We start from the raw sequence: 42,872 nt of genomic DNA on the forward strand, positions 1-42,872 counted from the left end.
CGGAGTTAGTCGTGCCCAGGTCGATGCCGACCGCACGTGCCATGGTTGATTCCTCCAGCGATGACTTGAGTGGAACAGGCTCAAGTGTGCATCACTGGCTCCGCTCGGTCAACAGAGCTGAGTCGACAAGGCTCAACTCTTATCCGCTCCTTACACGCAAGTGCCCGCTGACCTGCACGGATGCGGTGGAGGGAGCCGACCGAGGCGGGTGAACCGACTGCCGCCTAACCCCGTAGACCTTGATCCTCAGCAGTCCGAGGACCAGGACCAGGGCGCCGGCCGCCACCCAGAACGCCCCGGACTCCGCGACCCAGCCCAGGTGCTCCAGCACCCCCACGAGTACCCCGGAGAACGAACCCACACCGAGCAGGACCGTCGTGCCCTGCGGGGTGAGCCCGAGCCGCCGCAGCCGGTGGGCGAGATGGTCCGGCCCACTGCGCAGAGCGGGCCGCCCGGCCAGCCGCCGCGACAGCAGGACGAGCACGACGTCGGCGCTCCCGACCGCGGTCAGTGCGAACAACACGCCCACGCTGGGCCCCAGTTCGTACCCGCTGCGGGTGAACACGGCCGCCGAGGCCAGCACGAAGCCGACGAACAGGGAGCCGCACGCCCCGAGCGCGATCCGCGCGGGATGCCAGTTGTGCATGAGGAACCCGGTCAGCGCGGCGGCCAGCACGCTCAGCAGCACCGCGAGCCCGTCCAACATCTCGGCTGCCGCGCACGCCCCCACCCCGAAGGCGGTGATCACCCCCACGGTGCCGGCCAGCGCGTCGGCGTGGTCGAGCGCCTTGAAGCCGGCGGCCACGAAGACGATCCAGCCCACCGCCAGCAGTCCGGCGGGCAGCCCGGTCTCCTCGTAGGGCACCACGCAGGCCGCCGCGACGGCCGTGCCGCCGAGTACGAACCGGGCCTTGACCCGCCGGAGGTCGGCGATCAGCCCGAGGAGGGCGACGCCCGCCCCGGCGACCAGCAGCCGCCCCATGTCGCCGAGCGGCGCGACCCCGGTCCAGTTCCCGGCCCCCGCCACCAGACAGGCGGCTAGCACCACGGCCACCCCGCCGAACAGCGGGACCGGGCGCTGGCGCCGCCGGTCGACCGCGCCGAGACGCAGGGCGGGGACCCGCAGCGCCGCGGTGAGCACGGCGGCGAGCAACAGGGCTGTGGTGGCGGCTGCGATCCCGTAGAGCACCCCACCAAGCTAATCCGAATGTGATGATATCCGGTGAATTGCACCCAGGATCCGCGCGCCGCCGCGCCAAGGTCACTGAGGCAGCCCTCAGTAGCACAGATCACCGCACGGCTGACTACAGTGCGGCGCGAGATGCGGGTAGTCTCAGAGAACCGCATAAGTTACCGCTTAGTAATCACGCTCGAAGAACGCCTCGCAGGCCCGAGGAGCCCCCAAGATGCAACTCGCCGCGATCATCGTGTCGCTGGTCCTGACCGTGGTCGGCGTGGCACTGCTCGCACGCGCCGTCGGCCAGTTCGTCCGGCACTTCCGACTGGGTCAGCCCGTACCCGCCGGCAGCAGGACCGACAACCCCTACTCGCGCAGCGTGACGCTGGTGCGTGAGTTCCTGGGCCACACCCGGATGAACCGGTGGGGCGTCGTCGGCGTCGCCCACTGGTTCGTGGCGATCGGCTTCCTGACGCTGCCGCCGACCATCATCACCGCCTACGGCCAGCTCTTCCAGGCCGACTGGACGCTCCCGGTGATCGGCGACTTCCTGCCGTACGAGCTGTACATCGAGTTCATCGCCGCGATGACCACCCTCGGCATCCTCACGCTGATGGTCATCCGCCTGCTGAACCTGCCCTCCCGGCCCGGCCGCAAGTCCCGCTTCGCCGGCTCCAAGATGGGCCAGGCGTACTTCGTCGAGTACGTCATCCTCACCATCGGCCTGGCGATCTACGTCCTGCGCGGCCTCGAGGGCGCGCTGCACCACGTGGACCACTTCGAGGCCGCGTACTTCGCCTCGTACCCGCTGGTCCTGGCCTTCAAGGGGCTCGGCCTCGGCACGCTGCAGAACCTGGTCTACCTGACCGCCATGATCAAGCTGGGCACCACCATGATCTGGATGATCACGGTCTCGCTCAACACCAACATGGGCGTCGCCTGGCACCGGTTCCTGGCCTTCCCCAACATCTGGTTCAAGCGCGACGCGAACGGCGGGACCGCCCTCGGCGCCCTCCAGCCGATGACGTCCGGCGGCCGGCCGATCGACTTCACCGACCCCGGCGACGACGACGTGTTCGGCGTCTCCCAGGTCGAGCAGTTCTCCTGGAAGGGCCTGCTGGACTTCTCCACCTGCACCGAGTGCGGCCGCTGCCAGTCGCAGTGCCCGGCCTGGAACACCGGCAAGCCCCTCTCCCCCAAGCTCCTGATCATGTCGCTGCGCGACCACGCCCACGCCAAGGCGCCCTACCTGCTCGCGGGTGGCGGCAAGACCATGGAGGGCGAGGAGAAGGCGTCGGCGGAGCAGCTCGGGAACGTCCCGGCCGCGGCTCTCGCGGAGGCCGAGCGCCCGCTGATCGGCACCCTCGAGGACAACGGCGTCATCGACCCCGACGTCCTGTGGTCCTGCACCACCTGCGGAGCCTGCGTCGAGCAGTGCCCGGTCGACATCGAGCACGTCGACCACATCGTCGACATGCGCCGCTACCAGGTGATGATCGAGTCCAGCTTCCCCTCGGAGGCGGGCACGATGCTCAAGAACCTGGAGAAGAAGGGCAACCCCTGGGGCCTGGCGAAGAAGCAGCGCCTGGAGTGGACCAAGGAGGTCGACTTCGAGATCCCGGTCGTCGGCCGTGACATCGAGGACCTCACCGAGGTCGAGTACCTCTACTGGGTCGGCTGCGCCGGCGCCCTCGAGGACCGCGCCAAGAAGACCACGAAGGCGTTCGCCGAGCTCCTGCACATCGCGGGCGTCAAGTTCGCGATCATGGGCGGCGACGAGAAGTGCACCGGCGACTCCGCCCGCCGCCTCGGCAACGAGCCCCTGTTCCAGGAGCTCGGCATGGAGAACGTCATGGCGCTGAACATGGCGTTCGGCGAGGAGACGGACGACGAGGGCAAGGTGCTGCCCGAGTCCGCGAAGCCCCGGTCGGCCAAGAAGATCGTCGCCACCTGCCCGCACTGCCTCAACACCATCGGCAACGAGTACCCGCAGCTCGGCGGCGACTACGAGGTCATCCACCACACCCAGCTGCTCCAGCACCTGGTGGACGAGGGCAAGCTGGTCCCGGTCACCCCGGTCGAGGGCATCATCACCTACCACGACCCCTGCTACCTGGGCCGCCACAACAAGATCTACACGCCGCCGCGCGAGATCATCGCGAGCGTGCCGGGTCTGCGCAACGAGGAGATGCACCGCCACAAGGAACGCGGCTTCTGCTGCGGTGCCGGCGGCGCGCGGATGTGGATGGAGGAGCGGATCGGCAAGCGCATCAACAACGAGCGTGTCGACGAGGCCCTCTCCCTCAACCCGGACATCGTCTCGACGGCCTGCCCGTTCTGCCTGGTCATGCTGACCGACTCGGTCAACGGCAAGAAGAACGACGGCAAGGCCAAGGAGTCGATCCAGGTCGTCGACGTCGCCCAGCTGCTGCTGGACTCGGTACGGACCCCGGCCGACGACGAGCCCCCGGCGGGCACGGTCGACTCCGAGAACGAGCCGGAACCGCAGCCGGTCGAGTAGGCCCGCGCCGTCCCCGACACCCTCCGACGCCCCCAGGCCCCTCCGGACCTGGGGGCGTCGCCGTACGCGCGGACGGGGGGACGGGGGCGGCAGTCCCCTTGACGGCTGATCCCCTCCGAACTCCTTCACGCCGCTGAACAGCCGTACCCGGTCGCCCACTTGGCGACCTCCCCCGGCCGGGACACGACATGCCCGAACGCGCCCGGCCGACAGCCGCCGCCTCGGCTGAGCAGTCCCACTGAGACCGTCGGACCGGACGCGGGAGCGGTGCAGCGACCCGGACGGCGGCGGGTGCCGTAGCCAGTACGGCGGCGGGTGCCGTAGCCCGTACGGCGGTCCCCCGAGGGACTTCGGGGAAACGGCCCCCCGGCCCCTTAGGGGATGTCACAGGTCGGCAGCAAAGCCGGGCCCGGACGGTCGGGGCCGGCCCGTGACTTCCCGGGACCAGGTACGTTCGGGAGCGTGGCTGGATTCAGGATCGGACGCGGCGGCCGGAACAACGGCACTCCGCAAACGCGACCGCAACAACCTCCGTACGGGCAGCAGGCGCCCCAGGGGCCGGGACCGAGACAGGGCCCCGGACCAGGGGCGGGACAGTCGTACGGCTACCCGCAGGCGCCGCAGCCCCACCCGCCTCAGCAGCAGTACGGCGGCGGAGGCGGCCAGTGGCCGCAGGGCGGCGGGCAGCGCGGCGGTTACGGCGACGAGCCGGAGTACTTCGGTGACGGCACCCCGTACCAGCAGGGCGGCCCCGACCCGTACGCGGCCAACAACCCGGGCCACACCCAGGCGTTCTCGGTCGGCGACGATCCCTACACCCAGGGCGGTACCTACCGCGCGGGCACGGCCCCGGCGGGCCCGATCGGCCCGCGTCTGCACTGGAAGGACCTGCTGAGAGGCATCGCGACGTCCCCGAACCGGACCTTCCTGCAGATGCGTGACTACACGATGTGGGGCCCGGCCCTCGTCGTCACCTTCCTCTACGGCCTGCTCGCCGTCTTCGGCTTCGACGGCGCCCGCAGGGACGCGATAAACGCCACCCTGTCCAACGCGATCCCGATCGTCCTGACGACGGCCGTCGCGATGGTCCTGAGCTCCTTCGTCCTGGGCGTGGTCACCCACACCCTGGCCCGCCAGCTCGGCGGCGACGGCGCCTGGCAGCCCACGGTCGGCCTGTCCATGCTGATCATGTCCCTGACCGACGCACCCCGCCTGGTCTTCGCCATGTTCTTCGGCGGCGAGGCGACCTTCGTCCAGGCCCTCGGCTGGGCCACCTGGATCGCGGCCGGCGCCCTGCTGACCCTCATGGTCGCCCGCTCCCACGACCTCCCCTGGCCCAAGGCCCTGGGCGCGTCGTCGATCCAGCTAATCGCCCTCCTGTCGATCGTCAAACTGGGCACGTTCTAGCCGCCGCGACACGGACGACCAGAAAGGGCTCCCGGCACACCGCCGGGAGCCCTTCTCCGTCACACGCCGGCCACCGGCCGGGCCCTAGGCGTCGAAAACCTGCCCGGAACGCCGGACGACGGGTCTGTCCACACTCCACGGGAAGTTGATCCAGTCGTCGGTCCGCTTCCACACGTACTCGCACTTCACCAGCGACTGCGACTTCTCGTAGACGACGGCGCTGCGCACCTCGGCGACCGCGTCGAGGCAGAAGTCGCGCACCAGTTTCAGCGTCTTGCCGGTGTCGGCGACGTCGTCGGTGATGAGGACCTTCTTGTCGGAGAAGTCGACGGTGTCGGGCACCGGCGCGAGCATGACGGGCATCTCCAGCGTCGTGCCCACACCGGTGTAGAACTCCACGTTCACCAGGTGGATGTTCTTGCAGTCCAGGGCGTAGGCGAGGCCGCCGGCGACGAACACCCCACCGCGGGCGATGCTCAGCACGATGTCCGGCTCGTACCCGTCGTCGGCGATGGTCTGCGCCAGCTCGCGCACGGCGACGCCGAACCGCTCGTAGGTGAGGTTCTCGCGCACGTCGCGCACGCTCACACCTGCGTCCGGTGGAAGTTGAGGAAGGACCGGGAGGCCGTGGGCCCGCGCTGCCCCTGGTACCGGGAGCCGTAGCGCTCACTGCCGTAGGGGAACTCGGCCGGCGAGCTCAGCCGGAACATGCACAGCTGACCGATCTTCATGCCCGGCCACAGCTTGATCGGCAGGGTGGCGACGTTCGACAGCTCCAGCGTGACGTGCCCGGAGAAGCCGGGGTCGATGAACCCGGCGGTGGAGTGCGTGACCAGCCCGAGCCGGCCGAGGGAGCTCTTGCCCTCCAGCCGCGAGGCGAGGTCGTCGGGGAGGCTGATGAGCTCGTACGTCGAGGCGAGGACGAACTCCCCGGGGTGCAGGATGAACGGCTCGTCCCCCGCCGGCTCCACGAGCCGCGTCAGATCGGCCTGCTCTACGGACGGATCGATGTGGGGGTACCGGTGGTTCTCGAACACCCGGAAGTAGCGGTCGAGGCGCACGTCGATACTGGACGGCTGCACCATGGAGTCGTCGTGGGGATCGATCCGCACCCGCCCGGCGTCGATCTCGGCCCGGATGTCCTTGTCTGAGAGAAGCACGCCCCGAGGATACGCAAGGCGCGCGGACCGACCACCATCGGTCGGACCCGCGCGCCCGCGCCACTTCCCCGAATACCTGCTGCTGCCGCTTCCCGCGACGTCCTACGACCGCTGCGCGCTCCGCACCGCTGCCAAGGTCACCGGCACCACACTGCGGAGCCGGGCACACCGTGGACAACGGAGGAGCCGACCGGGGCCGAGCCGCTCGGCCTGCTGCATCGGGAACGAAGCGGTACTGAACACGTGCCCATCGGCACAGCGGACGACGGTGCGCTCCATCAAGTCCTAGAGTCCCTTCCCCAAGAGCCGCATCTGGCTTGTTGCCCTGACGACAAAAGCCACATTACGGGATCAACGGGAGGACCCTCCAGGCGGCACTCCGACCCCGCCCGAACCCTCTCCCACGCCCCCACCGTACGCCCCAACTCCGGCCGCCCGCAGCCGCGTCCACCCCCCTGTGACGCACCGAGGCCCCAGGGCTTCAGCACCCGGGGCCAGGTATGGGGTAAAGTGACCACGCGTCCCGACACCGGCACCGTCCGGCGTCTTACGCGGGTGTAGTTTAGTGGTAGAACATCAGCTTCCCAAGCTGAGAGTGCGAGTTCGATTCTCGTCACCCGCTCCATGATCAAGGCCCAGGTCAGCGACCTGGGCCTCTTTGCTGTGCACGGTGATCTATTGCCGCGTGCCAGATTCGTGCCAGAACGGTGATCGTCGGGGACGACCATCCGAGGTCAGCAGCCGGCTCCCATGCTCGTCGCCCAGCCGGGCGACGAGCACCTTCTGAGTCGTGACCATGACGGGTGTACTGCCGGCGAGGACCTGGTAGACGGGCAGGGCCCGCGCTGTCCCTCACGCACGCTGACTGGCACGCACTTGTCGCAGCGCGACGTCAGCTTGCGGCGGGGACGGGGACGTGGGTTGGTGCTGGTGTCTCCGTCGGTTCGGGCTCGGCTGTCACCGCGGCGGGAGCGGGGGTGGGGGCGTAGGGGATCTCTCCGCGCAGGACGGCCTTCGCGCGGTCCTCGTCCAGCTCGCCCTCCCACCGGGCGACGGCCAGGGTGGCGACGCCGTTGCCGACGAGGCTGGTCAGGGCGCGGGCTTCGGACATGAACCGGTCGATGCCGAAGATCAGCGCGAGGGCGGCGACGGGGACGTGCGGCACGGCGCTGAGGGTGGCGGCCAGGGCGATGAAGCCGGAGCCGGTTACGCCTGCGGCGCCCTTGGAGGTGAGCAGCATGACAGCGAGCATGGACAGCTGCTGGGTGAGGCTGAGGTCGATGCCGAGGGCCTGGGCCAGGAAGACCGAGCCCATGGTCAGGTAGATGGCGGTGCCGTCGAGGTTGAAGGAGTAGCCGGCGGGCAGCGTGATGCCGACGACCGGTTTCGAGGCGCCCAGGTGCTGGAGCTTGCCCATCATGCGCGGCAGGACGGGCTCGGTGGAGGACGTGCCCAGGACGATCAGCAGTTCTTCCTTGATGTAGCGCAGGAAGGGCAGCAGCCGCAGTCCGTTCAGGCGCATCACGGTCCCGAGGACGACCAGAACGAAGAGGAGGGCGGTCAGCCAGAACGAGCCGACGAGCAGGGCCAGGTGGCGCAGGGTGCCCAGGCCGTAGTTGCCGATGGTGAAGGCCATCGAGCCGAACGCGCCGATGGGGGCGAGCCGCATGATCCAGCGGATGAGCGTGAACAGGACCGTGGAGAACTTCTCGATGCCCCGGGCGATGCCCAGGCCGGCCTCTCCGCTGGCGTGCAGGCCGAAGCCGAACAGCACCGACACCAGCAGCACCGGCAGGATCTCGTTGCCGGTCAGGGCGCTGACCAGGGTGGCTGGGATGATGGCGAGGACGAACTCGGCGAAGCCCTCGTGAGCCGTGGTCGCCTCCGGCGGCAGGCCCTTGGTGGTCAGGGTCGAGAGGTCGACGTGCAGACCGCTGCCCGGCTTGACGACGTTGACGACGACCAGGCCGATCACCATGGCCACGGTGGTCAGCACCTCGAAGTAGACCAGGGCCTTCAGGCTCACGCGGCCGACCGCGCGGGCGTTGCCCATGGAGGCGATGCCGTGGACGACCGTGCAGAAGATGATCGGCGCGATGAACATCTTCACCAGCGCGATGAAACCGTCGCCGAGCGGCTTGAGATCAGCGCCGACGGACGGCCACAGCCAGCCCACTACGGCGCCGAGGAGGACGGCGATCAAGCACTGGATGTAGAGGTGGGACAGCATCCGGCGGATGCGGTCCGGTGGCGCGGTGACGGTACCCGGGGCGGCGTCGTTGCGGCTCATGCGGGGCGTCCTTCCAGGACGGGAACGAGGAGTTCGGCTCGGGCGATACGCCGGGCGGCGCGGTGCAGCAGCACCGTGGGGGACGCGCCGTCCGGTGCGGGGACGGCTCGGGTGGTGATCACGCCGGCGGGGGTGCCCAGGCGCAGCGTGCCGTCGGCGGTCTGCCGGGCGACGCGGTGGGCGAGGGTGCCAGGGGTGGCGGCGGCCGTGGCCAGGGCCACGGCGGAGGTCAGGCCGATCGCCGGGTGTGGGGCGTGCATGGAGACCATGCGTACGGCCAGGTCGTACTCGTCCTGGTTGACGAGTGTGCCCTGGGTGGTGCGATAGGGGGCAGGTCGGGCGACGATGCCCACCTTCGGCACCGCATGGCTGACCGGGTCGCCCTCGCGGGCCAGGCCCATGGCCAGAGCTGCCTGGCGGCGCAGCAGTGTCAGCGCGGGCACTGCGGTGGCGAACGCGGTGAGGGATTCCGTGCCGTCGAGGCCGAACGCCTTGGCCTCGAAGAGCGCGGCCGGCGCGCCGGCGTCCACCAGGGATGCCTCGACGGGACCGTCCGGGCCGGTCAGCTCGTCCAGTGCCCGGCCGGTCGGCAGTGCGTGGCCGGTCGTCGAGCCCGCCGGGTCCTGAAACCCGAGCAGGACCGGCACGCCGGGCGCCGAGGTACCCGGCACCACGGCCCTGCCCTCCTCCGGGGCCACGCCCGCGGGGGTGGGGATCGTGCCGGTGAGGCGGGCCCCGGTGTTGACGTTGAGCATCCGGACGGTGGTGGTGTCCGACTCGATCGGCACGAGATCGTGGTGGACGGCGTACAGGGCCACGGCAGTGGCGCAGTTGCCGCAGTTGCTGGCCCACTCCACGCGTTCGTCGCCGATGCCGACCTGTGCGAAGGCGTACTCGATGTCCACACCGGGTCGGGTCGACGCCTGTACGACGGCTGCCTTGGAGGTGGTGGAGGAAGCGCCGCCCACGCCGTCGATCTGACGGGGGTCGGCGGCATTGAAGGCGGCGAGCAGCAGGGCATCGACATCCACGCCCGTGGCGGCCACGTCGCGGTGGTCGAAGATCCAGCATTTGCTGGTTCCTCCGCGGATCATCTCGCCCTGCAGACGCAGCACAACCGACTCCTCACAGCCATGGAAGGGGAAGCCCACCGACGGTCTCGCCGTGCGTGGTGTCCTCCACGGTGGGTTACGGCAGCGTGAAGTACAATCTCGGAAATCTGCATGGCCATTAAGCTGAAGTGAACGCTGGAGGTAGCGGCATGCTCGACGTCCGGCGCATCCTGCTGTTCACCGAGGTCGCCCGGCGCGGCTCGGTGACAGCTACCGCCCGCGCCCTCAACTACACACCGTCAGCGGTATCGCAGCAGATCAGCCGTCTGGAAACGGAGGCAGGACAGCCCCTGCTGGAACGCCACGCGCGGGGCGTCACCGCCACCGACGCCGGACGGGCCCTGGCCGAACGAGGGGAACGGATCGAACGCGAACTGCAGGCCGCGGAGAACGAACTCGCCGACTTCGCCGGCCTGCGCGCGGGCACCCTGCGTATCGGCACCTTCCCCACCGTCGGTGCCTCGCTCCTCCCGCAGGCCGTGATCGCCTTCCGGGACGCCCACCCCGACGTACGGCTGACCGTCCGCAGCGCCCGCATCGCCGGACTCTGGACCATGCTGGAGAACCGGGAGACCGAAATGTCGCTGATGTGGGACTACGACTGGAGCCGAATCGACCGGGAGGACATCGTCGTCACCCCACTCCTCGACGACCCGCCAGCCCTTCTCGTCGGCGACCACCATCCACTCGCCGGCCGCGACGCCGCCTCACTCGCCGACTTCGCACACGACCCCTGGATCACGCGCGCCGACCATCACCCGGTGGCCGAAGCACTCGTCCGCGGCTGCCGCGCCGTCGGCTTCGAGCCCCACATCGCCTACGAGGCCCACGACTACCAGGAGGCCCAGGCCATGGTCGCCGCCGGCATCGGCGTCGCCCTCGCTCCCACGCTGGCCCTGGAGGGCATCCGACCCGGCGTGAACGTCCTGCCCCTCCAGCCGCCGGCCCCTGTCCGCCGCATCCTCCTGGTTCGCATGGCCGACCACTCGCTCACCCCCGCCGCCCTGACCTTCGCCGGACTCCTCCGCGACGCCGCTGCGGCCCGAACCCTCTGACACCGAACCACGCCCACCGGCCATGGAACCGTCGCGCCGGCCCGCCGAACCCTCCGTCGTGGCCCTGGCCCGTTAACTCGCCTGCGGGCGAGGACCGGGAGCGGCCATCAGGCGTTCGCCACCGCCGACGTCAGCCGTGCCGCACTCCGCAGCGAACGGGAAGCGGTCAAGGCGAGACAAAACTGTGGCTCTTCGCGGCAACTTTTTTCGGCCTCTCGGACCACTCAGCGTTGTCCGGCCAAGTGGTCCGGTCAGATGCAACAGCTGAAAGAGAGCACAGGCATGTCCCTGGAACGAGAGCACAGACATGTCCCCGGTCCACCCACGCGCGGTGGTCGTCCGAGGCATCGTGGTCGTCGGTTGCTCGCGCGTCGGGGACTCTGGGGGGGTCTCGCCATGGTGGTCGTGGCCGGCTCGGCTGTCGTGGTCAGCCAGGCTTCGGCGGACCAGAAAACCCTGGATCTGAAGAAGTGGTACGTGCTGGTCAACCGCAACAGCGGCAAGGTGCTGGACGACCGCGGCTCCGCCAAGAACGACGGCGCGGCGGTGGTGCAGTGGGCGCGCCACGGCGGGGCCAACCAGCAGTGGCGGTTCATCGACGCGGGTGACGGGTACTACCGGCTGAAGAACCGGACCTCCGGCAAGGTGCTGGACAACCTCGGCCGGTCGAAGACCGCGGGCTCCGCCCTCGTGCAGTGGAAAGACCTGAACGGCAGGAATCAGCAGTTCAAGCTGGCCAAATCGTCCAACGGCTACGTGCGTTTGGTCAATCGCTTCAGTGGCATGGCTGTCGGTGTCAGAAACGCAGCCAAGGCCGACGGGGGCGGCGTCGTCCAGAACCGCGACCGGGGCGGCGCCGATCAGCAGTGGCAACTCGTCCCGGCCGGAAGTGTCGGCGGCGGCGGTACGCCCACCGCGCCGGCCGGCGGCGTTCCCGCAAGCCCGACTCCGAGCGACAATCAACCATCGTCTTCGCCTTCGTCTTCGTCGCCCGCGGGTGGCGGTAGTTCGGCGAAGCGGTTCATGGGCAGTGACACCGTGCTCATCGGCGGCTCGATGTCCGACGCCTCGGCGGCCGCCGCACCGTTCGACGCGCGCTACGCCTATGTGCACAGCCAGCCCGCGCCCTCGTCGGACTACTACACGGCAGCGAAATGCCAGGACGGGTGGTCGGGCTGGTGGGGTTGCTGGAACGGCAGCACCACGGCGCCCGGCACGTACGTGACCTGGCGGGACGACGTGGCGGCCCACGCGACGTACAAGGGCAGCCCGCGTCCGCAGAAGATGCTCTGGACCTGGTACTCGTTGCGCGACCTCGGGGATGCGGCAGGCGAGGGCGACGGTCCGGGCGAGGTCAAGGCCATCAACCGGCTCGACCTGCTCACCCGGTACCTGAACGACTACCGTTTCTTCCTCCAGAAGATCGGCACGTCGCACGACGCGATCGACCTGGAGCCCGACTTCTGGGGCTTCGTCCGCTCGCTCGGCGATCCGCACCAGGTTCCCGCACAGGTCTCGGGCGCGAATCCGAAGGACTGCGGATCGCAGGAGAACAGCGCCGCCGGACTCGCCCAGTGCCTGATCTCGATGGCGCACAAGTACGCGCCGAACACCGCCGCGGGGATGCACCTTTCCTGCTTCGACTGGGAGACCAACACGCAGGCGTGCGTCAAGGACTACGCGAGCTTCGGGGCGAAGAACGCCGACTTCCTGGCCACCGATGTGTCGGACCGCGACGCGGGCTGGTACGCGCAGTCGGCCCACGGCGGCAGTGACCACTTCTGGAACGACCAGAGGGCCGCCGCCGCGCTGAAGTTCTACAAGACGATGGCCGAGTCCGTGGGCAAGCCGGTGGTCCTGTGGCAGATCCCCTTGGGCAACATGGCGCAGAACAACACCCGCAACCACTACAAGGACGACAAGGTGGACTGGTTCTTCGCCCACATGGACCAGGTCGCGAACGCCCACGTCGCCGGCCTGTTCTTCGGCGCAGGGCAGGACGAACAGACCACGGTCGAGTCCGACGGCGGAAACCTGATCAACAAGACGATCGCCTATCACAACTCGGGTGGTACAGCGCTTAAGTAGCGGCGCAGCACTCACCACGAATGGCGCCCCCATCTCTTCGATGGGGGCGCCATTCGTCATCTTCGTCGGGCTGGAGACTCCGGGAGGCGGGTCAGCGCTTCAGGGTGAGGATGCCGGGGCGGTACGGCAGGTTGTCGTAGGAGGTGCCCGGCGGGGTGTTCGGGGTCTTGCCCTGGTAGAGGAACTGCAGGTTGCAGGGGTCCCGGGTCAGTGGGGTCGCTGGATGTGCGGTAGCTGAAGGGCGACGGACCCCACTGGTACGCCAGCACCAGACCTTCTTGGGCGCGAAGTAGAACAGCGTGGGCGCCACCGCCTTCTGGCTCATGCCGGTCTGGCGGGCCGACGCCATGTCCGACCAGTTCGTGAAGGGGCCGAACGCCTACGTGGAGTCGCCGAGCCTGCCCGCGGCCACTGCCGTGCCGAAGTAACGGCCGCTGCCGGCCGCCGCGTCGGCGGCCGTGGCCGGTGCGGCGGCCTCCGGCGTACGTGCGGCCAGGGCGACCAGTGGCACGGCGGCGCCCGCGGCGGCGAGGACCACGGAGGCGGCGATCACACGGCGGGTCGCCGGGCGGCGACGATGAGAGCGGTTCTGATCTGACAACGGCATGTCCTTCTGGCACAGCGGGTCTTGATCCGGTCCCGGTCACCCGCCAGTTGCCGCCACGCCCACAAGGGTTGCCGCTCAGCGGCGTTCACCGTGTCGGGACGAACCCTCCCCGAACCGACGCGGAACCGCCCGAACCCCGCGCGCCGACGCGGTAGCCGTCGCCCGCGGCACTGTGCCCGCCCGCGCCGTTGTTGAACTGCGCGGCGAACTCATGGTTCCCGGCCGGCACGGTCAGGCCCGGCTTGAGGACCCAGCGGTAGACCAGCGCGCCGCCGGCCTCCTGGACGGTGACGGTGAAGTCGTCACCCGGCAGGGTCTGCCAGGTCCCGGTGCTCTTCGCCCCGCCGGTCTGCACGATGCGGATCTCGACCGTGAGCGAGGTGAGCGGCTGGGTCGTCTTGAGGACGAGGTTGCTCTGGGTCCAGTAGACGGTGCTCTTCGGATCCAGCGAACCGGCCGACCACAGCGGCCCGTTCCGGCTCTCGTCGGCGGTCGGCGAGGGGCTGGTGGCCGACGGAGTCGGGCGCGAGCTGCCCGGGCTGGTGACCGGGGGCGGCGCGACCGGGGTGGGGCGGGCCGATGTCGGGTGCGGGGAGCTGACGGTCGGGGACGGGGTGGCAGGCTTGGTCACGGTGGGCGTCGGCGGCGGGGTCGCGACGATGGCGGCGACGGCGAGGCCGCCGGTCGTCAGGATGCCGCCGGCGGCGAGCCCGGCGAGGGCGACCCTGGTCCCGGACCGCGCGAACGGTCGCGCGCGGTGACGGACGGCGGGGCCGGCCATGCCGCGTTCCACCCGGGCCAGCATCCGCGCGCGGTCGGGCCGGTGGGCCTCGGCGGCCTCGCGCAGCCGACGGTCGAACTCCTCGTTCACCGGTTCCTCCTCCCTGGCACCAGGTCCCCGGCAGCGTGTGCGCCCAGTAGCTTTTCCAGCTCGGCCATTCCCTTCGAGGTCTGGCTCTTCACCGTTCCGACCGATATGCCAAGCGCTGCCGCCGTCTCCTTCTCCGACAGGTCCAGGGCGTGTCTCAGCACCACGCAGGCGCGCTTGCGGTACGGCAGCCGGGCGAGCGCCGCGCGGACGTCCAGCACAGCCGCCGTGTCCGGCCCCTCCACCTTCTCCGGACCGCGGGACCGGAACAGCGTGATCCGGCGTCGCTCCCGGACTGTGCTGCGGATCCGTCCCCGCGCCAGGTTGGCCACCACACCGCGGGCGTAGGCGAGCGGGTGGTCGGCCTGCCGCAACCGGTCCCAACGCTGCCACAGGGCGACCAGGGCATCCGCCGCGAGGTCGTCCGCCGCGTCGGACTCGCCGGTCAGGAGGTGTGCCAGACGGGCGAGTTCGGCGTAGTGGCGTTCGAAGAATTCGTGGAACTCCGCGGACGCGTCATCGAGGACCATCCCCCGGTCGCCCTCTCCTTGCCATGATGTGCGCATTGGTTGCGTGTTCAACAACAACGGAGGGCGCAGCCTAGCAGTGCCGGGCCGGGATTCGAACGGCGGTCGCGCAAGGTTGCGGCGCGGCGTGCTTCGTTGCCCTCATGCCCGTCCATCCGGTTGTTCGACTCGGCCTTCCGGCTCCCAGTTGCCACAGAGGACGAGAAGGTTGCCGCCCCCGACGCTGTTTCCCCGGCGACCGGTGCACGGCACGGCGAAGGAGCCCCTCGCGTGTCCGGCACCGGCGCGCCGGCCCTCGCCAAGGACAGCACCTTCACCCTGCGCCCCAGGCAAGAGCGTCGAGAAAGGTCAAGGAACGCCAAGGGGCGGCAAAGGCAATTGACATGGACCGCTCCGCGGTGATTATCTGCCGAAGCAGAGTTTGAAACTTCAAGTTACTCCCTGGTCGTACGCATGAGACGTCTGGAGCGCACCATGCCCCCTACTGCCCCCACCACCCCCACCCGCAGGGCCGTCGTCGCCTTCCTCGCCGCCTCCGCGGTCCTGGGCGCGACCGCCGTACCCGCCGTGGCGGCCCCGCACGGCCCGGCCGCCGGGCACGCGGCGCACGGCCAGGGCGGCTACGGCGATGCCGCCCGCCTCGGCTACCAGAAGACCGTCGCCATCACCGTCACCAAGAGGGTGTTCGAGCACGGTGACACCGCGGTCGTCGACCGCTACGTACGGCCGGACTACATCCAGCACAACCCGACCGCGGCCGACGGGGCGGCGGGCCTCAAGGCCCTGGCCACCTCGATCCACCAGCAGTTCCCCGACGCCCGCTACAACGTCAAGCGGGCCATCTCCCAGGGCGACCTCGTGATGCTCCACTCCAACGTGGTGCTGGTCCCGGGCACCAAGGGCGCGGCTGTCATCGACATCTTCCGCTTCCAGGGCGGGAAGATCGCCGAGCACTGGGACGTGATCCAGAACGTGCCGGACACTACGGCCAGCGGCAACGACATGTTCTCCACGCTGAGTTCACCGCAGGTCTCGCAGCCCCTGGACCACCGGCTCACCCAGGCCAACGAGGCGCTGGTCGTCAAGGCCTTCGACGAACTCATCGTCCACAAGGACCTGAGCGCCCTCGACCGCTACTGGGACCCCGGCTACCTCCAGCACAACACGCAGATGCAGAGCGGCGTGCCCGCCGCGAAGGCCGGCCTCGGCGGTTACTTCGCCTCGGCACCGCAGCTGACGGTCACCCCGAAGCGGATCATCGCCGAGGGCGACCTGGTGGCCGTCCACAGCGACTACGTCAACTATCCCGGAGACCGGGGCACGGCGATCCTGGACCTGTTCCGGGTGCGGAACGGCAAGATCGTCGAGCACTGGGATGTCATCCAGAACGTCCCGGAGACCTCCGCCAACGGCAACGGCATGTTCTAGAGGCCGGGACCCCGCCCGTCGGCCCCGTGCCGGTCGGTCGGTGCGCACGGTGGCGAACACCGCCCGGGCACGGGGGCCGTCGGCCACCTCCCAGGCGCCGCTGACGCGGCCGGCCGCCGTCTCGGGGCGGGCGTCGGGTGCGTGGGGTCCAGGACGCGGTGCAGGCGCAGGACCCCGCCGTCCGCGGCGGTGAGGACGGTGCCCCGCTCGTCGGTGACCTTGACGGGCCGCGGCGGGGAGGGGGGAGCGGCGCCCGTGCAGGAACGGGTGACCTCGTGGTCGGGGGTGTCGGTGAGGCCCTGGGGCTGGGCCTGGACGCGGCCTCGATCAGCGCGAGGAGCTGGGCGTACGGCACCGGTCGTGACGGCCGTCGTAGGCCCAGCGGGGCTCAGGATGCCGGGATGCAGCTACCGCAGCGTGCTCGCCAAGATCGGTCCGCCGGCTGGACGCCGAACACCGCGTTCGGCCGCGGCGTTTCCGTAACGCCGTTCCGAGAAGCCCGTCGCTGACGGCATGCCCGCACCCGGCAACGGTCCGAGCGGTGCACAGCCGTCCTCGACCGCTCCACCCCCACCGTCCGCGACCTGCCACATTTCGGGCACTCCGCTTGCTCGCCACGCTGCATCGCGATGACTCGCTCACCGGTCTGCCGACGCCTCCGCCGCCATCGTCTGCGGCAGCGGACCACCGCACTCCTGGCAATACCGCCGAGCCGTCCTGTCAGCCCCCACAACCCAGATGATCCGGCCGTACACACCTCACGGCCAGGGATCAGAAACGCCTGATGAACCGACGACCGCCATGTGGAGCCAAGGGCAGGCTCTGGCGGCGGCCGAATCCCGCGACGGTGATCCGGATCAAGGACGGGAACTTACGCGTTCGCGTCGCGGAGCGTGCGCAGGATGCGCTCGAGGTGGCGGCGGTCCTCGGCTGAGAGTGGTCCGGCGACGTGGTTGCGCAGGTGTGAGACGTGGGCGGTCAGTGCGTGGTCGAGCGCCTGACCACCCTTGTCGGTCAGTACGGCGAGTGCGGCTCGTCGGTCGGCAGGATCGGGGTCGCGGCGGATGAGTCCTTCCTTTTCCATGCGGTCGGCGAGCCGGGTGAAACCGCCCGAGCTGAAGGACACGGCCCCTGCCAGGTCCGTCATGCGGAGCTGGTGGCCGGGGGTGCGGCCCAGTCGCAGCAGCACTTCGAACCAGGTCTGCGGTATATCGAGATCGCGGTTCACCAGGGGCTTGATTCGGCTGTGGGCCTCCACGAAGAGACCGAAGAGTGTCACGTCGTCGTCGTTCAGCAGTTGTTCATTCACTCCTCAAGGATGACAGAAGGACAGGCGTGGAAGAATCTGCCGTTGCAATAGTTGTTGTGGCAGATATATTGTCTGCGTCGGCAGATACTTCACCGTGTCCACCCCACAGATGTGGAGTCCACCCATGGGAAAGCGCGTCCTGGCCGCCTCCGGCGTCGCGCTCCCATGGACGGCGTCCTCGCGTCCGGCCTGTCTGCGGCACCCACTTCGGCGGACGCCGCCACCTCCTCCACCGCCGAGCGGACCGGCTCAAACGAGGAGACCCGGTTGCGGGCGCTGTACCGGCAGGTCGTGGCCGAAAGCGACCGGCACGTCGTCTTCACCGGTGATGACAGGTCCGGGCAGGACGACTGCCTCAAGAACGCGTTCGAGAAGAAGCAGCGCCGCCCTCGCCCGTTGCAAGGCCCGCCTCAGCCTCTGCATCGGCGATGTGGACGGCGCCCACTCGTCCGACCCCACGTCCTCAGCCTCCAAGCGATCGACCAGCAGGGCACCCAAGGCTGAACCCCTGCTCGACCCGGGCTGCCCGCCTCGGCCCGGTTCACGTCGTACACCTCGCCGCGAGGCGATTTCCCCGACCATCACCCTTCACCCGAGGAACCACGCATGAGCACTCTCTCCTTCACAGTCCTCGATCTCGACTTCCCGGCCGGCAGCAAGAACAAGACCGCCACCCTCGTCACCGGCGAGAACGAGGCCCTGCTGGTCGACGCCGGCTTCACCCGCGCCGACGGCCACCGCCTCGCCGCCGAGATCCTCGACTCCGGCAAGACGCTGACCACTGTCTTCGTCAGCCACGCCGACCCCGACTTCTACTTCGGTGCCGAAGTGATCGCCGACGCCTTCCCCGAGGCGAAGTTCGTCGCCACCCCGCTCGTCATCGAGCACATCCAGCACTCCTACGAGGGCAAGCTCAAGGCGTGGGCCGCGCTCGGCTCGAACCTGCCCACCCGCCTGATCGAGCTGGAGCCGCTCACCGGCGACCTCACCCTGGAGGGCCACCGCTTCGAGCTCAAGGGCGGCCCGGCCGCCCTGCCCGACCGCCACTACCTGTGGCAGGCCGCCTCCCGCGCCCTCCTCGGCGGTGTCCTCCTCTTCCAGCAGGAGCACGTCTGGGTCGCCGACACCCCCACCCCCGAGGACCGCGCCGCCTGGATCGACCTGCTCGACGAAATGGCCGCCCTCCAGCCCGAGTTGGTCGTTCCCGGCCACCGCCTGCCCGGCACCGCGGCCGACGCGACCGCCATCTCCGCGACGCGCGAGTACCTCCTCGCCTTCGAGGAAGAGCTCGGCAAGGCGGCCGACGGTGCCGCGCTCACCGCGGCGCTCGTGGCGCGCTACCCCGACAACGGCATGCTGATCGGCGCGAAGGTCGCCAAGGGCGAAATGAAGTGGGGCTGACGATGAGCGACTTCGCCACCTCCACCGCGCCCGCTGATGTCGTACGCCGCCAGTACCTGGCCTCCGCGGCCGGGGATCTGGACGCCCTGCGCGCCACCCTCGCCCCGGACGTGGAGTGGACGGAGATGGCCGGCTTCCCCCTCGCCGGGACCTATCGCACGCCCGAGGGCGTCACCTCGAACGTCATGGAGCAGCTCGGCAAGGAGTGGGACGGCTGGGCCGCCCACGACGACACCTACGTCGTCGACGGGGAGAACGTCGTCGTCCTCGCCCGTTACACCGCGACCAACAAGGCCACGGGCAAGCCGATCGACGTCCGGGTCGCGCACCACTTCGTCGTACGGGGCGGACTCATCGTCCGCTTCGAACAGTTCGTCGACACGGCGCTCGTCCGCGAGGCCATGAACGACTGAGTCGCACCGCACCCACCGTGAGGCAGGAGACAGACATGTCCGCTGCGGACAACAAGGCACTCGTGACCGCCTTCTACGAGCAGGCGTTCAACGACTACCAGCCCGAGGCGGCCGCCACCGCACACCTCGGCGAGAGCTACACCCAGCACAACCCCGAGGCGCAGGACGGCCCGGGAGCCTTCGTCGGCTATGTGCACTGGCTGCGCGGGCAGTTCCCCGACCTGCGCCTGGACATCAAGCGCACCATCGCCGAAGGGGACTTGGTGGTCACCCACAGCAACCTGCACCTCAAGCCCGGCGACCGGGGCATGGCCGTCGCCGACTTCTGGCGCGTCGCCGACGGAAAGATCGTCGAGCACTGGGACGTGATCCAGGAGGTGCCCGAGAAGAGCGCCAACGACAACACCATGTTCTGACCCCACAGCAGCAGCACGGCACCCGTGCCGTACCCGGGCGCCGTGCTGCTCCGCTGCCGTGGTCCAGCCGCACCACACAGACGACCGAACAGAACAGAACGGATAGAGAGGCCCCCACCATGACCAGCCTTCCCAGCCGACGCCGCCTGCTTGCCACCGGAGCGGGCGCCGCTCTCGGTCTCGGTGTCGCCGCTGCCTCCGTCGCCCCCGCTCAGGCCGCCACCGGCCAGGCCTCTGCGGGCCGCGTGGCGACGGGCGGCGCCGAGGAGAAGCGGACTCTTGACGAGCTCTACCAGGCAGCCCTCGCGGAGGGCGGCAAGCTCGTGCTCTACGCCGGCGGCGATGTCTCCAGCCAGGCGGACGGGATCCGCAAGGGCTTCAAGAGCCAGTTCCCCGGCATCGACCTGACGGTGGTCGTCGACTACAGCAAGTACCACGACGTCCGCGTCGACAACCAGTTCGCCACCGACACCCTGATACCCGACGTCGTCCAGCTCCAGACCGTGCAGGACTTCGTGCGCTGGAAGGAGCAGGGCCGCCTGCTCGCCTACAAGCCGGCCGGTTTCTCCAAGCTCTACGCCCCCTTCAAGGACCCGCACGGCGCGTGGGTCGCCGTCCAGGTCAGTGCCTTCAGCTACATGTACGGTCCAGCCGCGGTCGGCTCCGACATCCCCAGCGGTCCGCTCGACCTGGCCGACGCCCGCTGGAAGGGGAAGATCGCCTCCTCCTACCCGCACGACGACGACGCGGTCCTCTACCTCTACACCCTCTACGTGGAGAAGTACGGCTGGGACTGGCTGGCCCGGCTGGCCACCCAGGACCTTCAGTTCGCCCGCGGCAGCTTCACCCCGAGCGCGGCCGTCACCAGCGGCCAGAAGGCCATCGGCATCGGCGGCTCCGGCGCGCCGCTGTCCACCGGGCCGGTCAAGTGGGTGCTGCCCGAGAAGGCGCCGTTCATGTCCTGGGGACAGCGGGCCGCGATCCTCAAGAAGGCCAGGAACCCCACCGCCGCCAAGCTGTACCTGAACTGGCGGCTCTCCGTCGAGCAGCAGAAGGCCGCCACCAACGGCTGGTCGGTCCGCACCGATGTCACCCCGCCGGCCGGGCTCAAGCCCGTCTGGGAATACCCCAACGGCAACCTCGACGGCTTCCCCAAGTTCATGGCCGACCGCGCGGCGATCGAGCGCTGGAAGCAGACCTTCGCCCTGTACTTCGGTGAGGTGAAGGGCGACCCCTCACCGGGCTGGCCCGGCCTGCACCCCGGAGCCTGACCGCCGACCGGTGCCGCCCGGCCCCGCACTCCCCGCGCGATGGGCCGGCGGCCCGGCAACTCCTGACCGTCATACAGGCGACGAACAGAATCAGCGACTCCGGCCCTGCCGACGCTCCTCCCCAGTGGCTAGTTCGTCGGCGGATCGTCGTTGGTAGTGGCAGCGCCGGGCTGTGGCCTGGTGTTATCTGCGCCGGTTGGACCCGGGACGGTCACTGGGACAGGTGTGTTGGTGCAGCTGGGGTGGAGTGGGCCGTTGGGCCGGTCCTGGTCGGCGCCGACGACAAGGCGGCCAGAAGGCCGGGGCGAGCATGGCGAGTGTGATGTGCGGTGCCATGAGGTCCAGTGTCTGACCGGGTTGAGCTGTACCAAGTTTCGTAGAGCCCGGCGATCTTGTGTCAGGCGGAGTGCGGGGCTTGCCCCTGGCTCCGCCAGGAGGCTTCCGACTGTGGGTCCGGGGCGACGCACTACGACGCCGCTGCGGATACTCGGGGCCGCAGGCTGTTGTGCCTGCGGCCCCGCTCGGGTGTCGGGGTCAGGACGGGTCGCCGTACTGCAGACCGCGTCCGTTGGTGCCGATGTAGACGCGCCCGAAGGTGTCGGGGTCGCCGGTGATGACGCCGAGGCTTCCGATGGCGCCCCACTGGTGGGCGTCGTCGTTGATGCGGAGCCAGGTGGCGCCCTTGTCGGTGGAGCGGAAGACTCCGGTGACGTCCTTGACGGTGCCGATCAGGTACAGGGCCTGGTAGTCGGCGCCCGGTGCGGCCTTGCCGAAGCCGAGGGCGGAGGCGGACTTCACCGTGCTGAGTGTGGTGAAGGTGCGGCCGCCGTCGGTGGAGTGCAGCAGCCCCCTGTCACCGGCGGCGACCCACAGGTCGCCGTTGATGCCGGGGACGGCGGTGAGCCGGCCGGAGGGGAGGTCGGTGGCGCGGGGGGTGAAGGTCGCGCCGCCGTCGGTGCTGGCGTTGAGTGTGCCGTTGGTCAGTGCGTAGAAGGTGCCGGCCGAGGAGCGGTCGGCGACGACGACGGCGTCGGTGCCCAGGCCGCTGACCTTCGACCAGTGCGCTCCCTTGTCGGTCGAGCGGTAAGGGGCCTGACCTGATTCGGCCCAGACGATGGTGGAGCCGTCCGCCGAGAGGGCGACATGGCCGCTGTTCGCGCTGGGGACGGGTTCGGCCGTGAAGCCGTTCCAGGTGCTGCCGCCGTCGGTGGAGTAGGCGCCGTCCTGCGCGCCGCCGGTGCCGACACGGACCATCACCGAGGGGTTGGACTGGGCGAAGTCGATGTCGGTGCTGCTGCTCATCAGCGGGTTCTTCATCCGTCCGCCGGGCACCTCGGTCAGGGAGTCGTGGCGGAAGCCGCCCTGGTCGCCCATGGAGGTGATGACGGTGGCGCCGCCTGGCGGGGCGATCGCGTCCGCCAGCGAGGTCTCCTCCAGCCCGCGGGCCCCGGAGGCGGCCCAGTGGCTGGTGCCACCGCTGTCGGAGGCGCCCGCGTCCTTGCTGCGCCAGATGCCGTTGCCGGTGCCGTACAGCACGTGCCCGGAGTTGAAGGGGTCGATGGCCAGCGCGGTCATCCAGTGCCCGGTGTGGGTGCCGACGTACGGAGCGCCGGAGGCATCGCGCTGCGAGGCGTCGGCCAGCGCCTTCCAGGTCGTGCCGCCGTCGGTGGTGCGGTAGATCTCGTCCTCGGGCCACCAGCGGTCGAGGGTGGTGACCATCACCGTGGAGGGCTTCTGCGGGTCGACGGCCAGACCGGAGAACCCGTAACTGCCCTGCGAGGGAGAGATGTTCTTCCACGCGCCGTTGGTCACGGTGTACTTCCACACCGAGCCCGCCGTCGCGTCCATGGGGCCGATGCTGTTGCTGTAGGACAGGTACAGCGACCCGTCACCGGAGACCACACCGTGCTGCGGCATCTGGCCGGTGGGCTGCCCGGAAACGGCCTGCCAGCTGCTGCCGCCGTCGGTCGAACGGTACAAAGGCGTGGACTTGTCGTTGACGCCGACGTACACCGTGTTGCTGCCGGCCGGGCCGTACGTCACGAAGGAGATGCCCGCGCCGCTGCCCGCCCCGTCCTTGACGGGGAACGACGAGACCTGACGCCACGTCACCCCATAGTCGGTGCTGCGCCACAGGCCGTTCTTGCGGGTGCCCAGCAGCAGGGTGCCGTGGTCCGCGGGGTCGATCACGAGCCGCTCGCCCGCCCCCCGGCCGGGTTCGTTGCCACCCACCTTGAACGGCAGATCGGTGCGCTGGAAGGTACGGCCCCGGTCGGTCGAGCGCAGGATCGCGCCGTTGCCCGCCCACTCGTTGGTGTAGGTGCCCGTCGCGAGGTAGAGCCGGCTGGGGTCGACGGAGTCGGTGGCCAGCGAGTCGATGCCCAGCAGGTTCCAGTCCTTCTCACCGAGCCAGTCGGTCAGCGGGATCCACTGCTCCGCCCCGGTGTCCCAGCGGTAGGCGCCGCCCATGTCGGTGCGCGCGTACAGCAGGCCCTTCTCCTTCTGGTTGAACACCAGACCGGTGACGTAACCGCCGCCCGCCACCTGGGCGTTCTTCCACGCATACGGTCCGGACGCAGGCTTGGCGTCCGCGCTGCCGGCTCCACCCGCCAAGGGGTCGGCCATCTTCACCAGCTTCCACTGCTGGTTGGTGCTTCCCAGGCCGGGAAACTGGATGACTGCCGCCCCGTTGGCCGAGGAGCCTCCGGAAACGTCCAGGACCTGGCCGCTCCTGCGGGAGGTGAAGGTGACGGCGTCGGAACCGCTCACCTCCTCGACCTTCCATTCCTGGGCGGTGGAGGAGCTGTCGGTCTGCTGCTCGGCGGCAGCTCCCTTGACGGTCGAATCGCCCGTTATCCCCAGCACCTTGCCGCTGTTGCGGTTCACCAGCTCGTAGTAGCCGTCCCCAGCGGACTTCAGCTCCCACTGCTGGTTGGCGGTGTGCTGGTCGGTCCACTGCTGCATCCGGGTGCCGTCGGCGGTGGAGAAGCCGTTGACGTCCAGCACCTTGCCGCTGCGCACGGAAACCAGCTCGTAGTAGGCATTGCCGTCCACCGTCGCGGCCTGCGACTCCTCCTGCACGAACAAGAGATACGGCACGACGGCGAGGGGCGCGCCGAGCAGCACAGCGGTGACAGTCCAGCGACGGCGGTGACGCCCGCGGCGCCCGCCGTGCGTGGGGTTGTTCATGGGGAGGTGCTCTCCTTGCATACCGTTCACGGAGGAAAAGCGGATCGCGGCCACCAGGACTGGCCGGATCCGACTCCTTGTGGTCACAGGCACCGCAAAGGTTGCCGCGAGCCGGAAAAATTTCACTGTCTGACGCTGTCGGGGATGCTTCGGCGGGACAGGGCATGTGCTGGCGGAGGCTCCGAAACGTCCGGCGGACCCGGGCTGGGAGAGCCTGCCGGGGACGGCCGGCTCTCCCACGAGTGGTGCAGGTCCTTGGCCAGGGGAGGGCGGGCTAGTCGGAGCTGTCTGCGGGCGGCGGTGATCAGCCAGGCCCACCGGTCGACCGCTTCCGGCCATCGCTGACAGTGACGCATGACGATTACGTGAGGCAGTTGATCGCGCGGCCGAAGGACGGCACCATCCCGCAGGCAGAAGCGGTGAAGGAGATCGCCCGGACCATCTCCGAGGGCTGGGCCGGTCGGGACCCGTACCGGCTGCTGTACGCGGCGGCCCGCGCGGGCGGTCCGGCGTACGAGTCATGGCTGCGGTCTCTGGCGCGGGGGAAGTTCTGCGCGACGCGTTCGACGCCGAGCTGCTTCACGCACTGCTGAGGCCTGCCGAGGAAGGCCGCAGTGAGTACGACGACGATCTCGTGCAGCGTCTCGCGGTGGAGGCGATCGCCAGAGCACTGAGGGCCAGCCAGGCCGAGTCGATGGGGCCGCCCGAGGCCGCCACGCGTGCGGAGTGGGCACAGGGCCTGCTGAGGGCCGTGCGTGATCGACTGCATGAGGCGGGTAGGGAAGACCGGTGTGCTTCTGCAACGAGGCGTTCCGGCTGTCGGCCGCTTCCATGAGCTGGGCGGGATCGGGTCCGGAATGGCGCTCTCGCGCACCTTCGGACCGAGGGCGTGCCCATAGCGTGCCCTCAGGACCGGTCAACCGCGGTGAACAGCGGTGCGAGGCTGTGCTCCCGGGCGCCGCGCGAGGGCACATACATCCAGGTCAGAAGCTATCTGACCGTCCAAGCGCCGTCGCTTCCCAAGCTGAGAGTGCGAGTTCGATTCTCGTCACCCGCTCCCACGGAGAAGGCCCAGGTCAGTGACCCGGGCCTTTTTGCTGTCCGGCCTCGCCGTCGTGTCCATGAGGGCGACACCGAGGCGGGTGGACAGGGTGCGCCCGCTAGTGCCGTGACCGGAAAGGTTCACCGGCTCGCGACGCCCGGCACGGCACCTCGCCGCGTTGTCGCATCACCCGAGTACATCCAGTACGCGCGCGATGCTCCGCCTTGCGATGCACCGCACCGGACGCCGCGAGCTTCCGGCAAACCTTTCCGGTCACGGCACTAGGGAAGCCCTCGGGCCTGCCTGCGGCCTGCCGGGCCCTGCGCCGCCTCAAGGCGAGGGCAGGGCCCGGCAGGGGGTCAGTGGACGTCGACGAAGTCGCCCGGGGAGGTGGCGGCCGCGGTGGTGGACGTGGCGGTGAAGGCGTACCGCCAGTAGCCGTCCGCCGATGCCTTCACCGTGGTCTTCAGGCTCCCCACACTGTTGGTGGAGATCGCCTTCACGGTCGCGTACGCGGACGCCGTCTTCTTGCGGAACTGGAGCTTCACCTTCTGTCCGGCGTAACCGTGATAGCCGCCGAGCGTCTCCCAGTCCGCGCGGGAGAGCTTGCCCGTGATGGTGAGCGTCCTGCCCTTGGTGACCGGCTCGGGAGTCGCGTTGGCCGTCACCGTCGCGTCGCGCACCACGGACGGTGACGCGGCGGCGTGCAGATCGACGTGCCCCGTGCCGTCCGCGGACTCGGCCCAGACGGCGACCTTCCAGGCGCCGGCGAAGGAGTTGCGGCCGAGCACCCAGCGCGGCTGGATGTAGGCGAAGTCCGCCTCGCAGGTGGACGTGGTCGCGTTCACCTTGGTGCAGGTCGCCGGCCAGGTGCCGTAGAGGACGGCGTCGGGGGTGGCGTACTTGCGGGTCGGCGGTACCTGTACCGATCCGGTCGTCGGTGGGGGGTCGGCGGGCATCAACTGCGGCTGGTGACCCGCGCCTTGCGCGCCGGGCCGGCCGGTGTGGGGCCGGCCTCGGCGCGGGCTCGGGATCGTCGGCTCACTGGTCGTCCACGCGGCCGTTCAGGTGGAAGAGCAGCCATTCCAGCCGCTCGGCCGGGACGTCGAGAGAGGCGGCCCAGGTGTGCATGGAGCTGACGTAGGTGGCGTAGCGGGTGGGCCAGTGGCGGGTGCCGGCCACCTCGTAGCTGGACCACCCGAGGGCGTTCAGCGAGCGGAAGACGCGGTCGTCGAGGATCAACGCCCGTTCACAGGTGGGGTCCCGGTCGTCCACGGCCGCGAACCACTTGGTGAAGAAGGACCGCCCCACGCCCTTGAGGACGAACTGCCGGTAGGCCCTGCTCAGGTCACCCTCCCGGACCGACTCGCGGGTGGTCCGCAGGACGGTGGGCATGCGCGCGTCGCTCAGAGCCGCCTGCGTGTGGCGCGGCCCTCGTCCGTTCGTGGTGCCACAGCCCCACAGCATGACGGCCACGTACAGGTCGCGCAGGTCGTCGGGGTCGTCGCCCAGGTGGTCGCGGAGACGGGCCAGGTCGTCCCGGCTGATGAGGCGGTCGCCGCTCGGCCCCGTCGTGCAACCGACGCCCACGTCCAGTACGTGCGCCGCTCCGTGCGGCTCCAGCCATGAGCGCCAGGTCGCCGGACGGAAGCGCACGGGCTGCTGCTCGCAGTCGCCGTAGCGGACGACGAGCTTCTGAAGTCGCTCCATCGGGCTCCCCCCTGGCCGGGACGGCGGCGTGCCGTGAGCCACAGCGTAGGGGAGACCTCCCCGGACGACATGCCCGTCCCTCCGCGTCACCAGCTGATCGCGTCGTCCATCGACTGCTGCCAGTAGGTGACCTTGAGGGAGTCGTCGACGTAGACGCCCTTCGCGGGGAGCGGCGGGTGGGCGCTCGCGCCGGTGCTCTCGTTGCCGGAGCGGCCGTGGAAGAAGACCGTCAGGGACTTCGCGGTGTAGCCGTTCGCGCCGCTGCCGTCGGCGGACGACAGGTTCACGGCAGCGTAGCCGGACTCGCCCGGCTTCAGCGTGACGACCGCCTGCGGCTGCGAGTCCTCGATGACCGGCGGTACGGCCTGTGCCTCGCCGAAGCGGACCGCCGGGTAGCCGTACAGGAAGCAGGTTTTGCTGCCGGTGTTGGTCACGGTGAGGAGCAGGTGGTTGACGGGGCGGGTCAGCGGGGCCGCGACCGTCCTGGTGACGGACCCCTCACAGGTGACCGGCTTGGCGGTGGAGGCGGGCGCGTTCGCGGCGGGGGTGCGGGTGGCCGGAACCCTGGTGGCGGCCGGCCTCTTGGTGGCGGAGGCGGGCTCGGCGTCCGGGGCGGACTTCGAGGCACCGGCCGACGGGGCTCCCGAGGACGAGTTCGCCGTCGCGGTCGCCGAGGCACCCTCGTCGTGGACGCCTGTCCCCTTGTCGCAGGCCGTCAGCGAGAGCGCGGCGAGGACGACGGTCGCGGCGGCGCCGGCGAGACGGGTGCGGGAGGTGCGGAGGTCGGACATCAGGCTGTGCCCCTTCGGTGTTCGGGTGGGGGTGGTGATTGGATGACCGGAGCTTGTGAGGTGATCCGTCCCAACCGCCACGTCTGGCGGGCAGTTCGGGACGCTGGAACACGGAAACGTGCTCTGACCAGGAAGAACGCGGGGGCCCTGGAACGGGCGGCCGGGACGCGGGGGATGGGAAAAAGGGTGTCAGGGGCAACGGGGTCCGGGGGGACGGAGGCGTTCGCGGGGCTGCTGCGGGAACTCAAGGACCGCTCAGGGCTCAGCTACGGGACGCTCGCGAAGCGGCTGCACATGAGCACGTCGACGCTGCACCGCTACTGCAACGGCACGGCGCTGCCGGTGGACTACGCACCGGTGGAGCGCCTCGCCAGGGTCTGCCGGGCGACCCCGGAGGAGCTGGTGGAACTGCACCGGCGCTGGATCCTCGCGGACGCGGCACGGGGAAGCAGGGCGGATCAGGGAGCGGCGACCGTGCCGGGGCGGGGAGTTGGACCGAAGGGCTCGACCGGTTCCGCCGGATCAGGTGGCCCAACCGGTCCCGCCGGATCAGGCAACCAGAGCGAGGGTGAGGGTGATAGTGACGGCGACAACGGTCCCGACCGCGACCGCCCGCACGACGAACCCGTCCTCGCGCCCTCCCCCGGTCCCCGGCGACCACGCGACCCCCGCCGCCGCCGTACCGTGCTGGTCTCCGCCGTCGCGGTGGCCGCCGTACTGGGTGCGTTGGTGCTCACCGTGCGTCCGACGTTCGGCGGCGGTGACCACGCGGGTGACCGGCGGGCCGGCGACACTCCCGCCACGGCGGACACAGGAAGGCCCTCCGCCACCCCGGCCCCCGGCGCGAAGCGGCACAGGCCGTCGCCGTCGCCGTCGTCCTCCGCCTCCCGGTCCGGGCAGGCGGGGTCCGAGGCGGCCCGGTCCGGCGCTTCGAAGGGCGCGGGCGCGCAGCAGGGCGGGACCCGGCCCACGGGCGGCGCCACCGACGGCGTCCCGCTGACCGTCGGCACGCGTCCCTACGTCTACGACAGCCCGTGCAGCCAGCACTTCCTCGTCGACAGCGAGCCCGAGCAGGTCGGACCGCCCGCGAACGAGCAGGACGCCCCGCGCTGGGCCGCCGCCTACGGGGCGGTGTCCTCGGGTGAACAGCGGATCGCCCTGACCGTACAGGGCACCGGTGAGGACACCGTCGTCCTGGAGGCGTTGCACGTCCGCGTCCTCGCCAGGAACGCGCCGCTCGCCTGGAACGACTACTCGATGGGCGTCGGCTGCGGCGGCGGCGTCGCCACCAGGTCGTTCGACATCGGCCTCGACGCGGGCAGCCCCGCGATCACCGTCGAGAACGGGCAACGAGCCTTCCCGTACAAGGTCAGCGAGTCGGACCCGGAGGTCTTCTACGTCACCGCCCGCACCGGGGCGCACGACGTCCGCTGGGACCTCACCCTGGACTGGTCCAGCGGCGACCGCCGTGGCACCGTCCACGTCGACGACCACGGCACGCCGTTCCGCACCAGCGCCGACGTGGACCGCCCGGGGTACGACTACCCCCTGGGCGGCGGCGAGTGGATCGAGCGGACGGGCGGATAGCGAACGGGGCCCGGACGGCACGGAGTCGGGAGGTGCGGGCTGTGAGCAGGAGGCGGTACGTCGCCCGGGGTGTTCCGGGTGGGTACCGGGTCTGGGACAACAGGGCGTGCCGATGGTGGGGCGACCTCTACGAGTTGTGCCCCGACGGCCTCCTGACCGAGCTCAACGGCCGGGCGGACCCCGCACTCCTGTCGTCACCGTTTCGGCGGGTGTCAATTCGGCCCCGTTCCCCGCGCGTTGGAGAGCGACCGGCGCCGGGGGGAACGCGGCAGCGTCGTGAGCGGCCGGCAGGGATACCGGTCGATCGTCCGGGGGACGGCGGCCGCGCTCTCAGGTCACCGGCAGGCTGTACGTGCGGTCGAAGTGCTGGGCGATCAGGTGGCCGGTGGCGTCGCAGGCGAGCTGCCAGGCGTTGACGCCTGTCTCCTGGCCGTCGGTGAAGTTCCACAGGAGGCGGCCGTGGGCGGCGTCGATCGCGTAGAAGCCGTTCCTGTTCTCGAAGGCGGGGACGTGGACGGCGTGCGGGCCGGTGGCGATCGGGTTGTCCACGTCGAGGCGGGGCGTCGGGCAGAACCAGCGCCGGGAGCCGGTCGCGGCGTCGAAGGCGCACACACCGTAGGGGTCCGTGCCGGTGACGTACACCGTGTCGCCGGCGACGCCGAGGGAGGCGAACTGGCCGTGTTCGGCCTTCTCCCGCCAGCGGAGTTCGCCGGTGACGAGGTCCAGCGCGATGAGTTCGCGGCCGATGGCGAACACGGTCCGGCCCAGTACGGCCAGCCCCGGCCGCAGGTCGTAGCCGACGGGGTACTTCCACCGCACGGAGCTGTCGGCGGTGTCGCGGACGGTCACGTTGCGCAGGCCGTCGGCGTACACGAAGGTGCCGGGGAGGATGACCGGCCGCAGCGTGATGCCGACGTCCTCGGCGCTGATGGGGACGACGACGGTACGGCGGGCCCGGAGATCGGTGCCGAAGACCGTCTCCGTGGACGTGGCGACCCCCTGCTCGTCGGACTGGGGCTGGAGCCGGAGGCCGAGGATGGAGACCGCGCGGTCGGCGTAGCTGCCGAGCAGGGTGTCGAACCGGAAGTCCGGCCCGAAGTCGAGCGTGAACCGCTCGGTGCCGTCGGCCGGATCGACACCGATCACCGTGGCGCCCGAGCCGAGCGCGACGGCGGCGCCGTAGACCAGCAGGGCGGGCGTCGGGGACTGGCTGATGCCCCGGTAGACCCATTTGGGCCGGGTGCCGTCCGCGAGGTCCAGACAGACCAGGTTGCCGGGGCGGGTCTTCACCAGCGCCGTCCCGTCGGTGAACACGGCCGGCGCCTGGAGCAGCGGGTCGCCGCGGTAGGTCCAGGCCGGCTTCGGAGCCGGGCCGAGCGGTGTCCCGGTCCGGCCACCGGCCCCGCCGTTCCCCCTCCGGGTGAGCAGCACCGCCCCGCCGCCGACGACCGCGGCCGTCCCCAGCGACGCGGCGAGCACCGCGCGCCGCGAGACGGCCGGCAGACCTGACGCGCCGGACCCGCCCCACCACGCGGGTGCGCGGTGCTGCCGGGGTGGACCCGCCGGTCGTGCCCCCGCCGCCGTCGCGGAGGCCACCGGGTCCTGGGCCGCCCCGCCGGCCGCGACCGGGACCGGCACCGAGGACTCCGGGGCGGAGACCGTCGACACGGCCGGGCCCCGGGCAGCGGGGACTTCGGCAGCGGCGCGGTCCGCCGGGGAGACGGCGGGGGCGGTCGGTCGTACGGCCGGCATGGGCCCCGCGGCGGACGGTCGTACGGCGGGAAACGGGCCGGTGGCGGCGGGCGGCGAAGGGCGTGGCGGGAAGTCACGGTCCCTCACGGCCGCCGTGCGACGGGCGATCGACGCGGTCACCGCAGCCGGCAGCCAGCCGTCACCGAGCGCCTGCTCGACGCCCGCGGGCGCGCAGGCGGCGGACAGCCGGTCGGCGGTGATCCGCAGGTGCGGGTCCCTGGCGAGACAGAGGCCGATGATCTTGTCCAGCGGCTCGGGGACCTCCGTGAGGTCCGGCGTGCCGTGCACCACCTGGTAGAGGAGGGCGGCCACCGAGGCGCCGCTGAAAGGCGGTTGACCGGTCGCGGCGAACGCGAGGACCGAACCGAGAGAGAAGACGTCCCCCTCCGGCCCCATCTGGTCGCCGGTCGCGTGCTCGGGGCACATGTACTCGAAGGAGCCGAAGAGCGTCCCGGACCGGGTGAGTTCGTAGCCGTCGCTCGCCCGGACGATGCCGAAGTCGATGACCCGCGGGCCGTCCGCGGCGAGCAGCACGTTCGACGGCTTGAGGTCGCGGTGCACCAGTCCCGCCGCGTGTACGGCCATCAGCGCCTCGGCGACACCGGCGCCCAGCGCGAGCACCGACTCCACCGGCAGCGGCCCGTGTCCGGCGACCGCCTCGGCCAGCGTCGGGCCGGGTATGTAGGCGGTGGCCAGCCAGGGCGTGGTGTCGTCCGGATCGGCGTCCACCACGGGAGCCGTGTACCGGCTGCTGACCACGCTCGCGGCCTCCACCTCACGGCGGAAGCGGATGTGGAACTTCCGGTCCCCGGTCATCTCGGGCCGGATCGCCTTGACCGCGACGACGCTCCCCCGCGCCGACAGGGCCAGGTAGACGCGCCCCATTCCGCCCGCGCCGAGCCGCGCCACCAGTCGGTAGGGACCTAGCTGCTCAGGATCGTCCGGGCCCAGTGGTTCCATGACCTCAGCTGCCTGTTCTCGGGGACGACGGGTGTGCGTGGGCCCGCCGGGGCCAGGGGCGGCCGGTTGCGCGGGCGACTCCCGGCGAGTGCGGGAGCGGGGCAGGAACACCCTGTCGGGGTCTGAGAGCACAGTAGAGGCTGAAGTGGTCGACGGGCGGCACTTCCTGTCACCTGTTCGCACTTCCCGGAACCTGAGCGATCCTCTACTTCCCCACCGCATAGAGCGAGTTGACGTTACGTCAGGTCTTACGGCGTGAGCACGATCTTGCCGGCCACCGTGCCGGACTCCGCCAGCCGCAGCGCGTCGCCGGCGCGGTCGAGCGGCAGCCGGGCGGCGATCTGCGGGGTGACGTCACCGCGCTGCAGGGCGGCGAAGACCTGGGAGAGGTCGGCGCGCAGCCGGGCCCGGAAACCGTTCTTGGCCAGGGCGCGTCCGGCCCACACGTTGAAGAAGTAGGCGCGGCGCCGGTTGGGCAGCGCGTTCCACAGCCACACCCGGCCGAGCAGCTTGAACACGGGCCACTGCTTGGAGCCGTCGTCGTCCCGGGTGGAGGCGCTGCCGTAGGAGACGAGGGTGCCGCCGGGGGCGAGCAGACGCCAGGAGTCGGTCAGGCCGCGCCCGCCGACATGGTCGAAGACGGCGTCCACCCCGCCGGGGGCGAGCGCGCGGACCCGCGCGGCGAGGTCCCCCGCGCGGTAGTCGACGGGGGTGACTCCCCGCTCGCGCAGGGCGTCGTGGTGGCGGGCGGACGCGGTGCCGATGACCTTCGCGCCAGCGGCCCGCGCCAGCTGGACCAGGACCGAGCCGACCCCGCCGTTGGCGCCGTGCACGAGGACGGTCTGCCCGGCGCGGACCCGGGCCTTGCGGTGCAGCATCTGCCAGGCGGTGATGCCGTTGAGGACCAGCGTCTCCGCCTCCGCCGCGCCGACCCCGGCGGGGACGGCCACCACGTCCGCCGCGTCGACCAGCACATGGCTGGCCCAGCCGCCGGTCTTGACCAGCGCCGCCACCCGGGTACCGGCCAGGGCGGGTTCGACGCCCGCGCCGGTCGCCAGGACGGTGCCGACCAGGTCGTAGCCGGGCACGAAGGGGAACGCCGGCTGGTCGTAGTAGCGGCCGCGGCGCATCTGCTGCTCGGCGAAGGAGACCCCGGTCGCCTCCATCCGGACCAGGACCTGCCCGGGGCCGGCGACGGGGACCGCGCCGTGCCGGACCTCCAGCCCCTCCGGCTCGACCTTGCCCGGCAGTACGACCTCGACGAGTCCTTCGGTGCTCATGACGACCTCCGTGGGGTGGGTGCGGGAGCCGCAGTCGGTTACTGCCGCTCTCTTCCGTTACAGGTTCTAACGCGTTTCCCTAGCGGGTGTCAATAGCGATCGTGATAGCCTCTAACTAAATTGTGAAGATGTACGACCCAGCCGCACCGCGGTGGAAGGTGGCAGACCATGCCGGAGACGGGCACGACGACCCCGCGCGAGCGCTACCGCGCCCAGGTCCGCACGGAGGTCAAGGAACACGCGTGGGAGCAGATCGCCACCGCCGGGGCGTCCGCGCTGTCCCTCAACGCGATCGCCAAGCAGATGGGCCTCAGCGGACCCGCCCTCTACCGGTACTTCGCCGGCCGGGACGAACTGATCACGGAACTCATCCGGGACGCCTACCGCAGCCTCGCCGACACCTTCGGCGCCGCCGCCGCGTCCGGCACCGACGTGACCGGACTGGCCCACGCCCTGCGCGACTGGGCCCTGGAGGACCCGCACCGGTACTTCCTCATCTACGGCACCCCCGTCCCCGGCTACCACGCGCCCGACGACGTCACCGCGATCGCGTCCGAGATCATGGCGGCCCTGCTCGACGCCTGCGCCGGCCTGCCCGACGACCGGCCAGCGACACCGTTCGACGCACACCTCGCAGAACACCGGCAGTGGGCGGACGACCACCCCGCCCCGTCCGCCACCCTGCACCGGGCCCTGAGCTTCTGGACCCGGCTGCACGGCGTCCTGTCCCTCGAACTCGCCGGCCACTTCAACGGCATGGGCTTCGACCCGGCACAGCTCTTCGCCGCCGAACTCGACGCGCTGACCGGGCCCCCGCAGGCGTCCTGACCGGACGGCCGCGGGACGCGGGGCACGGGGTCAGAACAGGTCGGGGGGTGCGTCGAGGTTCTGTTCCGTCCAGATCGTCTTGCCCTCGGCGGTCGGGCGGGTGCCCCAGCGGCGGGTCAGCTGGGCGACCAGGAGCAGCCCCCGGCCTCCCTCGTCGAAGGTGCGGGCGCGGCGCATGTGGGGTGCCGTGCCGCTGGCGTCGGAGACCTCGCAGATGAGGTTCCGGTCGTGGATCAGCCGCAGCTGGATGGGCGGCCGGGCGTGCCGGATGGCATTGGTGACCAGCTCGCTGACGATCAGTTCGGTGACGAACGCGGCCTCCGTCAGCCCCCACCCCTCCAGCCGGGCGACGGCCTTCTTGCGGGCGGTCGCGACGGCGGCGGGATCGGGGGCGACGTCCCAGGCGGCGACCCGGTCGGCGTCCAGCGCCCGGGTGCGGGCGACGAGCAGGGCGACGTCGTCGGCGGGCCGCCGGGGCAGCGTGGCCGCGAGCACCGCGTCGCACAGCGCGTCCAGCGACGCGGTCGGGCGGGCCAGCGCCCCGCGCAGCCGGGACACGCCCGCGTCGACGTCCCAGTCGCGGGACTCGATCAAACCGTCGGTGTAGAGGGCGAGCAGACTGCCCTCCCGCAGCTCGATCTCCAGCGACTCGAAGGGCAGCCCGCCCAAACCCAGCGGCGGCCCCGTCGGCAGGTCGAGCAGTTCCGCGCTCCCGTCGGGGCTCACCACGAGCGGCAGCGGATGCCCGGCCCGGGCCAGGGCGCAGCGGCGGGACACCGGGTCGTACACGGCGTACAGGCAGGTCGCGCCGACGTCACCGGCGCTCTCCCCGGTCCCGGCCGTCCCCTCGGCTCCCTCCGTCTCGGTGGCCGGCCGGGCCACCAGGTCGTCCAGGTGGGTGAGGAGTTCGGCCGGGGGCAGATCGATGTCGGCGAGGGTGCGGACGGCGGTGCGCAGCCGCCCCATCGTCGCCGACGCGTGGAGGCCGTGCCCGACGACGTCACCGACGACCAGCGCCACCCTGGCCCCGGACAGCGGGATCACGTCGAACCAGTCCCCGCCGACACCGGCGCGGGCACCGGCCGGGAGGTAGCGCGAGGCGACCTCCACCGCCGACTGCTCGGGCAGCCGCTGCGGCAGCAGGCTGCGCTGCAGGGTGACGGCCGTGGCGCGTTCACGGGTGTACCGCCGGGCGTTGTCGACGCAGACCGCCGCCCGGGACGCCAGTTCCTCGGCGAGCACCAGGTCGTCCTGCTGGAACGGGTCGGGGTGCCGGTGGCGGACGAACACGGCGACGCCGAGGGTGGTGCCGCGGGCCGCCAGGGGCACGGCCATCACCGAGTGGAAGCCGAACTCGCGGACCCGGATGGCCCGCAGCGGCCGCTCGGCGAGCCACTGCTGGATCGCGGGCTCGTTCACCTGGTGCAGTACCGCCCGCCCGGACCGCAGGCTGGTGACCAGCGGGGAGCCGTCCGGATAGTCGTCCAGTGCGCCGAGCCCCACGGCCGCCTCGGGAATGCCGGCGAGCACCGACTGGTGGGCCACACGCCGCAACGTCACCGGACCCGCGGCGGAAAGGGCGCCCGCGCTCCCCCCGGACTCCCCGGCCGGCGCGTCGACGGCGTGGGCGGGGCCCTCCTCCTCCAGCGAGGGCAGCAGGTCCACGGTGGCGAAGTCCGCGAACTCCGGCACCGCCACGTCCGCCAGCTCCTGCGCCGTCCGGGCCACGTCCAGGGTGCTGCCGATGCGCTTGCCGACCTCGGCGATCAACTGGAGGCGCTTACGGGCCCAGAACTGCTCGGTGATGTCGTGCGCAGTGAGACAGACACCCCGCAGGCGGCCGTCGCCGTCCCGCAGCGGTGCCTGGACGACCGACCAGGCGTGCTCGCGGTTCTCGCCGGACGCCCGCAGATAGTTCTCGCGGTAGTGCGGCTCGCCGGTCTCCAGCACCCGCAGCATGTCCCGTTCGGCCAGCTCACCGGCCTCGCTGTCGACGATCTCCCCGACCCGCAGCCCCAGCATCTCGCGCTCGGTGAGGGCCACGGACAGCTCCATCGCCTCGTTGGCCCGCCGCAGCCGCAGCCCGGTGTCGTACAGCGCCTGCGCGCAGCTCGGGGACTGCCGGAAGCTCACGGCCACCAGCGTGTCGTCGGCCGGCAGCGGCTCCTGTCCGGTCAGCGGGGACAGCAGCAGCCATGCGCCGCTTCCTCCCGCGGCCGGCATCCGGTGGTGGGCCAGCACGAAGACCTCGACCCGGTGGCCGTCCCGGTGCCGGAGTGCGAGCCGGCCGTGCCACCTCGGCAGCCGGGCGAGGGACGGCAGGTCCCCCGCGGCGGGCACCTCGGCCAGCAGCACCGCCGCGGGACCGCCCACGACCTGCGCGGACGTGTGTCCGAGCAGTTCCCGGGCGCCCTCGTTCCAGCCGGTCACGGTGCCGTCCTCGGTCACGGTGACCCGCGCGGTGAGCGCCTCACCGACGACGTCCTGGACGCGGCTCGCTCCCTGGTCGCCGGCGGGACGCTGCTGCATCGTCACTCATCTCGCTCTCGTCGGGTTCTCCGTCGCGTCGAGGCCCTCGCCACCAGGGCGCGTACCGCCGCCCCACCCCCGGAACGCGGCCTGAGACATCGCGTTCATCCCGATTTCACAGTATTCCGAGTTCCATGACATCTCGCACCGAATGCCGGGAACAGGCGGCCCCCCGCCCGCGGGCGCGCGGTGTGGTCTTCCTCTCGGTGCGGGGTTCCGGTGCGGGCGCCAAAGATCCGTCCGCCGACAGCGGGCCCACGGAGCCGGAAGCCATCCGTGGGGGTCACAGCGCCGCGGCCGTGAACGGGACGCGCAACACTGCGGCCGGAGCGCGGAAATATCTGTGGTGGGGAAGTGAGAATTAAGCGCGCCCCGCGAGGAATATTCCTCGTTCGACCGGCCGAGCGGAATTATTTTCCGAGAGCCTCCCGATCACGCCATGCTAGTGTCGGTGTCAGTTGCAGTTGTGGTCTTGCCTGAAGGTTTTCCGACGGGGTGATCATCACGGCGACCGGAGTGCGCACACGGCGAACTCCGAGCACCGTCCCGAAGGAGAATTGATATGGCAGCCGGCACCGTGAAGTGGTTCAACGCCGAAAAGGGCTTCGGCTTCATCGAGCAGGACGGCGGCGGCCCCGACGTCTTCGCCCACTACTCCAACATCGCCGCCCAGGGCTTCCGTGAGCTGCTGGAAGGCCAGAAGGTCACGTTCGACATCGCGCAGGGCCAGAAGGGCCCGACGGCCGAGAACATCGTTCCGGCCTGACGTCGAAGCACACCTCGCAGCTGGGGCCCGCACCTTGGGGTGCGGGCCCCAGCTCACTGTGTTCGAGGCCCGGCCCACTGCCGCTCGAACACCTCGCGCATCAATGCGCGCATTGTATTTCCCGCCGGTTCCGAATTCACATTCCGTGAATACCGTGAACCGGTGCGGTCCGGGTGAGCGATCCGCCCCGGACCCGTATGCCTGGCTCGTTCTCGCGATTCCCACTGCCGCTTCCATGCCACGGGAATTCCTTGATACGTGCCATACGCGCCCTGTCAAGGAAGGTCTCGCATGAACCGCGTCCGCACGAACGAACGCTTCCCCCGCACCCGCACCGGAGGCTCCTCCTCCGGCAGGAGCGGCTCCGGCTACGGCTCGAGCTACGGCTCCGGCTCGTCCTCCGGCTCCGGCTCCACCCGTAGCGGTGGCCGGTTCGGCGGTGGCTCCGGCCGCTCCGGCGGCGGCCCGCGCCGCTCCGGCGGTTACGGCGGCCGGCAGACCCTGCAGGGCGAGTTCGCGCTGCCGGAGACGGTGACGCCGGGGCTGCCCGCCGCCGAGGCGTTCGCCGACCTCGACATGCCCTCGCAGCTGCTGGCCGCGCTCGGCCACGAGGGTGTGACCGTGCCGTTCCCGATCCAGGCGGCGACGCTGCCGAACTCGCTGGCCGGCCGGGACGTCCTGGGCCGTGGCCGCACCGGCTCCGGCAAGACCCTCGCCTTCGGCCTCGCGCTGCTGGCCCGTACCGCCGGCCGGCGCGCCGAGGCCCGGCAGCCGCTCGCCCTCGTCCTGGTACCGACCCGTGAGCTCGCCCAGCAGGTCACCGACGCGCTCACCCCGTACGCCCGCTCCGTGCGGCTGCGGCTCGCGACCGTGGTCGGCGGCATGTCGATCGGGAAGCAGGCCGGTGCGCTGCGCACCGGCGCCGAGGTCGTCGTCGCCACGCCGGGACGGCTGAAGGACCTCATCGACCGGGGCGACTGCCGCCTGGACCAGGTCGACATCACCGTCCTCGACGAGGCCGACCAGATGGCCGACATGGGCTTCATGCCGCAGGTCACCGCCCTGCTCGACCAGGTGCGCCCGGGCGGTCAGCGGATGCTGTTCTCCGCCACCCTCGACCGCAACGTCGACCTGCTGGTCCGCCGCTACCTCACCGACCCGGTCGTCCACTCCGTCGACCCGTCCGCCGGCGCCGTCACCACGATGGAGCACCACGTCCTCCAGGTGCACGACACGGACAAGCACCGCACCACCACCGAGATCGCGGCGCGCGAGGGCCGCGTGATCATGTTCCTGGACACCAAGCACGCCGTCGACCGGCTGACCAAGGACCTGCTGAACAGCGGCGTCCGGGCCGCCGCCCTGCACGGCGGCAAGTCCCAGCCGCAGCGCACCCGCACCCTGGCGCAGTTCAAGACCGGGCACGTCACCGTGCTCGTGGCCACGAACGTCGCGGCCCGCGGCATCCACGTCGACAACCTCGACCTCGTCGTCAACGTCGACCCGCCCACCGACCACAAGGACTACCTGCACCGCGGCGGCCGTACGGCCCGCGCGGGCGAGTCCGGCAGCGTGGTCACCCTCGTCACCCCGGGGCAGCGTCGCGGCATGAGCCGGCTGATGGCCACGGCCGGCATCACCCCGCAGGTCACTCCCGTCCGTTCGGGCGAGGCGGAACTGAACCGCATCACCGGCTCCCAGACCCCGTCCGGCATCCCGGTCGTCATCACCTCCCCGGCCCCGGCCCGCCGCAGCCCGTCCGCGTCGTCCGCCTCGCGGTCCTCGTCGTCCCGCGGCCGTCGTGGCGGTCGCGGCGGCCAGGGCGGCGCGTCCGCCGGCACGGGCGCCCCCTCGCGCAGCAGGGCGCCGCGCCGGCCGGCCGTCGACCCGGCGGCCTGACAATCCCCGCGTCCGGCAGCTCACCCATCCCGGCAGGAGGCACCTTGACACCGGTTCGTACACACCGCGCGGCACCCGCTCACCTGACCGTGAGCGACGACCTGGGCAGGCGCGGCCCGCGGGTCAGTGACGACATGACCGTCGAGGTCGCCGAGTTCGTCATGACGAGCGCCCGGGTCGAGCACCTGGTCCTGTGCGACGCCGACGACCAGTCCACCGGCTCGGTCAGCCGGGCCCAGCTCACCCTGGCCCGCGGCAGCTCCACGTACACGGACCGGGTCCGCCTGCGGGACATCCTCGGCGGATCATCCGCCTCCCTCGGTGTCCGGACCGCCGCCGTCGGCGAGAATGGCATCGCCCCGGGCGTTCACACCGTCCCCGCCGATCCACTCGCCCGGCCGGCACCGTTCCCCTTCTCCCTGTGAGGCAACATGCGCTGTGTCATCGCCCGGTACCCGTTCGACCTGACCAAGGACGGAGTGCTGGCCTCGATGAAGGGCATCACGCCCGAGCCCGTCACGGGCGAGTCCGTGACCATCGGCCGCCGCCGCTACCCCGTCAAGCAGGTGGGTGAGGTCATCACCCGTCAGGACCGCCGTGACTTCTCCAGCGGCGAGGTCACCCGGGCCATGGTCCGGCTGGGCTTCACCTGCCACGAACACCCCGAGGCCACCCCGGCCGCGAGCCCTCTGACTCCGTTCGAGAACGCGTCGCAGCTGCTCGGCAGCACCACCACCGCGGACGTGTGAGAACGCCCCGCACCGCTCACCGCACACCGTGAAGGCCCCGGCGACCCGCGTCGCCGGGGCCTTCGCCATGTCCCACGGCGACGCATACCGCACCACCGGCCCGACGGCGCGATCGGCCGATGGTGTTGAATTCAGCCGGGGCCCTGGTGCCGTACGGCATCGGGGCTTCTCGACGAGCGCGTCGCACAACGAGGTGACATGACAGCAGACAGCCCGCTCAACGGTCGGCTGGACGACGACGACTACCCCGCGTACACGATGGGCCGGGCCGCCGAGATGCTCGGCACCACCCCCGGCTTCCTCCGGGCCATCGGCGAGGCCCGTCTGATCACACCGCTGCGCTCGGAGGGCGGCCACCGCCGGTACTCCCGCTACCAGTTGCGGATCGCCGCCCGCGCCCGCGAACTCGTGGACCAGGGCACCCCGACCGAGGCCGCCTGCCGCATCGTCATCCTCGAGGACCAGCTCCAGGAAGCCCAGCGCATCAACGCGGAGTACCGCCGCGCGGCGCACGAGGCGGGAAGCGGCGCGGGTTCCGGCACGGGGCCGGGGGCCGGCTCGGGCTGAGGCCGTACGCGCGGCGTCGATCGTCGTCGGGTCGAGCGCATCGTGGCCGGCGATGACCGCGTCCGCGGTGACGGGTCGCCCGCCCTACGACCGCACCCTCGCGCACCCGCACCCGCACCCTCACCCTCCGCGAAAGCCGGCCCGCGCCGTGACGGTACGGCCGGCGTCCTCGGCCCGCGGACCGGCGCCGTCGAGTCCGCTCCCGGGCCGGCTCGTCCACGCCTCCCTCACCACCGGCCCGGCGGACGAGGTCGCGACACTCCCGGCCTACGCGGCGACGGCTCGGGCGCCCTTGCCCGGGGCCCGACTCGACCGGTCAACTCCCCCCGCACACAGGGTTCGTGGCGGTCGTCACCCTGCGCCGAGGGTTCCTTCGCCCACAGACACCAAAAATCTGTCGCGGCAACAGTAGACATTGCGGAGTCGAGGGTCGTAGAGTTTCTCCCGTAACCGAGATATCGAGTGAGCGAGGCAGACACGTAACTGCCTCGCGGCAGGCCCAGCAGTACCGGCCCCTGAAGGCCGCGAGCAGTACGACAGCTTGTCCGAGGCAACGTAAGGAGCGAACGCCATCAGGATCGCCCGGGCAGGGCACGACCGGCCCGGGTGCCGCAGGCCCCAGAATGGAAGGTGGTCCCCGGTCAAGCATTCACGATCCCCGCACCCCCGCCTCTTCCGGGCGTCCGTGCGGAACCGCAGAGCCGGCGCGACAAACAGCCGGTAGATGGTGTTGAACCCCTCGGGGCCCGGGTGCCGAACGCACCCGGGCCCCTCGATGCGTCTCTGAAACGAAGGTGCTATGCCCGCTGACTCCACCGCCGTGGACAGCCTCGACGACGACGACTACCCCGCTTACACCATGGGGCGAGCCGCCGCCATCCTCGGCACGACCCCCGCGTTCCTGCGTGCCATCGGCGAAGCCAAACTCATCACCCCGCTGCGCTCGGAGGGCGGCCACCGCCGCTACTCCCGGTACCAGCTGCGCATCGCGGCGCGCGCCCGCGAGCTCGTCGACCAGGGCACCCCGGTCGAGGCCGCCTGCCGCATCATCATCCTGGAGGACCAGCTCGAGGAAGCGCTGCGCCTGAACGAGCAGATGCGTCGGACGAAGGACAGCCGTCACTGACCGCCCGCCGATCTTGTGTGGCGCGCGGAGCCGGATATCTGCTCCCGCTGCTGCAGAAATACGGACGGAGGACACGCGGAATTGCGCAGGGGCCACCGGCCCCTTGAGCCCCGCGCCCCGGCGTGTGATAGCGTAATAACAGTTGCAGTTTTGGTTACCAGAGACTTTGAGTGCTCTTCCGACCTTCCGTCGACGAGCACTCTTTTCGTTTCCCGGAGCTTTAAAAGCTTCGGGCGGGGTACATCGCCACTGCGACTCCGGGTCTGCAAGGTGCGGACTCCGGGTACAGCCCCAAGGGAGATTCAATATGGCATCTGGCACCGTGAAGTGGTTCAACGCGGAAAAGGGCTTCGGCTTCATCGAGCAGGACGGCGGCGGCGCTGACGTGTTCGCCCACTACTCGAACATCGCCGCCTCCGGCTTCCGCGAGCTTCAGGAGGGCCAGAAGGTGAACTTCGACGTCACGCAGGGCCAGAAGGGCCCGCAGGCCGAGAACATCGTTCCCGCCTGACGCTGACGCGTACTACGTGGCTGGGGCCCGCACTCTTGGGTGCGGGCCCCAGCGCATTGCCTTTTCCGCCTCCCGCCGAACGAGACCCACGGGTCCCGGCGGGGTTTCGCGGACGTAACGAAAAACCGCCCGGCACCGGCGCCAGGACACCGCACCGCGTTCTTCGCGGCACGGCGTGCGGCCTTCCCGACCGGGCGCACCGGTCCACGGCCCACGGACCGGCTTCATTTTTTTTACTTCGGCTCAGTCTTGTGAATCCTGATGCGGCTCGTCAGCGCTCGAAGGAATTCCTCGATACGTGCCGCATCGAGGAAGGTTCCCCATGAACCGCGCAGCTCGCACGAACAACAACCCCTCCGCCTCCCGCTCGCGCGCGGACCAGGGCGGGACCGGCTCCTCCCGGCGAGGCCGCTTCCGCGCCCAGCCGGCCGGGCGCCAGGGCGCCTCCGGCTCGTCGAACGGCGGCGGCCGGGGCGGTCGCGGAGGCCGCGGCGCAGGCGCCCCCGGCGGCGAGTTCGCCGTGCCGGTGACCCTCA

Annotated in this window: 36 protein-coding genes, 1 tRNA gene and 3 pseudogenes; 21 read left to right on the top strand and 19 right to left on the bottom strand. The window is 70.8% G+C overall.

The features are described 5' to 3' along the window. Positions 1 to 139: 139 nt before the first annotated feature. On the bottom strand, positions 140 to 1,189 hold the full coding sequence (locus ABZT03_RS32260; RefSeq protein WP_356045998.1) for an MraY family glycosyltransferase: 1,050 nt from the start codon (positions 1,187 to 1,189) through the stop codon (positions 140 to 142). Positions 1,190 to 1,406: 217 nt separating this feature from the next. Here ABZT03_RS32260 and ABZT03_RS32265 point away from each other — a divergent pair, with 217 nt between their 5' ends. Together ABZT03_RS32265 and ABZT03_RS32270 are read left to right on the top strand one after the other, a co-directional pair. After that, entirely contained in the window at positions 1,407 to 3,698 is a 2,292-nt protein-coding gene (locus tag ABZT03_RS32265; protein WP_356046000.1) for a (Fe-S)-binding protein, read from the top strand. Positions 3,699 to 4,079: 381 nt separating this feature from the next. Then, a complete protein-coding gene (locus ABZT03_RS32270) occupies positions 4,080 to 5,105 on the top strand; it encodes a Yip1 family protein (protein WP_356046001.1) in 1,026 nt (341 codons plus the stop codon). Positions 5,106 to 5,189: 84 nt separating this feature from the next. Here the strand turns inward: ABZT03_RS32270 and ABZT03_RS32275 are convergent, their stop codons facing one another. Beyond that, positions 5,190 to 5,687, bottom strand: a complete 498-nt coding sequence (locus ABZT03_RS32275) for a phosphoribosyltransferase (protein WP_356046003.1) — start codon at positions 5,685 to 5,687, stop codon at positions 5,190 to 5,192. Between the two features lie 2 nt (positions 5,688 to 5,689). Next, a complete protein-coding gene (gene dcd, locus ABZT03_RS32280) occupies positions 5,690 to 6,265 on the bottom strand; it encodes a dCTP deaminase (RefSeq protein ID WP_356046004.1) in 576 nt (191 codons plus the stop codon). A 551-nt stretch (positions 6,266 to 6,816) separates the two neighbouring features. Here dcd and ABZT03_RS32285 point away from each other — a divergent pair. After that, positions 6,817 to 6,890: transfer RNA gene (locus ABZT03_RS32285), tRNA-Gly, on the top strand. A gap of 267 nt (positions 6,891 to 7,157) precedes the next feature. Here ABZT03_RS32285 and dctA read toward each other — a convergent pair. Together dctA and ABZT03_RS32295 are read right to left on the bottom strand one after the other, a co-directional pair. Then, positions 7,158 to 8,555, bottom strand: coding sequence for a C4-dicarboxylate transporter DctA (gene dctA / locus ABZT03_RS32290; RefSeq protein WP_356046006.1), 1,398 nt, complete (start codon positions 8,553 to 8,555; stop codon positions 7,158 to 7,160). Next, positions 8,552 to 9,670, bottom strand: coding sequence for a PrpF domain-containing protein (locus ABZT03_RS32295; protein ID WP_356046008.1), 1,119 nt, complete (start codon positions 9,668 to 9,670; stop codon positions 8,552 to 8,554). The genes dctA and ABZT03_RS32295 overlap by 4 nt, the downstream gene beginning before the upstream one ends. A 146-nt stretch (positions 9,671 to 9,816) precedes the next feature. Between ABZT03_RS32295 and ABZT03_RS32300 the strand changes: the two genes are divergently transcribed. Both ABZT03_RS32300 and ABZT03_RS32305 read left to right on the top strand, forming a co-directional pair. After that, on the top strand, positions 9,817 to 10,722 hold the full coding sequence (locus tag ABZT03_RS32300; RefSeq protein WP_356046010.1) for a LysR family transcriptional regulator: 906 nt from the start codon (positions 9,817 to 9,819) through the stop codon (positions 10,720 to 10,722). A 396-nt stretch (positions 10,723 to 11,118) separates the two neighbouring features. Then, positions 11,119 to 12,810: an RICIN domain-containing protein gene (locus tag ABZT03_RS32305; protein ID WP_356046012.1), complete on the top strand. Its 1,692-nt coding sequence runs from the start codon at positions 11,119 to 11,121 to the stop codon at positions 12,808 to 12,810. 203 nt (positions 12,811 to 13,013) lie between these two features. Here ABZT03_RS32305 and ABZT03_RS32310 read toward each other — a convergent pair. From ABZT03_RS32310 to ABZT03_RS32325, 4 genes and pseudogenes are all read right to left on the bottom strand, one after another. Continuing rightward, a pseudogene (locus tag ABZT03_RS32310) lies at positions 13,014 to 13,186 on the bottom strand (non-reducing end alpha-L-arabinofuranosidase family hydrolase); the annotation flags it as partial. A gap of 3 nt (positions 13,187 to 13,189) precedes the next feature. Continuing rightward, positions 13,190 to 13,411, bottom strand: a complete 222-nt coding sequence (locus tag ABZT03_RS32315; RefSeq protein WP_356046055.1) for a hypothetical protein — start codon at positions 13,409 to 13,411, stop codon at positions 13,190 to 13,192. A gap of 91 nt (positions 13,412 to 13,502) precedes the next feature. After that, entirely contained in the window at positions 13,503 to 14,288 is a 786-nt protein-coding gene (locus ABZT03_RS32320; protein ID WP_356046014.1) for a hypothetical protein, read from the bottom strand. Continuing rightward, positions 14,285 to 14,815, bottom strand: coding sequence for a SigE family RNA polymerase sigma factor (locus ABZT03_RS32325; protein ID WP_356046015.1), 531 nt, complete (start codon positions 14,813 to 14,815; stop codon positions 14,285 to 14,287). Before ABZT03_RS32325 ends, ABZT03_RS32320 begins: the two co-directional genes overlap by 4 nt. Positions 14,816 to 15,286: 471 nt before the next feature. Between ABZT03_RS32325 and ABZT03_RS32330 the strand changes: the two genes are divergently transcribed. Then, positions 15,287 to 16,240, top strand: coding sequence for a nuclear transport factor 2 family protein (locus ABZT03_RS32330; protein WP_356046017.1), 954 nt, complete (start codon positions 15,287 to 15,289; stop codon positions 16,238 to 16,240). Between the two features lie 871 nt (positions 16,241 to 17,111). Here ABZT03_RS32330 and ABZT03_RS32335 read toward each other — a convergent pair. Both ABZT03_RS32335 and ABZT03_RS32340 read right to left on the bottom strand, forming a co-directional pair. Beyond that, positions 17,112 to 17,549 carry a MarR family transcriptional regulator gene (locus ABZT03_RS32335; RefSeq protein WP_356046019.1) on the bottom strand — a complete coding sequence of 146 codons (438 nt, stop codon included), beginning with the start codon at positions 17,547 to 17,549 and terminating at the stop codon, positions 17,112 to 17,114. A gap of 249 nt (positions 17,550 to 17,798) precedes the next feature. After that, a complete protein-coding gene (locus ABZT03_RS32340; RefSeq protein ID WP_356046021.1) occupies positions 17,799 to 18,047 on the bottom strand; it encodes a hypothetical protein in 249 nt (82 codons plus the stop codon). A gap of 108 nt (positions 18,048 to 18,155) precedes the next feature. Between ABZT03_RS32340 and ABZT03_RS32345 the strand changes: the two genes are divergently transcribed. From ABZT03_RS32345 to ABZT03_RS32360, 4 genes are all read left to right on the top strand, one after another. Further along, a complete protein-coding gene (locus ABZT03_RS32345; RefSeq protein ID WP_356046023.1) occupies positions 18,156 to 18,950 on the top strand; it encodes an MBL fold metallo-hydrolase in 795 nt (264 codons plus the stop codon). Between the two features lie 2 nt (positions 18,951 to 18,952). After that, complete coding sequence (locus ABZT03_RS32350) at positions 18,953 to 19,363, top strand: nuclear transport factor 2 family protein (RefSeq protein ID WP_356046024.1); 411 nt, start codon at positions 18,953 to 18,955, stop codon at positions 19,361 to 19,363. A 35-nt stretch (positions 19,364 to 19,398) separates the two neighbouring features. Then, complete coding sequence (locus ABZT03_RS32355; RefSeq protein WP_356046026.1) at positions 19,399 to 19,779, top strand: nuclear transport factor 2 family protein; 381 nt, start codon at positions 19,399 to 19,401, stop codon at positions 19,777 to 19,779. 119 nt (positions 19,780 to 19,898) lie between these two features. Further along, complete coding sequence (locus tag ABZT03_RS32360; RefSeq protein WP_356046028.1) at positions 19,899 to 21,050, top strand: ABC transporter substrate-binding protein; 1,152 nt, start codon at positions 19,899 to 19,901, stop codon at positions 21,048 to 21,050. Positions 21,051 to 21,584: 534 nt separating this feature from the next. Here ABZT03_RS32360 and ABZT03_RS32365 read toward each other — a convergent pair. Together ABZT03_RS32365 and ABZT03_RS32370 are read right to left on the bottom strand one after the other, a co-directional pair. Beyond that, positions 21,585 to 24,239, bottom strand: coding sequence for an RICIN domain-containing protein (locus ABZT03_RS32365; RefSeq protein ID WP_356046029.1), 2,655 nt, complete (start codon positions 24,237 to 24,239; stop codon positions 21,585 to 21,587). 145 nt (positions 24,240 to 24,384) lie between these two features. Next, positions 24,385 to 24,574, bottom strand: a pseudogene (locus tag ABZT03_RS32370) (transposase); the annotation flags it as partial. Between the two features lie 30 nt (positions 24,575 to 24,604). Here ABZT03_RS32370 and ABZT03_RS32375 point away from each other — a divergent pair. Next, a complete protein-coding gene (locus tag ABZT03_RS32375) occupies positions 24,605 to 24,832 on the top strand; it encodes a hypothetical protein (protein ID WP_356046031.1) in 228 nt (75 codons plus the stop codon). An 808-nt stretch (positions 24,833 to 25,640) separates the two neighbouring features. Here ABZT03_RS32375 and ABZT03_RS32380 read toward each other — a convergent pair. From ABZT03_RS32380 to ABZT03_RS32390, 3 genes are all read right to left on the bottom strand, one after another. After that, positions 25,641 to 26,240 (bottom strand): calcium-binding protein, encoded by a 600-nt coding sequence (locus ABZT03_RS32380; protein ID WP_356046033.1) that lies wholly within the window; start codon positions 26,238 to 26,240, stop codon positions 25,641 to 25,643. 82 nt (positions 26,241 to 26,322) lie between these two features. Beyond that, a complete protein-coding gene (locus ABZT03_RS32385) occupies positions 26,323 to 26,991 on the bottom strand; it encodes a hypothetical protein (RefSeq protein WP_356046034.1) in 669 nt (222 codons plus the stop codon). An 86-nt stretch (positions 26,992 to 27,077) separates the two neighbouring features. After that, complete coding sequence (locus tag ABZT03_RS32390) at positions 27,078 to 27,782, bottom strand: DUF4232 domain-containing protein (protein WP_356046036.1); 705 nt, start codon at positions 27,780 to 27,782, stop codon at positions 27,078 to 27,080. Between the two features lie 186 nt (positions 27,783 to 27,968). On the opposite strand from ABZT03_RS32390, the gene ABZT03_RS32395 reads away from it, so the two are divergent. Then, positions 27,969 to 29,369, top strand: coding sequence for a helix-turn-helix transcriptional regulator (locus ABZT03_RS32395; RefSeq protein WP_356046038.1), 1,401 nt, complete (start codon positions 27,969 to 27,971; stop codon positions 29,367 to 29,369). A gap of 330 nt (positions 29,370 to 29,699) precedes the next feature. Here the strand turns inward: ABZT03_RS32395 and ABZT03_RS32400 are convergent, their stop codons facing one another. Together ABZT03_RS32400 and ABZT03_RS32405 are read right to left on the bottom strand one after the other, a co-directional pair. Then, complete coding sequence (locus ABZT03_RS32400) at positions 29,700 to 32,081, bottom strand: PQQ-binding-like beta-propeller repeat protein (protein WP_356046040.1); 2,382 nt, start codon at positions 32,079 to 32,081, stop codon at positions 29,700 to 29,702. Between the two features lie 248 nt (positions 32,082 to 32,329). Next, positions 32,330 to 33,361: a medium chain dehydrogenase/reductase family protein gene (locus ABZT03_RS32405; protein ID WP_356046042.1), complete on the bottom strand. Its 1,032-nt coding sequence runs from the start codon at positions 33,359 to 33,361 to the stop codon at positions 32,330 to 32,332. A gap of 168 nt (positions 33,362 to 33,529) precedes the next feature. Here ABZT03_RS32405 and ABZT03_RS32410 point away from each other — a divergent pair, with 168 nt between their 5' ends. Next, on the top strand, positions 33,530 to 34,189 hold the full coding sequence (locus ABZT03_RS32410) for a TetR/AcrR family transcriptional regulator (protein WP_356046044.1): 660 nt from the start codon (positions 33,530 to 33,532) through the stop codon (positions 34,187 to 34,189). Positions 34,190 to 34,219: 30 nt separating this feature from the next. Here the strand turns inward: ABZT03_RS32410 and ABZT03_RS32415 are convergent, their stop codons facing one another. Continuing rightward, on the bottom strand, positions 34,220 to 36,718 hold the full coding sequence (locus ABZT03_RS32415; protein WP_356046046.1) for a SpoIIE family protein phosphatase: 2,499 nt from the start codon (positions 36,716 to 36,718) through the stop codon (positions 34,220 to 34,222). 562 nt (positions 36,719 to 37,280) lie between these two features. Here ABZT03_RS32415 and ABZT03_RS32420 point away from each other — a divergent pair. The 8 genes and pseudogenes from ABZT03_RS32420 to ABZT03_RS32455 all read left to right on the top strand — a co-directional run. After that, a complete protein-coding gene (locus ABZT03_RS32420) occupies positions 37,281 to 37,484 on the top strand; it encodes a cold-shock protein (protein ID WP_045556499.1) in 204 nt (67 codons plus the stop codon). Between the two features lie 291 nt (positions 37,485 to 37,775). Further along, positions 37,776 to 39,383, top strand: coding sequence for a DEAD/DEAH box helicase (locus ABZT03_RS32425; protein WP_356046048.1), 1,608 nt, complete (start codon positions 37,776 to 37,778; stop codon positions 39,381 to 39,383). A gap of 89 nt (positions 39,384 to 39,472) precedes the next feature. Next, positions 39,473 to 39,808 carry a hypothetical protein gene (locus ABZT03_RS32430; protein WP_356046049.1) on the top strand — a complete coding sequence of 112 codons (336 nt, stop codon included), beginning with the start codon at positions 39,473 to 39,475 and terminating at the stop codon, positions 39,806 to 39,808. A gap of 6 nt (positions 39,809 to 39,814) precedes the next feature. Further along, positions 39,815 to 40,132 (top strand): SCO5918 family protein, encoded by a 318-nt coding sequence (locus ABZT03_RS32435; protein ID WP_356046050.1) that lies wholly within the window; start codon positions 39,815 to 39,817, stop codon positions 40,130 to 40,132. Positions 40,133 to 40,330: 198 nt separating this feature from the next. Then, positions 40,331 to 40,699, top strand: coding sequence for a MerR family transcriptional regulator (locus ABZT03_RS32440; RefSeq protein WP_356046052.1), 369 nt, complete (start codon positions 40,331 to 40,333; stop codon positions 40,697 to 40,699). Positions 40,700 to 41,498: 799 nt separating this feature from the next. Beyond that, entirely contained in the window at positions 41,499 to 41,825 is a 327-nt protein-coding gene (locus ABZT03_RS32445) for a MerR family transcriptional regulator (RefSeq protein WP_356046053.1), read from the top strand. A 307-nt stretch (positions 41,826 to 42,132) separates the two neighbouring features. Continuing rightward, positions 42,133 to 42,336, top strand: a complete 204-nt coding sequence (locus ABZT03_RS32450; RefSeq protein ID WP_033176054.1) for a cold-shock protein — start codon at positions 42,133 to 42,135, stop codon at positions 42,334 to 42,336. 322 nt (positions 42,337 to 42,658) lie between these two features. Next, positions 42,659 to 42,872, top strand: a pseudogene (locus ABZT03_RS32455) (ATP-dependent helicase); the annotation flags it as partial.

Source organism: Streptomyces sp. NPDC005574, assembly GCF_040605435.1.
Taxonomy (GTDB): domain Bacteria; phylum Actinomycetota; class Actinomycetes; order Streptomycetales; family Streptomycetaceae; genus Streptomyces.

Bases quoted from the DNA above. Each gene is read 5' to 3' on its own strand.
- ABZT03_RS32385 (WP_356046034.1), bottom strand. From the start codon at position 26,991: ATGGAGCGACTTCAGAAGCTCGTCGTCCGCTACGGCGACTGCGAGCAG.
- ABZT03_RS32305 (WP_356046012.1), top strand. From the start codon at position 11,119: ATGGTGGTCGTGGCCGGCTCGGCTGTCGTGGTCAGCCAGGCTTCGGCG.
- ABZT03_RS32360 (WP_356046028.1), top strand. From the start codon at position 19,899: ATGACCAGCCTTCCCAGCCGACGCCGCCTGCTTGCCACCGGAGCGGGC.
- ABZT03_RS32350 (WP_356046024.1), top strand. From the start codon at position 18,953: ATGAGCGACTTCGCCACCTCCACCGCGCCCGCTGATGTCGTACGCCGC.
- ABZT03_RS32425 (WP_356046048.1), top strand. From the start codon at position 37,776: ATGAACCGCGTCCGCACGAACGAACGCTTCCCCCGCACCCGCACCGGA.
- ABZT03_RS32415 (WP_356046046.1), bottom strand. From the start codon at position 36,718: ATGCAGCAGCGTCCCGCCGGCGACCAGGGAGCGAGCCGCGTCCAGGAC.
- ABZT03_RS32445 (WP_356046053.1), top strand. From the start codon at position 41,499: ATGCCCGCTGACTCCACCGCCGTGGACAGCCTCGACGACGACGACTAC.
- ABZT03_RS32410 (WP_356046044.1), top strand. From the start codon at position 33,530: ATGCCGGAGACGGGCACGACGACCCCGCGCGAGCGCTACCGCGCCCAG.
- ABZT03_RS32355 (WP_356046026.1), top strand. From the start codon at position 19,399: ATGTCCGCTGCGGACAACAAGGCACTCGTGACCGCCTTCTACGAGCAG.
- ABZT03_RS32270 (WP_356046001.1), top strand. From the start codon at position 4,080: ATGTCACAGGTCGGCAGCAAAGCCGGGCCCGGACGGTCGGGGCCGGCC.
- ABZT03_RS32400 (WP_356046040.1), bottom strand. From the start codon at position 32,081: ATGGAACCACTGGGCCCGGACGATCCTGAGCAGCTAGGTCCCTACCGA.
- ABZT03_RS32265 (WP_356046000.1), top strand. From the start codon at position 1,407: ATGCAACTCGCCGCGATCATCGTGTCGCTGGTCCTGACCGTGGTCGGC.
- ABZT03_RS32450 (WP_033176054.1), top strand. From the start codon at position 42,133: ATGGCATCTGGCACCGTGAAGTGGTTCAACGCGGAAAAGGGCTTCGGC.
- ABZT03_RS32440 (WP_356046052.1), top strand. From the start codon at position 40,331: ATGACAGCAGACAGCCCGCTCAACGGTCGGCTGGACGACGACGACTAC.
- ABZT03_RS32435 (WP_356046050.1), top strand. From the start codon at position 39,815: ATGCGCTGTGTCATCGCCCGGTACCCGTTCGACCTGACCAAGGACGGA.
- ABZT03_RS32300 (WP_356046010.1), top strand. From the start codon at position 9,817: ATGCTCGACGTCCGGCGCATCCTGCTGTTCACCGAGGTCGCCCGGCGC.
- ABZT03_RS32330 (WP_356046017.1), top strand. From the start codon at position 15,287: ATGCCCCCTACTGCCCCCACCACCCCCACCCGCAGGGCCGTCGTCGCC.
- ABZT03_RS32420 (WP_045556499.1), top strand. From the start codon at position 37,281: ATGGCAGCCGGCACCGTGAAGTGGTTCAACGCCGAAAAGGGCTTCGGC.
- ABZT03_RS32405 (WP_356046042.1), bottom strand. From the start codon at position 33,361: ATGAGCACCGAAGGACTCGTCGAGGTCGTACTGCCGGGCAAGGTCGAG.
- ABZT03_RS32380 (WP_356046033.1), bottom strand. From the start codon at position 26,240: ATGCCCGCCGACCCCCCACCGACGACCGGATCGGTACAGGTACCGCCG.
- ABZT03_RS32390 (WP_356046036.1), bottom strand. From the start codon at position 27,782: ATGTCCGACCTCCGCACCTCCCGCACCCGTCTCGCCGGCGCCGCCGCG.
- dctA (WP_356046006.1), bottom strand. From the start codon at position 8,555: ATGAGCCGCAACGACGCCGCCCCGGGTACCGTCACCGCGCCACCGGAC.
- ABZT03_RS32325 (WP_356046015.1), bottom strand. From the start codon at position 14,815: ATGGTCCTCGATGACGCGTCCGCGGAGTTCCACGAATTCTTCGAACGC.
- ABZT03_RS32365 (WP_356046029.1), bottom strand. From the start codon at position 24,239: ATGAACAACCCCACGCACGGCGGGCGCCGCGGGCGTCACCGCCGTCGC.
- ABZT03_RS32345 (WP_356046023.1), top strand. From the start codon at position 18,156: ATGAGCACTCTCTCCTTCACAGTCCTCGATCTCGACTTCCCGGCCGGC.